At 61.2% G+C, this 57,671-nt stretch carries 48 protein-coding genes (2 of these 48 cut by a window edge); 38 read left to right on the forward strand and 10 right to left on the reverse strand.

Annotation, left to right across the window (positions count from 1 at the left end):
- From rpoS to lpxL, 3 genes are all read left to right on the forward strand, one after another.
- Positions 1-505, forward strand: partial view of an RNA polymerase sigma factor RpoS gene (gene rpoS, locus A9O65_RS11570; RefSeq protein WP_064699494.1) — the 3' portion only. 491 nt of this gene lie to the left of the window's left edge; only the last 505 of its 996 coding nucleotides appear in the window; its start codon lies off the left edge, out of view; its stop codon occupies positions 503-505.
- A gap of 204 nt (positions 506-709) precedes the next feature.
- The gene (alr, locus tag A9O65_RS11575; protein WP_064699493.1) at positions 710-1,810 is read left to right on the forward strand and encodes an alanine racemase; all 1,101 of its coding nucleotides are present in this window, start codon (positions 710-712) and stop codon (positions 1,808-1,810) included.
- A gap of 19 nt (positions 1,811-1,829) precedes the next feature.
- The gene (lpxL, locus tag A9O65_RS11580; protein ID WP_064699773.1) at positions 1,830-2,753 is read left to right on the forward strand and encodes an LpxL/LpxP family Kdo(2)-lipid IV(A) lauroyl/palmitoleoyl acyltransferase; all 924 of its coding nucleotides are present in this window, start codon (positions 1,830-1,832) and stop codon (positions 2,751-2,753) included.
- A 61-nt stretch (positions 2,754-2,814) separates the two neighbouring features.
- Here the strand turns inward: lpxL and A9O65_RS11585 are convergent, their stop codons facing one another.
- From A9O65_RS11585 to A9O65_RS11600, 4 genes are all read right to left on the reverse strand, one after another.
- Positions 2,815-4,143, reverse strand: a complete 1,329-nt coding sequence (locus tag A9O65_RS11585; RefSeq protein WP_064702169.1) for a DUF2254 domain-containing protein — start codon at positions 4,141-4,143, stop codon at positions 2,815-2,817.
- Between the two features lie 256 nt (positions 4,144-4,399).
- On the reverse strand, positions 4,400-6,061 hold the full coding sequence (ettA, locus tag A9O65_RS11590) for an energy-dependent translational throttle protein EttA (RefSeq protein ID WP_064699491.1): 1,662 nt from the start codon (positions 6,059-6,061) through the stop codon (positions 4,400-4,402).
- Positions 6,062-6,217: 156 nt separating this feature from the next.
- Complete coding sequence (locus A9O65_RS11595) at positions 6,218-6,403, reverse strand: PA3496 family putative envelope integrity protein (RefSeq protein ID WP_064699490.1); 186 nt, start codon at positions 6,401-6,403, stop codon at positions 6,218-6,220.
- Between the two features lie 155 nt (positions 6,404-6,558).
- Positions 6,559-7,872, reverse strand: coding sequence for an MFS transporter (locus A9O65_RS11600; RefSeq protein WP_064702170.1), 1,314 nt, complete (start codon positions 7,870-7,872; stop codon positions 6,559-6,561).
- Between the two features lie 54 nt (positions 7,873-7,926).
- On the opposite strand from A9O65_RS11600, the gene A9O65_RS11605 reads away from it, so the two are divergent.
- On the forward strand, positions 7,927-8,196 hold the full coding sequence (locus A9O65_RS11605) for an Rdx family protein (protein WP_064699488.1): 270 nt from the start codon (positions 7,927-7,929) through the stop codon (positions 8,194-8,196).
- A gap of 42 nt (positions 8,197-8,238) precedes the next feature.
- Positions 8,239-9,135, forward strand: coding sequence for a DMT family transporter (locus A9O65_RS11610; RefSeq protein ID WP_064702171.1), 897 nt, complete (start codon positions 8,239-8,241; stop codon positions 9,133-9,135).
- A gap of 3 nt (positions 9,136-9,138) precedes the next feature.
- Here A9O65_RS11610 and A9O65_RS11615 read toward each other — a convergent pair whose 3' ends face one another.
- Positions 9,139-9,825 carry an arylesterase gene (locus tag A9O65_RS11615; protein ID WP_064702172.1) on the reverse strand — a complete coding sequence of 229 codons (687 nt, stop codon included), beginning with the start codon at positions 9,823-9,825 and terminating at the stop codon, positions 9,139-9,141.
- Here A9O65_RS11615 and A9O65_RS11620 point away from each other — a divergent pair.
- The 19 genes from A9O65_RS11620 (at position 9,824) to lon (ending at position 36,995) form a co-directional block, all read left to right on the forward strand.
- Positions 9,824-10,543, forward strand: a complete 720-nt coding sequence (locus A9O65_RS11620; protein ID WP_064699485.1) for an ABC transporter ATP-binding protein — start codon at positions 9,824-9,826, stop codon at positions 10,541-10,543. The genes A9O65_RS11615 and A9O65_RS11620 overlap by 2 nt on opposite strands.
- The gene (locus A9O65_RS11625; protein ID WP_064702173.1) at positions 10,540-13,104 is read left to right on the forward strand and encodes an ABC transporter permease; all 2,565 of its coding nucleotides are present in this window, start codon (positions 10,540-10,542) and stop codon (positions 13,102-13,104) included. Before A9O65_RS11620 ends, A9O65_RS11625 begins: the two co-directional genes overlap by 4 nt.
- 133 nt (positions 13,105-13,237) lie before the next feature.
- On the forward strand, positions 13,238-14,641 hold the full coding sequence (locus tag A9O65_RS11630) for a hypothetical protein (protein WP_064702205.1): 1,404 nt from the start codon (positions 13,238-13,240) through the stop codon (positions 14,639-14,641).
- 143 nt (positions 14,642-14,784) lie between these two features.
- On the forward strand, positions 14,785-16,050 hold the full coding sequence (gene glyA, locus A9O65_RS11635) for a serine hydroxymethyltransferase (protein WP_064699771.1): 1,266 nt from the start codon (positions 14,785-14,787) through the stop codon (positions 16,048-16,050).
- 484 nt (positions 16,051-16,534) lie between these two features.
- The gene (gene wecB, locus A9O65_RS11640) at positions 16,535-17,653 is read left to right on the forward strand and encodes a non-hydrolyzing UDP-N-acetylglucosamine 2-epimerase (RefSeq protein WP_302846707.1); all 1,119 of its coding nucleotides are present in this window, start codon (positions 16,535-16,537) and stop codon (positions 17,651-17,653) included.
- A gap of 43 nt (positions 17,654-17,696) precedes the next feature.
- The gene (gene wecC / locus A9O65_RS11645; protein WP_064702175.1) at positions 17,697-18,980 is read left to right on the forward strand and encodes a UDP-N-acetyl-D-mannosamine dehydrogenase; all 1,284 of its coding nucleotides are present in this window, start codon (positions 17,697-17,699) and stop codon (positions 18,978-18,980) included.
- Positions 18,981-19,890: 910 nt separating this feature from the next.
- Positions 19,891-22,779 carry a glycosyltransferase gene (locus A9O65_RS17005; protein WP_175473439.1) on the forward strand — a complete coding sequence of 963 codons (2,889 nt, stop codon included), beginning with the start codon at positions 19,891-19,893 and terminating at the stop codon, positions 22,777-22,779.
- Positions 22,772-24,505, forward strand: a complete 1,734-nt coding sequence (locus A9O65_RS11655) for a hypothetical protein (RefSeq protein WP_064702177.1) — start codon at positions 22,772-22,774, stop codon at positions 24,503-24,505. Before A9O65_RS17005 ends, A9O65_RS11655 begins: the two co-directional genes overlap by 8 nt.
- Positions 24,506-24,791: 286 nt before the next feature.
- Entirely contained in the window at positions 24,792-25,991 is a 1,200-nt protein-coding gene (locus A9O65_RS11660; protein WP_254783077.1) for a glycosyltransferase family 4 protein, read from the forward strand.
- 66 nt (positions 25,992-26,057) lie between these two features.
- Positions 26,058-27,446: an undecaprenyl-phosphate glucose phosphotransferase gene (locus A9O65_RS11665; protein ID WP_064699480.1), complete on the forward strand. Its 1,389-nt coding sequence runs from the start codon at positions 26,058-26,060 to the stop codon at positions 27,444-27,446.
- Positions 27,447-27,703: 257 nt separating this feature from the next.
- Positions 27,704-28,189, forward strand: coding sequence for a transcriptional regulator NrdR (gene nrdR / locus A9O65_RS11670; RefSeq protein WP_064699770.1), 486 nt, complete (start codon positions 27,704-27,706; stop codon positions 28,187-28,189).
- On the forward strand, positions 28,186-29,340 hold the full coding sequence (gene ribD / locus A9O65_RS11675) for a bifunctional diaminohydroxyphosphoribosylaminopyrimidine deaminase/5-amino-6-(5-phosphoribosylamino)uracil reductase RibD (RefSeq protein ID WP_082919997.1): 1,155 nt from the start codon (positions 28,186-28,188) through the stop codon (positions 29,338-29,340). Before nrdR ends, ribD begins: the two co-directional genes overlap by 4 nt.
- 145 nt (positions 29,341-29,485) lie before the next feature.
- On the forward strand, positions 29,486-30,652 hold the full coding sequence (gene ribBA / locus A9O65_RS11680; RefSeq protein ID WP_064699478.1) for a bifunctional 3,4-dihydroxy-2-butanone-4-phosphate synthase/GTP cyclohydrolase II: 1,167 nt from the start codon (positions 29,486-29,488) through the stop codon (positions 30,650-30,652).
- 72 nt (positions 30,653-30,724) lie between these two features.
- Positions 30,725-31,222, forward strand: a complete 498-nt coding sequence (ribH, locus tag A9O65_RS11685) for a 6,7-dimethyl-8-ribityllumazine synthase (protein ID WP_064699477.1) — start codon at positions 30,725-30,727, stop codon at positions 31,220-31,222.
- Positions 31,219-31,719, forward strand: coding sequence for a transcription antitermination factor NusB (gene nusB, locus A9O65_RS11690; protein WP_064702179.1), 501 nt, complete (start codon positions 31,219-31,221; stop codon positions 31,717-31,719). Before ribH ends, nusB begins: the two co-directional genes overlap by 4 nt.
- 14 nt (positions 31,720-31,733) lie before the next feature.
- A complete protein-coding gene (gene thiL / locus A9O65_RS11695; protein WP_064702180.1) occupies positions 31,734-32,687 on the forward strand; it encodes a thiamine-phosphate kinase in 954 nt (317 codons plus the stop codon).
- On the forward strand, positions 32,684-33,157 hold the full coding sequence (locus A9O65_RS11700; RefSeq protein ID WP_064699474.1) for a phosphatidylglycerophosphatase A family protein: 474 nt from the start codon (positions 32,684-32,686) through the stop codon (positions 33,155-33,157). Before thiL ends, A9O65_RS11700 begins: the two co-directional genes overlap by 4 nt.
- Before the next feature lie 82 nt (positions 33,158-33,239).
- Entirely contained in the window at positions 33,240-34,481 is a 1,242-nt protein-coding gene (locus A9O65_RS11705) for a DUF945 family protein (protein WP_064699473.1), read from the forward strand.
- A gap of 78 nt (positions 34,482-34,559) precedes the next feature.
- Positions 34,560-36,995 carry an endopeptidase La gene (gene lon / locus A9O65_RS11710; protein ID WP_064702181.1) on the forward strand — a complete coding sequence of 812 codons (2,436 nt, stop codon included), beginning with the start codon at positions 34,560-34,562 and terminating at the stop codon, positions 36,993-36,995.
- Positions 36,996-37,066: 71 nt separating this feature from the next.
- Here lon and A9O65_RS11715 read toward each other — a convergent pair whose 3' ends face one another.
- Positions 37,067-38,530 (reverse strand): M48 family metalloprotease, encoded by a 1,464-nt coding sequence (locus A9O65_RS11715; RefSeq protein ID WP_064699769.1) that lies wholly within the window; start codon positions 38,528-38,530, stop codon positions 37,067-37,069.
- A 142-nt stretch (positions 38,531-38,672) separates the two neighbouring features.
- Between A9O65_RS11715 and A9O65_RS11720 the strand changes: the two genes are divergently transcribed.
- Together A9O65_RS11720 and A9O65_RS11725 are read left to right on the forward strand one after the other, a co-directional pair.
- On the forward strand, positions 38,673-38,921 hold the full coding sequence (locus tag A9O65_RS11720) for a sulfurtransferase TusA family protein (protein ID WP_064702182.1): 249 nt from the start codon (positions 38,673-38,675) through the stop codon (positions 38,919-38,921).
- Positions 38,918-40,036: an AI-2E family transporter gene (locus A9O65_RS11725; protein WP_064699470.1), complete on the forward strand. Its 1,119-nt coding sequence runs from the start codon at positions 38,918-38,920 to the stop codon at positions 40,034-40,036. Before A9O65_RS11720 ends, A9O65_RS11725 begins: the two co-directional genes overlap by 4 nt.
- A 69-nt stretch (positions 40,037-40,105) precedes the next feature.
- On the opposite strand, the gene A9O65_RS11730 is transcribed toward A9O65_RS11725, so the two are convergent.
- Positions 40,106-40,582: a peroxiredoxin gene (locus tag A9O65_RS11730; RefSeq protein ID WP_064702183.1), complete on the reverse strand. Its 477-nt coding sequence runs from the start codon at positions 40,580-40,582 to the stop codon at positions 40,106-40,108.
- A gap of 241 nt (positions 40,583-40,823) precedes the next feature.
- Between A9O65_RS11730 and dapA the strand changes: the two genes are divergently transcribed.
- From dapA to purC, 4 genes are all read left to right on the forward strand, one after another.
- A complete protein-coding gene (gene dapA, locus A9O65_RS11735; protein ID WP_064699468.1) occupies positions 40,824-41,708 on the forward strand; it encodes a 4-hydroxy-tetrahydrodipicolinate synthase in 885 nt (294 codons plus the stop codon).
- A 46-nt stretch (positions 41,709-41,754) separates the two neighbouring features.
- Positions 41,755-42,729: an outer membrane protein assembly factor BamC gene (locus A9O65_RS11740; protein WP_064702184.1), complete on the forward strand. Its 975-nt coding sequence runs from the start codon at positions 41,755-41,757 to the stop codon at positions 42,727-42,729.
- Entirely contained in the window at positions 42,729-43,520 is a 792-nt protein-coding gene (locus A9O65_RS11745) for an MBL fold metallo-hydrolase (protein ID WP_064699466.1), read from the forward strand. Before A9O65_RS11740 ends, A9O65_RS11745 begins: the two co-directional genes overlap by 1 nt.
- 80 nt (positions 43,521-43,600) lie before the next feature.
- On the forward strand, positions 43,601-44,314 hold the full coding sequence (gene purC, locus A9O65_RS11750) for a phosphoribosylaminoimidazolesuccinocarboxamide synthase (protein WP_064699465.1): 714 nt from the start codon (positions 43,601-43,603) through the stop codon (positions 44,312-44,314).
- Positions 44,315-44,534: 220 nt separating this feature from the next.
- On the opposite strand, the gene tsaA is transcribed toward purC, so the two are convergent.
- Positions 44,535-45,257 (reverse strand): tRNA (N6-threonylcarbamoyladenosine(37)-N6)-methyltransferase TrmO, encoded by a 723-nt coding sequence (gene tsaA, locus A9O65_RS11755; RefSeq protein ID WP_064699464.1) that lies wholly within the window; start codon positions 45,255-45,257, stop codon positions 44,535-44,537.
- 92 nt (positions 45,258-45,349) lie between these two features.
- Here tsaA and A9O65_RS11760 point away from each other — a divergent pair, with 92 nt between their 5' ends.
- Positions 45,350-45,907, forward strand: coding sequence for a GNAT family N-acetyltransferase (locus tag A9O65_RS11760; RefSeq protein ID WP_082919995.1), 558 nt, complete (start codon positions 45,350-45,352; stop codon positions 45,905-45,907).
- Between the two features lie 5 nt (positions 45,908-45,912).
- Here A9O65_RS11760 and nadC read toward each other — a convergent pair whose 3' ends face one another.
- A complete protein-coding gene (gene nadC, locus A9O65_RS11765; protein ID WP_064699463.1) occupies positions 45,913-46,764 on the reverse strand; it encodes a carboxylating nicotinate-nucleotide diphosphorylase in 852 nt (283 codons plus the stop codon).
- A gap of 79 nt (positions 46,765-46,843) precedes the next feature.
- Between nadC and ampD the strand changes: the two genes are divergently transcribed.
- The 6 genes from ampD to A9O65_RS11795 all read left to right on the forward strand — a co-directional run bounded on the left by ampD (position 46,844) and on the right by A9O65_RS11795 (position 54,977).
- Complete coding sequence (ampD, locus tag A9O65_RS11770) at positions 46,844-47,407, forward strand: 1,6-anhydro-N-acetylmuramyl-L-alanine amidase AmpD (RefSeq protein ID WP_064702185.1); 564 nt, start codon at positions 46,844-46,846, stop codon at positions 47,405-47,407.
- 344 nt (positions 47,408-47,751) lie between these two features.
- Positions 47,752-50,430, forward strand: a complete 2,679-nt coding sequence (gene aceE / locus A9O65_RS11775; protein ID WP_064702186.1) for a pyruvate dehydrogenase (acetyl-transferring), homodimeric type — start codon at positions 47,752-47,754, stop codon at positions 50,428-50,430.
- Positions 50,431-50,501: 71 nt separating this feature from the next.
- Complete coding sequence (gene aceF, locus A9O65_RS11780) at positions 50,502-52,517, forward strand: pyruvate dehydrogenase complex dihydrolipoyllysine-residue acetyltransferase (protein WP_064702187.1); 2,016 nt, start codon at positions 50,502-50,504, stop codon at positions 52,515-52,517.
- 251 nt (positions 52,518-52,768) lie between these two features.
- Positions 52,769-53,425, forward strand: coding sequence for an adenylate kinase (gene adk / locus A9O65_RS11785; protein ID WP_064702188.1), 657 nt, complete (start codon positions 52,769-52,771; stop codon positions 53,423-53,425).
- Positions 53,426-53,508: 83 nt separating this feature from the next.
- On the forward strand, positions 53,509-54,213 hold the full coding sequence (gene tsaB, locus A9O65_RS11790; protein WP_064699458.1) for a tRNA (adenosine(37)-N6)-threonylcarbamoyltransferase complex dimerization subunit type 1 TsaB: 705 nt from the start codon (positions 53,509-53,511) through the stop codon (positions 54,211-54,213).
- A complete protein-coding gene (locus A9O65_RS11795; RefSeq protein WP_064702189.1) occupies positions 54,210-54,977 on the forward strand; it encodes a class I SAM-dependent methyltransferase in 768 nt (255 codons plus the stop codon). Before tsaB ends, A9O65_RS11795 begins: the two co-directional genes overlap by 4 nt.
- Positions 54,978-54,985: 8 nt before the next feature.
- On the opposite strand, the gene plsB is transcribed toward A9O65_RS11795, so the two are convergent.
- Positions 54,986-57,421 carry a glycerol-3-phosphate 1-O-acyltransferase PlsB gene (gene plsB / locus A9O65_RS11800; protein WP_064702190.1) on the reverse strand — a complete coding sequence of 812 codons (2,436 nt, stop codon included), beginning with the start codon at positions 57,419-57,421 and terminating at the stop codon, positions 54,986-54,988.
- Positions 57,422-57,508: 87 nt separating this feature from the next.
- Between plsB and A9O65_RS11805 the strand changes: the two genes are divergently transcribed.
- A protein-coding gene (locus tag A9O65_RS11805; protein ID WP_064702191.1) for a phospholipase D-like domain-containing protein crosses the window boundary here: on the forward strand, positions 57,509-57,671 show its 5' end (the start). The gene runs 956 nt beyond the window's last position; the window shows 163 of its 1,119 coding nt (coding positions 1-163); its start codon is at positions 57,509-57,511; the stop codon falls past the right edge of the window.

The raw sequence follows: 57,671 nt of genomic DNA on the forward strand, positions 1-57,671 counted from the left end.
CCGCACCATTCGTCTGCCCATCCATGTGGTCAAGGAGCTCAACATCTACCTGCGGGCGGCACGGGAGCTGACCCAGAAGCTCGATCACGAGGCGACCGCCGAGGAAATTGCCGACCATCTCGACAAGCCGGTCGCGAGCGTCAAGAAGATGATGGGGCTCAACGAGCGGGTCTCGTCGGTGGATTACCCGGTGGGAAGCGAAAGCGACAAGCCGTTGATCGAGACGCTCACCGACGACAATGACCTGGGACCCGAGTCCACCCTGGTGGATGGTGACGTCAAGCAGCATGTCGACGAGTGGCTGGCCGAACTGACCGACAAGCAGCGCGAAGTGGTGGTGCGGCGTTTCGGTCTGCGCGGCCACGAAGCCTCGACCCTTGAGCAGGTGGGCGAGGAGATCGGTTTGACGCGGGAACGGGTTCGCCAGATCCAGGTCGAGGCGCTGAAGAAGCTGCGCCGCATGCTCGACAAGCAAGGCCTGGACCTGGACGCCATCTTCGAGTGACCGGCCTTGGCCGATTGCCATCGAACCAAAAGCCAGGGCATTGTCCTGGCTTTTTGGTTTTTGGGCGATAAAAAATCCAGCAAGTGATATCCAATTTAGATGAATGGACTGGATAGCTGCATGACTTTGGTGACCTATTCGATGGATGTCATGGCATTCTGAGCGGTGATCGTCGTTCAGGATTTCATCTTGCTGGAGTGACCCATGCCCCGTCCCTTGCGTGCTGACATCGACCTCGAGGCGCTATGCCACAACTATCGCCTCGCCCGAGACCTGGCGCCGGACAGCCAGTCGCTGGCGGTCCTGAAAGCCGACGCCTATGGTCATGGACTGGTCCCCTGCGCCCGCGCTCTGGAGGGGCTGGCGCCCGCCTTTGCCGTGGCGTGTCTCGAGGAGGCGGAAGCGCTGCGCGAGGGCGGCATCACCGCACCGATCGTCTTGCTGGAAGGCGTCTTCTCGGCCGAGGAGCTGGCGAAGGTGGACGCCCAGGGTCTCTGGATGGCGGTGCACAGTGACTGGCAGGTCGAGGCGCTGCTGCGTCATCGGCTTGAAAAGCCGGTCCCCACCTGGATCAAGGTCGATTCCGGCATGCACCGCCTGGGTTTCTCCCCCGAGCGCGCGATATCGGTCTGGGCGCGTCTGAGCGCCGCCCCGACACAGGCGTGTGATCTGCATCTGATGAGCCACTTCGCCACCGCCGATCATGCCGATACCGAGTATTTCCAACGCCAGATGAGCGCATTGCGCGCACTGGCCGAGAAGCTGGGCGCACCGACCTGCCTGGCCAACTCGCCGGCCACCCTGGCTCGGCCGGAGAGCCACGGGGCCTGGAATCGGCCCGGCGTCATGCTCTATGGCAGCGATCCTCTCGAGGCCTCCAACACGGCGAGCCGTCGGCTGTCACCGGTGATGACGCTGCGTTCTGAGCTCATCGCCGTGCGCGATCTCGACGAAGGGGAGCCGGTCGGCTATGGCGGGCGCTGGCGAGCACCACGCCCGTCACGCATCGGCGTGGTGGCTTGCGGCTATGGCGACGGTTACGATCGCCATGCCTGCGATGGCACGCCGGTCCTGGTCGAGGGGCGCCGCACGGCGCTTGTTGGCAAGGTCTCCATGGACATGCTGACGGTGGACCTCACCGACCTGCCCGAGGCTGAGATCGGCAGCGAGGTGGTGCTTTGGGGATGCGCCGCCAATGGCGAAGTGCTGTCGGTGGATGAGGTGGCCCGCTATTGCGATACCATCAGCTATACCCTGCTGACCGGGGTGCTGCCGAGGGTGCCCAGGCGGTATCATGGCGGCTGAATCCGAGTGTGAGAGCCCCATGTCCGAGCAAGCTTCCGCGACCCGTTTTCTTCATCCCCGTTACTGGCCGACCTGGCTGGCCATCGGTGCCATGCATGTCGGCGCCTGGTTGCCCTGGCGGCTCAAGCTCTGGGTCGGCAAGCTCATCGGGCTCGCTGCCTGGCGTTTTGCCAAGCGTCGGCGGCGTATCACCGAGACCAACATCCGCTTGTGCTTTCCCGAACTCGACGATGAGCGGCAACGTCGCCTGGTCCGGGACACCTTCATTGCCAACGGCATCGGAATTCTGGAGACGGCCACCGGCTGGTGTCGGGACCCGGAGCATCTGCGCCATCGTGTGGTCTTCGAGGGCCAGGAGCACATGGCTCGGGTGCAGGCCGAGGGCAAGGGGGCGCTGATCATCGGCATTCACTTCTCGACGCTGGATCTTGGCGGCGCCCTGCATTCCCTGTTCTTTCCCGCTGACGTGGTCTACCGACCCCATGACAATGCCCTGTTCGAGCGCTTCATGACCCGGGCGCGCAACCGCATCTTCGGCACCGCCATCGATCGCCACGACCTGCGGGGCGTGGTTCGCCGAATCAAGTCGGGGCATCATGTCTGGTATTCCCCGGATCAGGATTTCGGCCGGGAGGCCAGTGTCTTCGCGCCGTTCTTCGGTGTCGAGGCGGCGACCATCAAGCTCACCGCCAAGATCGCCCGCATGACCGGTGCGCCGGTCATGCCACTGATCTTTCATCGCAATCCCGACGATTACACCTATCGTCTGGAATACCTGCCCGCTCTGGAGGACTTCCCCTCCGGTGATGAGGTGGCCGATGCCACCCGCATCAACGCCGTCATCGAAGCCGCCATCCGCCGACATCCCGAGCAGTACCTGTGGCTGCATCGTCGTTTCAAGACACGACCCAACAAGAGTGACCCCAAGCTATATGATGTGTGAGCCACGGGCCTGCTCATGGGCAGGTCCGTGTCGCTACGTCGATCGATGGCATGCGTCGCGGTCACGGTGACCGTGCGTCCAGGCTATCTGGCAGATTCAGCCGGTGGTAGCCCCGGTTCAACCGCTGGTTGACGAACGTTCGGTCCAGCGTGTGTCGGCTGTTCGCGTCGAGGCACTCGACGACCCGGTCGGCAAACTGCTGAAGGGTGGCGAGGTATTGCGAATCGGCGGTGACCGAAAGCGATTTCAATGCCTTGAGCAGCCCCAGCAGAATGCTCTGGTCCTCCATTCCATAATGGAGAATGGGTGTCAGCAGGCGATGTAGAAGGCTGTCGAAGGATTCCAGTTGCCAGCAGACACGCACTTCACCATGGCTGTCCCGTAATCGATTGGCCATCCTCGTGTCCAGGTAATGGCTCAGCAAGTCAGTGATGCGATGGAGGCACAGGCGGGCAGTGCCGGGGTCGTTGATGCCGGGAGACAACGCCTTGATGGCAATCTCCATCAGTTGGGTCATGCCATGAGCGAAGTGCTCCCCTACGGACTCTCCTTCCAGTTGGGTCAGTGTCTCGAGAAAGGAGCTGCGCCACTTTTCATCGGGAGCCTGCTTGCCTTCAAGGCGAGCGATCGGCTGGCCCTTCAGCACATAGTCGCCAAACTGGAAGTCGAGATGTATGACCCCGCCGATACGTTCGGCCAGCTTGGCCATGGCGGGCAGGTCGGCGTTCTGGATGTATCCGGCCTCACCGGCATGCAGTGGATGACAGGGGGCTTGCAGGGGCGGCGTGATGGGCTGGTATTGCCATCGGGCTTCCTTTTCTCTGTCATGGCGCTGCTTCATCGAGGACAGGGTGTCGGTATGCAGGCTGCTGATGACGGCATCGATCTGGATCGACTGTGACACGTTGTGGATGAAGTAGACGAACAGAGCCAGACAATGCAGCACCATGACGCAGGCGGCATACACGGCAATGGAGCGCCACATAGGGTCACCGTCGATCGAGTAGGGCACGATCAGCAGCATCAGGATAAACAGGATGGTGCCGAGATAGTGGCCGAGAACCAGCTGGTGACGGCGCGCGGAGATCAATCCGAACACCAGCTTGTGGGAAAAGTTGGCTCCGGCCTGGGACAGTACCGACATGACCATCGAGAAACTGAATACCACCAACGAGATCATGCCGCCGAGCAGTGCCGTGAGCAGCGATTGCGCACCACCAGGGTCTTCGAGGCCCAGTTCCTTGATGATCGTCGGAAGAAAATCGCTGGTCACCGGCGATAGCAATGCCAGCAGCCCGAGGGCGGCATAGAACAGTGCCGCCAGTGTCGGCAGGTAGGCAATGCTACTGGCAAAGCGCTTGAACAGCATGATGGGGTGAAACAACAGCATGAGGTTCCCTCCCCGTGCGGGGTTTGGTCAGTCGTTGATAGGTAGCTTCTCTCTTATGCAGTGAGTTGTGATCAAGCGCAAGTGAACGGTTGTGACGGCACAGCAATGAATGCCAGAGGGCTGGAAGAATGGTGTGAACACGGCGACTGTCATGGCGAGGCTCTGGGGTCGGTAAGCATGAAAAAACCCCAAAGGCACGAGGCCTTGGGGTTCAATTTAAAGCTTACTGCTTAAGGCTGCCGACCGGCGAAGCCGGTCAGGCATCGATGCGCTTGTACTTCATCCGGTGCGGTGTGTCGTCTCCCACACGCTTCTTGTGGTCCGCCTCGTACTCGGTGTAGTTGCCCTCGAAGAACACCACCTGGGAATCCCCTTCGAAGGCGAGGATGTGCGTGGCGATGCGGTCGAGGAACCAGCGATCGTGGGAGATCACCAGGGCGCAGCCGGGGAAGGCCAGCAGGGCTTCCTCGAGGGCGCGAAGGGTCTCGATGTCCAGGTCGTTGGACGGCTCGTCGAGCAGCAGCACGTTGGCGCCCTGCTTGAGGGTCTGGGCGAGCTGCAGGCGACCGCGCTCGCCGCCGGAGAGGTCCGAGAGGCGCTTTTGCTGGTCGTTGCCCTTGAAGTTGAAGCGTCCCACATAGGCGCGCGACGAGACTTCATAGCCGTTGATGTTGAGAATGTCCTGGCCGTCCGAGACCGCCTCCCACACCGTCTGCTTGTTGTCCAGATCGTCGCGCAGCTGCTCGACGTAGGCGATGTCCACGGTTTCGCCCTTGACCACTTCGCCGGCATCGGGAGTTTCCGTGCCCTCGATCAGCTTGAACAGGGTCGACTTGCCCGCGCCATTGCCACCGACCAGGCCGACGATGGCGCCAGGGGGCACGGTGAAGCTCAGGTCGTCGTAGAGCAGCTTGTCGTCGAAGCGCTTGGAGACGCCGTGGAACTCGATGACCTTGTCGCCGAGACGCGGCCCCGGCGGAATGTAGATCTCGTTGGTCTCGTTGCGCTGCTGGACCTCGCCGGACTGCAGTTCCTCGAAGCGGTTGAGGCGAGCCTTGCTCTTGGCCTGGCGCCCCTTGGCGTTGGATCGCACCCACTCGAGCTCGTGCTTGATGGCCTTCTGGCGGGAGGCTTCCTGCTTGGCTTCCTGGGCGAGGCGTTTTTCCTTGGCTTCCAGCCATTGGGAATAGTTGCCCTCGAAGGGAATGCCTTCGCCGCGGTCCAGCTCCAGGATCCAGCCGGCCACGTTGTCGAGAAAGTAGCGGTCGTGGGTGATGGCCACCACGGTGCCGCTGTAGTCGTGCAGGAAGCGCTCCAGCCAGGCCACCGATTCGGCATCGAGGTGGTTGGTCGGCTCGTCCAGCAGCAGCATGTCGGGGTTGGATAGCAGCAGACGGCAAAGCGCCACGCGACGGCGCTCGCCGCCGGAGAGGTTGCCGACCCTGGCGTCCCAGGGCGGCAGGCGCAGGGCTTCGGCGGCCACTTCCAGCTTGCGTTCCAGGTTGTGGGCGTCGGCGGCCTCGATGATGTTCTCCAGGCGCGCCTGCTCGGTGGCCAGGGCATCGAAGTCGGCATCCGGCTCGGCATAGGCGGCGTAGACGGCGTCGAGCTTCTCCTGAGCCTCCTTGATGGCGCCCAGCGCTTCTTCCACGGTCTCGCGGACGTTCTTGTCGTCGTCGAGCTCGGGTTCCTGGGGCAGGTAGCCGACATTCATGTTCGGCATCGGGCGGGCCTCGCCCTCGAACTCGGTGTCGACCCCGGCCATGATGCGCAGCAGGGTCGACTTGCCCGCGCCGTTGAGGCCGAGCACGCCGATCTTGGCGCCCGGGAAGAAGGACAGGGAGATGTCCTTGAGGATCTGTTTCTTGGGGGGCACGACCTTGCCCACCCGATTCATGGTGTAGACGTATTGCGCCATGGAATCTCACTAGGGTTGGAGGTTCGGAATTGGAGCACTGGCTGGCCCTGATGATAGTGGCCGGGCAAGGGAAAGGCTAGGGAGTGGAGAGACAAACTCGTCTGAGCGTTGACTGCGCACTCTCGTGCCCGCCCCTTTCATGGCAGGGGCATGCCGTCATTCCTCTTCGTCCAGGTCCCAGTCGTCCTCGATAGCGCGTCGCAGCCGCCGTTCCTCGAGCAGATCCTCCAGGCGTCGTCGGGCGCGCAGTCGTTCGGTGCGACTGACGGGGCGTTCGGGAGTGGCGTCGGCGTCCTGATCGGGATCGTCGAAGGGGTCATCGTAAAAGGACTCGGGGCGCATGCGATCTCCTCCCATGGCCGGGCACAAGCGTTGCCATACGCCGCACCGGACCTCAAGCCGGCGCTCGGCGAGGGCACCTGCCGGCTATATAAGACGAGACGCGGTTCAGTTCAAGCCCGAGCGGCTTCTGAAGCGCAGTTTTCATGTTGTGTCGTTCATTCGACCTCGGGCAGGCCCTGGGCGCAGACGGCGGCGGCAAGCCCGGTCATGCCCAGCAAGGCCAGCAGTGGGGCGGTGCCGAACCACTGGGCCAGGGCTCCGACCACGCTGCCCACCACGAGCATCAGGACGCCGGTGAAGGTATTGGAGAGCGCCACGTAAAGCGCGCGATCCTGCTGGTCGGCCATGTCGACGATGTAGGTCTTGCGTCCCAAACGCACGCCGGCATGGACGATGACCAGCAGGGCATACACCAACGCATAGGGCCAGACACTCTGTGTCCATTCAGCCGGCCACCAGGCGAAGGCCGCTCCCAGCAGGCAGCAGGCAGTGGTGCCCAGTCCGCCATCGCGCATGACCGTGCGGCTCGAGACATCGGCACGCTTCCCCCAGATGGGGCTGGCCAGCATGCCGGCCACGCCAGAGACAAGGATCAGCACGCCCAGCCCGCCGAGCGCCGTACCACCTTGCTGCTGGCCCAGCAGGGCGACATAGGGCAGGGCCAGGGCGCTGGAAAGCAACAGGGCTCGGGAGAGATTGAAACGCAGGAAGACACGATCTTCGCGCAGCAGGCGAAAGCCGGTGCCAATGGCCTGCCAGACATTCTCCCCTCCCTCCACGGCGCCGGGCGCTTCCCGAATGCGCGCCGCGCAGAGGGCGTTGAGCGCCCAGCCGAGGGCGGCGATGGCCAGGAGCGTGGCAAGAGCCAGCTCACCGGGACGGTCGTCGAACCACAACAGGACAATGCCGGCCAGCAGTGTCACCGCACCGGCCACTCCGCCGCTCCAGCCCATCAGGGTACCGCGTTGGCGCTTGGCGATGGTCTTGCCCATCACGTCCTTGGTGGCAATGGAGGAAAGGCCGCGTGCCAGTGACAGGACTGTCAGTGCGGCGAGCACCAGGGCGCCACCGGTTCCGCCTTGCCCGAACAGCGCCAGCAGTGCCAGGCCGGCAGCGCACAGGGCCTGGAAGAGGCCGCCGATGGCCCAGGCCCATTTGCGGCGTGGATGCTGCCGGATCAGGCCGGCGACGAGCAGCTGGGGCAACAAGGCGCCGGCTTCCCGGATCGGTACCAGCAGGCCGACCATCCAGGCCGGGGAACCGATGGTGCCGAGCAGCCAAGGCAGTACCAGGCGGGCGCTGGACAGTTCGTCGGCGAGCTTGTTGCCCAAGGCGGCCAGCAGATGGAGAAACGCATTACGGGGTTGTTCTCGACAGGCCGCGTCGGGGATGTCGCGGCACATCCGGCTGTCCTCGTCGCCGGTGAGCCATTCGAAGAGTCTGGATTGGCTGATTTCGCGCTGGGCCATCGTCCTTCCTTGGCGGTAAGATGAGACGATAATTCTTGCGGCAGTCGAGGCGTCATGTCACGTATTCGCATTCACTACTGCACCCAGTGCCAATGGTTGCTGCGCAGTGCCTGGTACGCCCAGGAGCTGCTTTCCACCTTCGGCGAGGCGCTCGAGGAAGTGGCGCTGGCGCCATCTCACGGTGGCCATTTCGAGATTTTCTTCGACGAGGAGAGTCTCTGGGAACGCAAGCGCGACGGGGGATTCCCCGACAGCAAGATCCTGAAGCAGAAGGTGCGCGACCGGCTGGACCCGGAGCGCGACCTGGGGCACGTCGATCGTTAAGCGACGACAGACGAAACATTGGCTGATGGACAGGGAGAGTCTATGACATCGGATCGTCGTGCCATCCTCTACGGCCTCGGTGCCGTGGGGTTGTGGTCCACGGTGGCCACTGCCTTCAAGGTGGCGCTTGGCTATATGTCGCCGCTGACCCTGATGTGGATCGCTTCACTGGTCTCCTGGGCGGTGATCGGTGGGCTGGTGTGGCGTCGCGGTCAGTTTCCGGAGGCCCTGCGTCATGGTTGGCGCACCGCCGCCTGGGCCGGATTGATGAATCCGGTGGCCTATTATCTGGTGCTGTTTGCGGCCTATGACCGGTTGCCGGGCCAGGAGGCCATGGCGCTCAACTACACCTGGGCGTTGACCATGGCGTTTCTCGCCGTGCCGATACTCGGCCAGCGGCTCACGCGCATGGACGTGCTGGCCGGCCTGATCGCCTATTCCGGCGTCTGGGTGATCGCTACCCGGGGTCGCGTTCTCGACGTGGATTTCGCCGATCCGCTGGGCGTCGGCCTGGCGCTGGTCTCGACGCTGATCTGGGCGTTGTACTGGTTGCTCAACACCCGCGACCGGCGTTCACCACTGGTGGCGCAATGGCAGAACTTCAGCGTCGGCGTGCCGGTGCTCACCCTGATTCTGCTGATGGGCCCCGAGGTGGAGTGGGTCGGCGCTACCGGGCTTGCCGCGGGCATCTATGTAGGACTGTTCGAGATGGGCATTGCCTTCGTGTTCTGGCAACTAGCGATGCGCACGGTCTCGCGTACCGCCAGGATCTCCAACCTGATTTTCCTGTCGCCGCCGATATCGCTGGTGCTGCTGTTCTTCATCGTGGGCGAGCCGATCCTGCCCTCGACGCTGCTGGGGCTGGTGCTCATTCTCGGCGGACTCGGTCTGCAGCAACGGCAGAAGGCGCCGGTGGAACCTGCCGATGCACGGTCCTGAGGCTCACTGCGGGCGGCTGGCGAGGTCGATGCCGGAGGTTTCCAGCAGCGCGGCGAGCACCGGCCAGACGTTGTCGAGTATCTGAGGCTGGGCGGCGGCGGTGGGGTGAATGCCATCGTCCTGCATCAATCCATCCTGCAGGGCCACGTCGTCGAGCAGGAAGGGAACGAGGGGAATGTCGTAGCGCTTCGCGAGCGCCGCGAAGGTGTCGCCGAAGGCCTCGCGATAGGCCTGGCCATAATTGGGCGGAATGTCGATGCCAAGCAGGGCCACCTCGGCGCCGGATGCCTGGCTGGCCTCGATCATGGCCGCCAGGTTGGCGCGCATCTGGCTGGGAGGCAGTCCTCTCAGACCGTCGTTACCGCCCAGCTCGAGCAGAACGATGTCCGGGTCGTGCTGTCTCAGCAACTCGGGTAGCCGCGCCTTGCCTCCGGCGGTGGTTTCGCCGCTGATGCTGGCGTTGACGACCCGGGCCTTGCCCGTCAGATGATCGGCCATCAAGCTGACCCAGCCGTCCTCGCGCTCGATACCATAGGCGGCGCTCAAGCTATCGCCCATCACCAGAATCAGGGGGCGAGGTGCCGCCATCATCGGCCCCGCGACCAGGCACAGTACCAGAGCCAGCCAGACGAGCCGCAGGGGCTGCCAATGGGGGTTGCGAACTCGACCAACGGGGGAATGCTGCAGCATGTCCAACTCCTCGCACGAGAATGCCCAGGTGCCGATTCTACACGCCGAGGGCCTGACCAAGCAGGTCGTCAGCGGCGAACGGCAATTGACCATCCTGCAGGAACTGAATCTCGCGGTACTTCCGGGGGAAAGCCTGGCCATCCTCGGTCAGAGCGGAGCGGGCAAGTCGACCCTGCTGGGTCTGCTGGCCGGGCTGGACGCCCCCAGCGCCGGCCAGCTCGCGATGTTCGGCCAGTCCCTAGGCGAACTGGATGAAGACGGCCGAGCCCGACTGCGCGCCGGACGGGTCGGGTTCGTGTTCCAGAACTTCCAGCTGTTGCCGACCCTGACGGCGCTGGAGAACGTGCTCATGCCGCTGGAACTCACGGCAGTGACGGATGCTGAGTCCCGAGCTCGGCGCTGGCTGGAGCGGGTCGGCCTCGGCGAGCGGCTCGAGCATCTGCCCAAGCAGCTCTCGGGCGGCGAGCAGCAGCGCGTCGCCCTGGCTCGGGCCTTCGTCACGGGGGCTGAGCTGGTGTTCGCCGACGAGCCCACCGGCAATCTCGATCCCACGACCGGTGAGCGCATCATCGACACCCTGTTCGAGCTGAATCACGCCTCCGGGACCACCCTGGTGCTGGTGACCCACGACCATGCCCTGGCGCGGCGCTGCGATCGTTGCCTGCGTCTGGCGGAGGGGCAGCTCGTCGAGATGGCACGTGAAGAGGTCGGTGCATGAGCGGGCGACTGCTGCGTCTTTCCTGGCGCGGGCTCAAGCGCGACCTGCGCTCCGGGGATGTGCGGGCCTTGTTCGTGGCGCTGGCGTTGGCGGTGGCTGCCTCGACGATGATCGGCTTCTTCCTCGATCGCCTGGATCGGGGACTGACGCGGCAGGCGGGCCAGTTGCTGGGTGGCGATGTGGTTCTGGAGCAGTCTCGCCCCTTCGAGGCCGAACTGCGCGAGACGCTGGAGGCGGCGGGGCTGACCCTGTCCGACCAGGTCGACATGGTGTCGATGGTCAGTCGGGGCGATGCCTTTCAATCGGTCAGCCTCAAGGCGGTGGACGATGTCTATCCGCATTACGGCGCTTCGCGCGTCTCGCGGGGCGGCAAGGTCGAGGAGGTGGCCGCCGGGCCGCCGCGTGGCGAGGTGTGGATCGCGCCCCGGCTGGCCATGCTGATGGATCTACAGAGCGGTGACAGCCTGCGGGTGGGAAGCGCCACCTTTCGTGTCGGTGCGGTGATCGAGCGGGAGGCCGATCCTTCGGCCGGCTTCGGTAGCTTCAATCCGCGCCTGATGATGCATGTCGATGATCTGCCGGCCACCGGGCTGGTGCAGGAAGGCTCGCGCATCGAGTACGAGTTGCTGGCCGCAGGGCCGGCGCAGGCTGTGGAGGAGGTTGCGCCGCTGCTCGAGCGATTGCGTGGCGAGGGCGTCGAGGTGCGGGATGTGCGCCAGGACAGGCCCCGGCTGGGCAGCGCCCTGGCGCGTGCCGATCGCTACCTGAGCCTGGCAGGGCTGGCGGCGGTGCTGCTGGCCGGGGTCGCCGTGGCCATGGCGACGCGTCGCTATGTCGAGCGGCATCTGGACACCGCTGCCTTGCTGCGTTGCTTCGGTGCCAGCCAACGCGAGCTGGTGTGGATCTTCGTGCTGCAGCTCTTGTGGCTGGCCCTGGCGGCCTCGCTGCTCGGCGCCGTGCTGGGGCTGGCCGGACAGGCGGCGCTGTTGGCCCTGCTGGGGGCGGTCATGCCGATCGAGCTGCCGCCACCGGGGATCCTGCCGCTGGGCATGGGGATCTTCACCGCCCTGGCGGTGCTGATGGGCTTCGCCGGGCCGACCCTGCTGCGGCTGCGCCGCGTCAGCGCCCTGAAGGTGCTGCGCCGGGAACTCGACCCATTGCCAGCTTCGGCCTGGTGGGTCGTGACCGTGGCCGCCGGCGTGTTCGGTGGCCTGTTGTGGTTGTATTCCGGCGATGGCGTGCTGGCTCTGGGGCTGCTGGTCGGCGGGCTGGCGGCCTTGCTGGCGCTCTGGGGGCTGGGCGGTGTTCTACTGGCTTTGCTGGCCAGGCTCTGCGCGCACCTGCCACGTCAGGCGGCGCCTCATGATGGCTTGTGGCGGGCCTTGCGACTGGGCGGGCAGCAATTGGCACGGCGCCGTACCGCCAGCCTAGGCCAGCTGCTGGCCTTCGCGACGGCACTGTTTGCCATGGGCATGATCGCCTTGGTACGTGGCGATCTGCTCGATACCTGGCGCGCTCAGTTGCCCGAGGACACGCCGAACCATTTCGCCATCAACATTCAACCTGCCGAGCGCGATGCCTTCGAGGCAGCGCTGGCCGGAACCGCCGATGCCCGCAGTGCACTTTATCCCATGGTGCGTGGGCGCATTACTGCCATCGACGGACAGCCGCCACTGGAGGCAGTTCCCGAGCAGGCGCGTGGCGACAACGTCTTGCGTCGCGAGCTCAATCTGACCTGGCGTGCCGATCTGCCGACCGGCAATCGGCTGGTGGCCGGCGACTGGTTCGCGCCGTCGGCATCAACGGCAGAAGGCTGGCTGGGAGCCGTTGCCGCCGACCCTGTCGCACCGATCTCGCTGGAGAGCGGGCTGGCCGAGCGCCTGGGGCTGACGCTCGGCGATACCATGACGTTCTCGATCGGCAGCGAAACGCTGCAAGGGCGCGTCGCCAGTTTGAGAGACCTGGATTGGGACAGTTTCCGACCCAACTTCTACGTCATCTTCCCGCCGGGCGTACTGGAGGACTTCGGCCACAGTTACATCACGGCGTTTCATCTCGATGGCGGCGAGCGCGAGTTGCTGCGCAATCTGGTGCGGGATTTTCCCGCCGTGACGCTGCTCGATGTCGAGTCGATCCTGTCGCGGGTCCGCGAGGTGCTCGATCAGGTGACGAGGGCGGTGGAGCTGGTACTGGTCTTCGTCTTGCTGGCCGGTGTCAGCGTTCTCTACGCCGCCCTGGTGGCCAGCATGCCGATGCGGGCGCACGAGGCCGGGCTGCTGCGTGTGTTCGGGGCCGGCAATCGGTTGCTGTCACGTATCCAGGGGGCCGAGTTCGCCCAGCAGGGGCTGGCCAGCGGCCTGTTGGCGGCCCTGCTGGTGGAACTGGCCGCCGCCGGGATCTACGTCGCCTGGCTGGATCTGGCGCCACGCTGGCATCCTGCCCTGTGGGGCTGGTTGCCGCTGGGCGGCGTCCTGCTGGTCGGGGGAATCGGCCAGTGGCTGTCGCGGGGGCTGAGGCGTCAGGCGCCGGCGGCGAGTCTCGGCCTGCTCGGGGAGACCTGAGGTGTCGGCAAGGTGAACGCCGCATCACGCCAGCGTCGTCGAGATCATGCATACTCGGAATTCGTGGCGCCGTCTGCGGGGTATCAACGGTGACAAATCACCAAAGGAGCTGGGTGCAATGGAAAGAGGATTCATGCCGCGCAAGCGAGCTCGTGCCGTGGTATTGGGAGCATTGCTGCTGGCCTGTGCTGGACCTGCCCTGGCGGATGCCGAGAAGTTCGAGGCAGATCTGCGTGCCTTGTTCGCCGACCAGCCGGGAGAGCTGACTATCGGAGATATCTCCGAGAGCATGCTGGGCGGCGAGACCCGTACCGAGGACCTGGAGTACGTCAGTGACCGGGGCGGGCGAGTGCATGTCGATCGCTATGTCGTCGAGGGGGATTACGATGATCCCGACCGAGTGGTCCTGGAGGGCCTGAGCGTCACCGACGGCCAGGCGGGGACGATTACCGCGCGCCGGCTGGTGGTCGTCGAGCCTTCTCGCCCGGTGCTTTCGCCCCGGGGTGTGCTGGCCGATGGGCTCGAGGCCGCCGAGCTGACGGCCGAAGGGCTGGTGATCGAGCGCAGCGGTCGCACCGTGCTCGGTACGGCCGGGGAGCGCGCGCGCAGCGTCACCAATCCTCGCCTGACGGTCGAGCGCTTGCATGCCAGGGATCTTGCCCAGGATACCATCGGCAGCCTGGAGGCAACCGATATCGCCGGCAGCGGCGAGTCATTCGGCGAGATCGGCGATGGCAAGTTCACGTTGGGCATCCTGAACATCGAGGGATTGCGCGACCTGAAGAGCCAGGCCGAGGCGCGGGCCGACCGCATGGAGCTGAAGAATCTGAATATCGAGGCCCAGCGCCTGGCGGCGACGCTGGATCGCCTGCTGGTCGAGAGCGACATGTCGGATGGTGCCGGCGGCCTGTGGCTGGAATCGCTCGATCTTGATCTGGCGCGCATGATCGAGTTGGCGCCGGCCGAGAAGCGCACTCGTCTACGCATGATGAGCAATGTGCTCACCGGCGGCAGCGGTCAGCTTTCGCTCGATGCCGCCTTCGATGGGCAGTGGGAAGCGCTGGACGATACCCGGGCGATGCTGCTCGGCAAGAGCCGGGTGACCGCCGATGATGCCTTCCGCTGGACCTTCGACAGCGAGACCCCGGCCCGTCTGCCGGAAGGTGCGGATCCGGCGAGCTATTTTGCCGAGGTGGATGGTCTCGATGATGTCACCTTGCTGGGCGGCGAGGTCGAGACGACGTTGACCGATCTTGGTCTGTTCGGTCGTCTGCCGGCGGTGATCGCGACCAGCCAGAGCATGAGCGAGGATGAGTTCATGGCGCAGGCGCGTACCCAGGCCAAGGGACTCGGCAGCCTGTTCGGTCCGGAATTCGCCACACTGCTCGGTGGTCTGGTCGACATGATGGAAGGCAAGGCCAGTGAACTGGTCGTGCATTTCACCCTGCCGGAAGGCGACGAGCAGGAACTGGACGCTCTGGCCGACGACCCGCTGGTGCTGCCGAGCAAGCTGTCGATGCAAGTGCACACCCGCTGACCGCGTGGAAGGTGCCTTCAGAATTTCTCAAGCGCGCATGAGAAATGATGCGCTCAACCATGACGGCCTTTCATGTGAAAGCCGTCATGGGCTGGGGTATGATGAGCGCCTCCGATTTTCCCGTGATGCGAGGTCTTGCGCCGATGTTCAGCCGTGATATGCAGATTGCCGGTTTCGATGATGCCCTGTTCGATGCGATGCAGAAGGAGAGCGCGCGTCAGGAGGCTCACATCGAGCTGATTGCCTCCGAGAACTACGCCAGCCCCCGGGTACTCGAAGCCCAGGGCAGCCAGCTGACCAACAAGTATGCGGAAGGCTATCCTGGCAAGCGCTACTACGGTGGCTGCGAGTATGTCGATGTCGTCGAGCAACTGGCCATCGACTACGCCAAGGAACTGTTCGGCGCCAGTTACGCCAACGTCCAGCCGCACTCCGGCTCCCAGGCCAACGGTGCCGTCTTCCAGGCCCTGGTCAAGCCGGGCGATACGGTGCTCGGCATGAGCCTGGACGCCGGTGGTCACCTGACCCACGGTGCCCGCCCCAACTTCTCCGGCAAGCACTACAATGCCGTGCAGTACGGCATCGACGAGAGCGGCCGCATCGACTATGACGAAGTCGCCAGGCTGGCGCGCGAACACCAGCCGAAGATGATCATCGCCGGCTTCTCTGCCTACTCGCAGATCATCGACTGGGCCCGTTTCCGCGAGATTGCCGATGAGGTCGGCGCCTATCTGCTGGTCGACATGGCCCACATCGCCGGCCTGGTGGCCGCCGGTGTCTATCCGAGCCCGATGGCCCATGCCCATGTGGTGACCACCACCACCCACAAGACCCTGCGTGGCCCCCGCGGCGGCCTGATTCTCTCCAGCGAGAATGACCCCGAGATCGAGAAGAAGCTGCAGTCCGCTGTCTTCCCCGGCGGGCAGGGCGGTCCCCTGGAGCATGTCATTGCCGCCAAGGCGATCTGCTTCAAGGAGGCCATGGAGCCCGACTTCAAGGCCTATCAGCAGCAGGTGGTGAAGAACGCCCAGACGATGGCCAGCGTGTTCATCGAGCGCGGCTTTGATATCGTCTCTGGCGGCACCGAGGACCATCTCTTCCTGCTGTCGCTGGTCAAGCAGGGCCTGACCGGTAAGGACGCGGACGCCGCCCTGGGGCGTGCCCATATCACCGTCAACAAGAACGCCGTGCCGAACGACCCGCAGAGCCCCTTCGTGACCTCCGGGTTGCGCATTGGCACGCCGGCAGTGACCACTCGCGGCTTCGGCGAGACCGAGTGCCGCGAGCTGGCCGGCTGGATCTGCGATATCCTCGACGTCATGGTCAAGGGTGAAGACACGGCTGCCATCGAGGCCGAGGTGAAGGCCAAGGTTGAACAAGTGTGTGCTCGGCTGCCCGTATACCGGTAACAGTCTGTTAGAAAATGGTACCCTAAGACGCCCTGCTGGGCGTCTTTCTCGTTTCAGGGTGCCCATTTGCCGGGTGTGCCTCGTGGCGAACCGAAGAAGACAGGGCGCCGTACCCTGCCACCAGGCAGGGCTGCGGAACACCGGCAACCGGCGGCAACAGACAAGCTGGCACCGATGAGCGTCGGTGCTTTAAGGGTAAGAGATTCAGCCCGGAACAATCTCCGGGCGGTAGCGTGCAAACCTGTGTTAGCTCTTGGGCTGAAGACGTCGTACTCGTTCGGGTATGGAAACTCAAAAGTCGGCGTTTATCCGTTTTTGTCGCTCCAATCTGCAGCAGCTTTTCGGTTGTCAAATGGCCTTGGAAAAAGCGACGGATATCAACGGCCAGCATTGCTCAATCAATTGCGTAACCATCGAAGCTACAAGATGGTCCCATCCTTACTGAAAGTTTAGCCTCTAAGATAATATTCAACGAATTATGCCTATCAAAACCTTGTGTGTATTCGGTACGCGCCCGGAGGCGATCAAGATGTCACCGCTGGCGCTGTCATTAGCCAATGATCAGCGCTTTGATGCAAAGGTATGCGTGACTGGGCAGCATCGCGAGATGCTTGATCAAGTACTGGATCTTTTTTCTCTTGCCCCCGATTACGATCTGAATATCATGAAGCCTGGCCAGGACCTCACAGACGTGACCACGGCCATTCTGCAGGGCATGAAAAGCGTACTGAGCGAGGTAAAGCCGGATATCGTACTGGTACATGGCGATACAGCGACCACTTTCGCCACTACCTTGGCTGCCTACTACCAGCAGATTCCCGTGGGACACGTGGAAGCCGGTCTGCGCACGGGAAACATCTACAGTCCTTGGCCCGAAGAAGCCAATCGCAAGCTCACCGGAGCCTTGGCCGAGCTGCACTTCGCGCCCACTGATCGCTCTAGGCAGAACCTCCTGGAGGAGGGTGTTGTCCCGACGAAGGTGCATGTCACCGGCAACACCGTGATTGATGCGCTACTGGATGTGGTTCGTAAACTCGAGGACAGCAGTCGCTTCCAACAACAGTTTTCCACACAGTTTGATTTCCTCGACGCTGATCGCAAGTTGATCTTGGTGACAGGACACCGACGAGAGAGTTTTGGTGGCGGTTTCGAGCGTATTTGCCAAGCGCTTCATGATACAGCAGTGAGCCATCCTGACTGTCAAATCGTCTATCCGGTGCACTTGAACCCGAATGTACTAGGGCCGGTCAATCGGCTACTCTCGGACATCGACAATGTCCACTTGATTGAGCCTCTGGATTATCTGCCCTTCGTTTACTTGATGAACCGCGCCTATCTGATTCTGACTGATTCCGGCGGTATCCAAGAAGAAGCCCCGTCGCTTGGCAAACCGGTGCTGGTGATGCGAGAAACAACTGAGCGTCCGGAAGCCATACAGGCTGGCACCGTAAAGCTCGTTGGAACTGATGTTGATAAGATTGTAGGTGAGCTAGATAGCTTACTCAAGAACAAGAAATCCTATGAAGCAATGAGCTATGCCCATAATCCATATGGTGATGGGAAAGCCTGTCAGAGGATCATGGAAGTACTGGCGAATCGGTAATTTTACTCCCCATTCATTAAAATAGTTGTCGAGAACTCGGTAAATGGAATTCAATACTATTTCGGTAATTGGCTTAGGGTACATCGGTTTACCTACTGCGGCAGTCATCGCTTCACGGCGAAAACAGGTCATTGGTGTAGATGTTAGTGAGCATGTTGTCGATACGATCAACAGAGGTGAGATTCATATCGTCGAGCCCGAGCTCGATATCATAGTCCACGCTGCCGTGGAACAAGGTCTACTGAGGGCGACGACGTCCCCCGAGCCAGCGGATGCATTTCTCGTTGCTGTACCTACGCCTTTCAAGACAAACCCTGAATATACCAGCCATGAGCCGGACCTCACTTATATAAAAGCCGCGAGTGAATCTATAGCACCCGTGCTCAAGAAAGGTGACCTGGTCATTCTAGAATCGACATCGCCTGTCGGTGCCACGGAAAGTATGGCCCAATGGCTCGCCGAAGCACGACCAGACCTGACTTTTCCTCAGACTCATGGTGAGGAATCGGATATTCGTATAGCACATTGCCCAGAACGTGTGCTCCCTGGCCATGTTATTCGTGAGCTTGTGGAAAATGATCGCGTTATTGGGGGGATGACTACCAAGTGTTCTCAGGCTGCTACGGACCTCTACAAGATCTTTGTGGAAGGGGAGTGCATTACGACGACGGCTCGTACCGCTGAAATGGCAAAGCTAACCGAGAATAGCTTCAGGGACGTCAATATTGCATTTGCCAATGAGCTTTCCATTATTTGCGATAAACTGGATATCAGTGTCTGGGAATTGATCCGACTGGCCAACCGACATCCGCGTGTAAATATTCTCCAGCCCGGTCCTGGGGTGGGAGGGCATTGTATCGCTGTGGATCCATGGTTCATTGTCAGTGAGACACCAGAAGAAGCGAGACTGATTCGCACAGCCCGTGAAGTGAATGATGGGAAGCCCCAGTGGGTAGTCGACAAGGTCAATGAAACTGTCGGTAAGTACTTGAAGGAAAATCCCGACAAGACTGCCAGAGATGTGACCATTGCCTGTTTTGGGTTAGCCTTCAAACCCGATATTGATGACCTGCGTGAAAGCCCGGCGTTGAAGATTGCGGAAACCATTGTGGCGACCCACCCAGGTCAGTCGTTGATCGTGGAGCCGAATATTAAATGTTTGCCAAGTGGTACATTGGATAGCGGAAGTTTGGTTGACGAGAAAGTCGCTTTGGATACGGCTGATGTGGTGGTATTATTGGTTGACCATAAAGAATTCAAACAGGCTGCTGTTGGGAAGACTAGGCCTGATTATCTTGTCGATAGTCGAGGTGTTTGGGTGGGATAGGACGTTGAGAGGAAACTCGAAAAAAAACTATCTGGAAGGCCTGAAAGCTAGGTAAAATGTGTAAGAGCTAGTGCTTATGTTTTGTGAAATGTGAGGTTTTTATACATCTGTTGGTAAGTTTTTTTGATGGCGTTTCAGTTTTTTGATAGATTTTTATCTACATATCTCGGGGATGCGCTCATGCCTAGGGCTTGAAAGGTTTGGTTTTTAATGTTCCTCATTTCGAGAATGCGTAGGTAAGGAATGGCAAGACGTTACGAATTCTCTGATAGAATGTGGGGGATATTGTTTTGACTTATAAGCCAATGCACTATTTATTGCCTAAATGAGCATGAGATTTCTTTTGGCCTTTGCTCTGGTGTCTAATGGGGTGAAGTGGTATGACGCTTTGGAAAACGGTCTATAAGTCCGGCAATTGAAAGGTTGTACTGAGAAACTGGGCCTAGGCCGCGATGAGTTTCGTTGCCAGAACGAAATATAATTAGTCAAATCTCACAAGTTATTCCCTTTTGTTTTAATAAAGCATGTCATACCGATCCTGAAAGCATCGATTGTTTGAGTGCTTATGAAGCAGATGTCCTGAAACAGATCCTTGTTGGTTGTTCCAAAATCGCAAAAGTTTTTAAGTGAGTTACCTGGTGAGTTGTAATCGCGCTTCAGGATATCGCCAGGAAGAGGAGGGCGAGGCCTCAGGTGGGGTTAGTCAAACGATGTGCGTGTAAGAAAATATAGTCCAGCTTGAGAGCTCATAAAATAATAGGTGATGGTTTGGCCTTTACGTTATCGTGGCGATGGAATGGAAAATGATTTCGTCTCAGTCACTGCCTTTCGCAAAGAATTTTTCGGTACATTGGTAGGCCTAGTATTGAGTTTATAGGCTTGAGATTTATGTTTGGAAGAGATGTCTGGCGTGGATAAGAGTTCTTCAGTGACCAAGGGAAGCGAGATGAGTCGTGATGAATCTAGCAGAAAGTCTCTTAGGGAAGAGATTGTTGAACTGCGGGCTGAAAAAGAGTCTCTAGAAGAAGAATTGAGATCGTTGCGTTCTCATCTATCTGCGTCGGAGAATCAGATAAAAGCAATTCGAGGTTCTGTTACCTATAGGGTTGGCTCTTTAGTTGTGAATTCAAGAACACCGCGAGGCCTTGTCAGGCTTCCGTGGCGGTTGCTGAAAATTTACATGGAGTATAAGTCAAGGCAGAGCAAGAAGATCGGGCAGGAAGTGGGCGGGGAGCCTGAAAGGGAAGAAGATCTTGTTGATAACCGGCCGGTATACGATCAGCTTTGGGTGGGGTTTTACGATTCGGGAAGGAAAACCGAATCGCTTGAGGTTGACGCCTTTCAGAAGAACTTTCTCGAGAGTAAGCAGCTGAGTGCTGCGGCTGGTGAGGTTTTCGAATTTTTCCTTCCGTTTGATAGTGGGCTTCCTCCCTTTTCACTCGATGAAGAGTTCTCCATTACTGTAAATGAGCTGACGCGGAAGGGAAAGGTCCTTTGCTCTCGAGAACTTAAGTCCCCTGTCAATAGCTATCGTTCAGCCCATGCATATATAGGGAATGATTCCTTGGGCTTGTCCTTTGTCCATCATGTATCGAGCTCATCGTGTGATGGACTGAAGCTTGAATTTAGAATAAGTGATAGCGGTTCCCTTGATGAGGGCGCCAAAAAGTTCTCTGAAGTTCGATATCGAACGTTGTCTCCAGGCGTCAGCGTCATTGTTCCCAGTTATAAGGGAGAGGGAACTATTATTCGCTGCTTGAATTACTTGGCGAACCAAACGCTGGAGAGCGAAAGGTATGAAGTTATTGTGGTGCTGAATGGCTATCCAGATAGTAGCGAGAGCCTGATTGCTGATTTCATGAAGCAATACCCAGATCTGGATGTGAAGGTGTTGAAAACCGAGGTTCCCAGTGCAGGAAATGCAAGAAATCTGGGCCTCTCTTCAGCAGTCTTCGAGTATACGACATTTGTTGACGATGATGATTTCGTATCAGAGAACTACCTCGAGAGCATGTGGAGGGGTGGTTCTTACGATCACATCTCAATTGCTTCGGTGTTGGACGTGGATGCGTCTGGTGAAGTCCACGATAATGTTATAAATCAGCAGCTCGAAAATGCAAAGAATTACAAAGCATGCCGGTATGCTGATATCTCTTCTGTCTTGACCATGAATGCCTGCAAGATGCTTCCTACAAGCCTGGCATCTCAGCTCTGTTACAATTCACAACTCCGTAGTGGTGAAGATGTCTGTTATTTTACACGTTATATAACTCGCTTTTCTCCTGGTATAAACCTTTCGCCTGTTAGATCTAAAGCGACTTACTATCGCTTCCTCTCTTCTCAATCCGTGTCTCGGCAACCAGCCTCCTTTGATTTTAATGTTGAGCAACGACTAGGGGTCATACAGTCGATTGATAGGTGCCTGCCCTTTGTTGGTGATAAGGAAGGCAGGGAGTTTCTTGTGTCAAAGATTATGGCACAATCTAGTTTCATGCAAACCTATCTTGAGAATCATCGAGATGAAGTAGGGCGATATGCATCTCTTGTGCAAATGGAGCCTGTCAATTTCAGATATGATAAGCATGTTGCATCTAGTCTGAGCGAAGTCATTGTTTACTCGTACTGTTTTGCGCCATATGTTGATACAGCTGGAATTGTGATGGCCAAACGGATTCGCGAAGAGGGCGTCCCCGTAGATGTAGTGTGTAACACCATGGCAGGCGTCAGGGATGTTGATGACAGGCTTGACAGAATTACAGCAGGACTTATTGGTCGACAGATTACAATTAACGGACGACCGAGCTTCTCTAGCTGGCCTGAGATAAAGCATTTTGCAGATAATGCACAGAAGTCAGTGCTAAAGATTGAAAAATCGAGAAAGCCCTATCAGGTTATTTATAGTAGGGCGATGTGGGTCGCATCACATTTTGCAGCCGTGCTCCATAAGATTCGGGAGCCTGACGTTGTCTGGCGAGCTGAATTTTCTGATCCGATTCTCAGGGATGTGAATGGCAACGATCGAGATGTTGAGTTGGAGCTCGGTTGGCTAAAAAGTAGTGGCGTTCTTACTGCTTTGTCAAAACGAGGTATTGAGGTTCCTGAGACGAAAAACCTTTTTTTCTGGTGTGAGTTTCTAGTATATACCTTGGCGGATGAGATAATATTCACGAACGAGAACCAGCTTCAGTACATGTTGTCATATTCTGGGTTGACATCTGAAGAAATTTCATCTGTGAAGGCAAAAAGTGTAGTTCAGCATCATCCAAGCCTGCCCAAAGAGTTTTATAACATATCAAACCCCATGTATGAGCTGGATGAAGATGTTGTGAATATTGCCTACTTTGGTGGGTTTTATGCAACACGGGGGTTGTCAGAAATATTTTCGCTCCTGAGTAAGTTTAGTGGGTCTCTAGGAAGGATACATTTCCATGTGTTCACGTCGGATAGAGAGAAGGTGCTTTCTGAAGCGTTGTCGCTAGGTATTTCCAGGAATGTTTCTGTAAATAGTTATGTTGCCTTTGTCGATTTCTTGGCATTGACGAACCAGTTTGATTGTCTCCTGGTGAATGATGCCATCACTTCTGAAGTGAAGAGTATTAACCCTTACCTCCCTTCGAAGTTGAGTGATTACATGGGAAGTGAGTCAGATGTTTGGGCTGTTGTCGAAGAAGGAAGTGTTTTGCATAAGATTAGTGATTCCGATGAGTCTGGGCGCATTCTCATGTCAAGGAGTGGTGATCAGGAAAGTCATATGGATGTGATGCATAAACTTCTGGAAAGGAAGTTTGGGGATGCCTGACAGAAGCTTTTTCTATTTGACGTTAACTTTTTTGAAGTGGGTTGTTGTCCCCTATAAAAGGGTGTTGGCCATTTCCCCCTATTGCCTTGTTGGCTCTGCGGTTTCAGCCTTGGTGTCGCAAATGGCGATGGTCGTATCCTTTTTTCTCCCGCTGAAGGTGGTTTTTCTGCTTAATGCGGATGAAGTCCCTTCGTATATTGCCCATGTGTTTCCAGGAGTCACTCTTGGAGAGCTTCTGGCCATTTTGGTGGCCGTTTCCATAGGGTCATACTTTGTATTTCTCGCTGCGAATCGATATGCAGAAACTCTGTCGTCAAGGGGTGGGAATGAAGTTGTTGCATCATCCTCTAAGTTGACACTTTTTTCCGATCAGGATGAAGTTGCAAGGAGAGCCTATCATAGGTTTGGGAGCCTGTTGGCGGGGCTTTTCTTTCTTGTGGTTTCATTGTTGCTGTTTTGGTTTTTTTATCATGCATTGTTTTGGATAGTGGCGCTTTTGCTTGTTGCCTGCTTCCTTTTTGTGGCACTGGCCTTTCGGGTTAGTGATAGGGTAGTCGAGAGTTTTTCTACTTCCTTGCACTCTTCCGTTTCTCAGGTTTATGGGGTGTTGTTTCTTTTTGTATTTGGGTTGATGGTTCTTCATATCATCTATCTTGGTGAGGTGAATGTTTATCTGTCTCTTGTTGCGGTTCTTCTCGTTCGTCAGCTTTTTCAGAGGTTGACGAATTCTACCCTGGACGCTGTCCTTCTTTTTCGGCAAAAAGAGAAGATTAACGCTCTTTTTTTACGGGATCATGCGCCGGTTACCTCTCTTAATTCACGTGAAGAACCCTTTGTCGAAGTCATTGGCTCCGCGGAATCCTTCTTCTGGACGAGCACGCTTGATGATGTCATGAAAGCACATGGGGCTCTGGGTACAGGAGAAGGGGTTCCTCGAGTTGTCTTTTTGCAATCATCAATCGTTGATATTGTTCTTTTCTTGATTGTTTATGATTCCAAGAGATTTTTGCTTAAATTATATGCAGGAAGGCACCACCTGTTGTCCGTTCGGGAATGTGATCTGTTGACGGGGCATGAAGAAACCCTTCCTTCACTGGATCTTCTTTTTGTCTCAGAGGTTAGGGGGTTTAAAGCTCATTTTTATACTATCCCTGAAGGAGCAGAGGTGCCAAGCTTTGTGGAATTTAAAGAGCGTCGTGACTTGTTTAGGAGGGAAAGCTTTAGCTGCTTGCCCGATAATGAAATATTAAAAAAATATTTTCGATCTCACCTTCTGCTTCCTGATAGAGTAAAGGGGTGGTATAGCGCCTTGTCACTTAATGTTTTTTCTTCTTCCTTGGAAGGGTGGGAGGCTTCTGACTTTATTGCTCACGTTGTTGCCGTGCTTGTTGATCTTCCTCTGCATTATGTGACTCCGGATGTAACGAATGACTCGTTAGTCACTGTTGGCGATGAAGTGGTTTGCCTCCATTGGGAGCGATGGAGTATTGAGCCTGTCGGCTTTGGCCTTTCGGTACCCGAGTTGGAGGTTGGACATCTTCAGAAAGTGCTAAGCTCTTCTCGGCATAATGATATAGATTGGCATGCCGTGCGCTTGTGTGGACTGATCTCTGTGATCGAAACGCATATCAATAACCAGAAATTTAAAATGGCCAGTGACTTTGTGGTACTGGCGAGGCAGTGTCTAGAGGAAATAATGGGGAAGAAAGGATATTCCGCTAAGTGATGTTTAGGAATGGATGATGAGTTGGGGTTTTTCTGTGATTTTTTGGATATGAAATGACGCAACAAAAGGTGATGGCTTTTAAGGTGCTGGAGAAGCAGTCTTTTGGGAAAGCTTTTTGTTGAAAATTGTTGTCAGGTTATGGCGATGCCGTGATGTGTTCAGGTGTTGAAAGTGGTGGGTCTTTTTCGGAACTGCAAGAACCTATGAGGCTCGTGAAATATCAGTGGGTAGACGCTTTGCAGCTTCGGTTTGAAAGATATTGAAAAGGTGCCGTTTGAAAGTTCTTTTGCTGACATTTTATTTTCCGCCGGATTTGAGTGCGGGATCATTTCGAGCACAAGCTCTCGTCCAGGCATTACTGGACCAGCTTCCTGACCATTCGAGCCTGGATGTAGTCACGACATTGCCTAACCGTTATGCATCGTTTTCGACGACTGCGGTTGAGTATGAAGAAAATGCCAACCTGACGATTCATCGTATACCATTACCTTCCCATAAAAGTGGAATGCTGGACCAATCTCTGGCTTTTCTGTGCTATGCCAGGCGGGTACTGAAAAAGACTCGGAGGGAAAGTTACGATATCGTTGTAGCAACGTCATCCCGACTGATGACAGCGGTGCTCGGGGCATGGGTTGCAAAACGATGCCGAGCCAAGCTGTATCTGGATATTCGGGATATCTTTATCGAGAATCTTCCGTTCCTCCTTCCGCGCGGTTCGCAGTGGCTCGGTATGCGCTTCTTCGGCGCATTGGAGCGTTGGGCTGTGAGGCGGGCGGCGATCGTCAATCTGGCATCACCGGGGTTCGAAGGTTATTTCGCACCACGTTACCCTTCCCAATGCTTCACTTGGCATACGAACGGGGTGGACCCGGTTTTTGCAGACTGGGCAGCTGGTTCTTTTCCTAAAAATCCTTCGATAGATGCGGAGGAAAGTTCTTCGTTTTCTCCGGTGGAGAAAGGGCGATTAAGAGTTCTCTATGCGGGAAACATTGGAATGGGGCAAGGGCTTGACCGTATTTTGCCTGGGTTGGCGAAGCGCCTGGAGGATCGGGCCGATTTTATAGTGATAGGAGATGGCGGGCGGCGTGCGCTGCTTGAGAAGGTCTTGAAAGAGAAAGGTGTAAGAAATGTAGAGGTCCGATCTCCAGTAAAAAGAGATCGGCTCTTGGAAGAGTATCATGCCTCAGATGTGCTTTTTCTTCACTTGAACGATATGCCTTGCTTCGAGCGGGTGATTCCATCGAAGATATTTGAGTATGCGGCGACGGGGAAACCGATATGGGCTGGGGTCTGTTCCTTCACTGCTCGCTTTTTTCAGAAAAATATCACCAATATCGCTGTCTTTGAGTCGTGCAATGTGGATTCTGCCTTGGAAGAGTTTGGTCGCCTTTCACTAGAGGCGTGCTCGCGCAATGAATTTGTAATGGATTATCGGCGGGATGTTATAATGAAAAGGATGGCGAGTGATATTGTCGGAATGTTGTAGGGTTTCTTGTGGTAGCGGTGAGTTTATGATTTTCTGATTTGTATAGAGTTGAGGCGTTGTTTTTTGATGCAAGGCGATAGAAATGGAAAAGTTATAACGGAGCGTTTTCCCGCGCAGGTCTTTGTTCCATTGGTAGATGCGGGCGGGGTGATGGGCTCCGGTTTTTTGGCGTATTGCATTCGCTTTGGATCGACCGATGTGCATGATCGCTTTCTGCTTGGCATGCTCATTATCGCTGTCTTTGTCGTGATGGCGAATTTTATTGATAACGCCTATGTGAGATGGCGAACGACCCGGCTTTCCAGCATTTTGTTTCGCCTTCTTTTTATCTGGATTGTCGTGACGCTCCTGGCAACGTCGATCATCTACTTGGCGGAAGCTTCCGTCCGCTATTCCCGGCTGTGGCTGGGTATGACGCTGCTCTTCTCGTTTTTGGTATCTGCCGGTTTTCGTGTGCTCGTGATGATATCCTTGAAACGGGCACGAGCCTCGGGGAAGAACCTTCGTGGTGTCTTTCTAGTTGGTCCACAGGATAATCTGCTCAACGTCGCACGCGGAATGCGTCGGTCGCCGGGGGAAGGTTTTGCCATTTCGGGGGTGCAGCGCCTGGGAGCGGCACCGGATGGGGCCTGTCTGGCAAACTTGGCGCGTCGTGTGGAAGCATCTGGGGCAAGAGAGGTCTGGCTGTGCCTGCCCCTGGAAATGGGGGGAACCGTACGGGAGATCATGTTTGCCTTGCGCCATCAAACGGCTGAGGTGCGCTTTCTTCCCGAGTTTCAGGATATGCAGTTGTTGAACCATCGCGTCAGCGAAGTCGCAGGTCGTTTTTCTATCGACTTGAGCGTCACTCCCATGACGGAAACGGCACGCTTTTTCAAGCGGGTGGAAGACATTGTGCTCGGGAGCCTTTTTCTGTTGCTGTCGTTGCCGCTATGTGCAGTTATCGCGATCATTCTCAAATGCCAGTGCCCTGGCCCCGTTTTATTTAAACAATATCGTGCTGGGGTCAATGGGGAGAGGTTTGAGGTCTATAAGTTTCGCTCCATGGAAGTCCACGAGGAGCCCAATGGTCATGTGACCCAGGCGCGCCGAGGTGATCCTCGTGTGACCAAGTTCGGCGCTTTCCTCAGGCGTACGTCCCTGGATGAGTTGCCGCAATTTTACAATGTACTGCAAGGGCGGATGTCAATTGTCGGCCCAAGGCCTCATGCGCTTGTGCATAATGAGCATTACAAGGATCTCATAGAATCTTATATGAAGCGCCATAAGGTGAAACCTGGTATTACTGGCTGGGCTCAGGTGAATGGGTTTCGCGGTGCGACGGATACAATAGAGAAAATGGAGAAGCGAGTCGAACATGATTTATGGTACATTGACAACTGGTCACTTTTACTCGACCTGAAAATTATCTGGTTGACCATCTTTCATGGTTTTGTGCATAAGAATGCTTGCTAGTGATACGGCATGATGGGATGTCCTGAAGGCTGAAGTTGGCCTTCTCGTGACTCATCGCCGCTTGAGTCGGTATGACAGCAGGCGTTTCAAGGCGGAGGTGCCATTGGCATCTCCGTTTTTGTAGGTAGAAAAAGAAGCACTCGACTCCCGAACGGTGGCGCATGATGCCAGTGTCGGGCATGCAACTGGGCGCTTCGACGCCAAGCCGTTACAATACGGCGACACGTCACTTCTTCAATCAATACTGGGTGATCGCTATGCACTGCCCCTTTTGTGGCGCCAATGACACACGAGTGACCGATTCACGTCTGGTAGCGGATGGTGATCAAGTACGTCGTCGACGTCAGTGCGCAGGGTGCAGCGAGCGTTTCACCACTTATGAAACCGCCGAGCTGGTCATGCCGAGGGTGATCAAGTCGGATGGCTCCCGGGAACTTTTCGACGAGAGCAAGCTGCGTGCCGGGATGCTCCGTGCCCTGGAAAAGCGGCCGGTCAGCGCCGAGTCCATCGAGGCTGCCGTCGAGCGCATTCGCCAGACCCTCAGGGCCCGTGGCGAGCGCGAGGTGCATGGCCGGGATGTCGGCGAGGAAGTGATGCATGCGCTGAAGCGCCTCGATCAGGTGGCCTATATTCGCTTCGCTTCGGTGTACAGAAGCTTTCAGGATATTGACGAGTTTCGCGCCGAGATCGATCGCCTGGCCCAGGAGCCCAGCTTCCGGCCCGATGAATCGGGAGAATCATGATGTCGCCTACACCGCCCGAACGCTGGATGGCGCGCGCGCTCCGGCTGGCTCGCCATGGGCTCTATACCACCGCGCCCAACCCTCGTGTCGGTTGTGTCCTGGTCAAGGAAGGGCGAGTCATCGGCGAAGGCTGGCATGAGCGTGCCGGCGAGCCCCATGCCGAGATTCATGCCTTGCGTAATGCCGGTGAAGCGGCGCGTGGAGCCACGGCCTATGTTTCCCTCGAGCCATGCTCTCACCAGGGGCGAACCGGTCCTTGCGCGGAGGCATTGGTCGAGGCTGGGGTGGCCAAGGTGGTCGTGGCCATGCGCGATCCCAATCCCCTGGTGGCAGGACGTGGCATCGAGCGCTTGCGTCGAGCGGGGATCGAGGTCGAGGAGGGCGTGCTCGAGAATGAGGCGCGCGAGCTCAATCCCGGCTTCATTGCGCGCATGGCCCGGGGGCGCCCCTTCGTGCGCATGAAGATGGCGATGAGTCTCGACGGACGCACGGCGATGCGTTCCGGCGAGTCTCAGTGGATCACTGGCCCGTGCGCCAGGCGTGAGGTGCAGCGCCTACGGGCACGCTCGAGCGTGATCATGACCGGTGTCGAGTCGGTCATCTTCGACAACTCGCGGCTCACCGTGCGCGCCGAGCAGCTCGAACTGGACAATGCCGAGGCGATTGCTACCCGCCAACCGCTGCGCGTGGTGGTGGATTCCCGCTTGCGCTTGCCGCTGGCGGCGGCCTGTCTGCGCGAGCCGGGACGCACGCTGGTGGCGACGGTCGAAGGCTATGATGGTGAACATCGCGAGCGGCTCGAGCAGGCCGGGGCTGAGATCGTGGTGCTGCCGGCAGAGGAGGGTGGTCGTGTCGACCTGACCGCCTTGCTGTCGCATCTCGCCACTCATGAGTCGGCCAACGAAATACTGCTGGAGACGGGTGCCACCCTGGCCGGGGCGATGCTGGATGCTGGCCTGGTCGATGAGATGCAACTGTTCGTGGCGCCGACCCTGCTCGGCGGCGAGGCCCGACCGCTGTTCGAGCTGCCTGGGTTGACGCGCATGGACGAGCAGCGGCCACTGGAGATTCATGATATCCGTGCCGTCGGTGACGACTGGCGGATCATCGCCTCTCCTCGGCAACGCGCCCGGGAGGCGACGTCATCCTGACGCCATGCCCGCATCCATGCGCCGATTTACTGGCGCCGGCGTTCCTGCCACGGTACCCTGACGCGGTTTCGAATCGGGCGACGCCCGATGGCGACGCCCGCGTCTTGCTGGTGCGACAGCCGCCACGCTCAATTACGGAGACTCCATGGTGCACTCCTCTTCCCGGGGCCTGTCCCCCATTCCAGAGCTGATCGAGGATATCCGCCAAGGGCGGATGGTGATCCTGATGGATGACGAGGATCGCGAGAATGAAGGCGATATCATCATGGCCGCGGAGAAGGTCGAGGCCGAGCACATCAACTTCATGGCGCGCCATGCCCGGGGACTGATCTGCTTGCCGATGACGCGCGAGCGTTGCGAGCGCTTGCAGTTGCCCCTGATGGTCAACGACAACGGTTCCGGTTTCGGTACCAAGTTCACGCTTTCCATCGAGGCTGCTGAAGGTGTGACTACCGGCATTTCGGCCGCCGATCGAGCACGCACGGTCCAGGCGGCGGTGGCGCGTGATGCCAGGGCCGAGGATATCGTCCAGCCTGGGCACATCTTTCCGCTGATGGCCGAGCCGGGCGGCGTGCTGCGGCGTGCCGGCCACACCGAGGCGGCCTGCGATCTCTCGGCCCTGGCCGGGCTGGACCCCAGTGGGGTCATTTGCGAGGTGATGAACGAGGACGGCAGCATGGCCAGGCGGCCGGAGCTGGAGCGCTTCGCCCATGAGCATGGCCTGAAGATCGGTACCATTGCCGATTTGATCCACTATCGCATTCACAACGAACAGACCGTCGAGCCCATGGAAGCCATGCCCGTGCAGACGCCGCACGGCGAGCTGACCCTGCATGTCTTCCGGGACAGCATCCAGGGCGCGCATCACCTGGCCCTGGTCAAGGGTCAGCCGAATCCCGAAGCGACTACCACGGTGCGCGTCCACCTGGTCAACGTCATGCGGGACCTGCTGTCGTTGCAGAAGGGCGAGCACGACAGCTGGGCGGCTCACGAGGCGGTGGCCGAGATCGCGAAGGCCGAGCACGGCGTCTTCGTGCTGCTCGACGACGGCCGTCCCCGTCAGGATCTTCATGAGTTGCTCGACCTCTTTCTCGAACGCCGCCGGGCGCCACGTACCACCGACTCCGATGGCGCGGGCAATTACCTGACTATCGGCACCGGCTCGCAGATCCTGCGTGACCTGGGCGTCGGACGCATGCGCCTGCTGAGCTCGCCCTGGCGCTTCTCGGCGCTTTCCGGTTTCGACCTGGAGGTGGTCGAGCAGGTCGAGCCCGACGGGATATCGACGCACGATGACGAGGGCGGCATCTGAACGCCCCGCGTCGGGTATACGCAAGCGCGCTCTCTCGAGGGCGTGCATGATCGGATTCATCAGGAAAGAACCATGCAACCGATTTCTCAAGTCGAAGGAAGCTTCGTCGATGTCGACGGCCGCTATGTGATCGTGGTCGGTCGTTTCAACCATCATGTGGTCGATAGCCTGGTGGAAGGCGCGGTGGATAGCCTGGTGCGTCATGGCGTGGATGAGGCGAATATCGATATCGTGCACACGCCGGGTGCCTGGGAGCTGCCGCTGGCCGTTCAGCGGGCGCTGCGGGTGGCGCGCCCCGATGCGGTCATTGCCCTGGGCGCGGTGATCCGTGGTGGCACGCCGCATTTCGAGCATGTGGCCGGTGAGTGCAACTCGGCCTTGAGTCGTCTGCAGCTCGAGTTCGAGACGCCGGTGGCCAATGGCGTGCTGACCGTCAACTCCATCGAGCAGGCCATCGAGCGTGCAGGCACCAAGGCCGGCAACAAGGGCACCGAAGCGGCCATGGCAGCGATGGAGATGGTCTCGCTGATGCGCTGTTTCGACACGTCCTCCGACGGAGGCGAACAATGAGCGGACGCGAGCGCGAGCCTTCCAGGGCTCAGCAGTCCCGCCGTGCCGCTCGCGAGCTGGCCGTCCAGGGGCTGTACCAGTGGCAGATGACCGGCAAGTCGATCGCCGTTGTGGAGTCCGAGTTCCGTGGCCAGGTGGCCGACGAGGACATGGAGGATCACGAAAACTGGCGCAAGGTCATGGAGCTGGCCGACCTGGCGATGTTCCATGAGCTCCTGACGGGCGTGGCGCGCCACCATAAGGAGATCGATGGCCAGCTCGAACCTGTCCTTGATCGTCGTCTCGAGGATCTGGATGCCATCGAGCTGGCCATCCTGCGCCTGGGGACCTATGAGCTGTCGCATCGTCTCGAAGTGCCGTACCGAGCGGTCATCAACGAAGGTGTCGAGTTGGCCAAGGCCTTCGGCGCCACCGAGGGGCACCGGTATGTCAATGGCATTCTCGACAAGCTCGCCGCCCGGTTGCGTGCCTCCGAGGTCGAAGCGCGTCGTCGCTGAAGGCTGTTGACCGGATGCATAGCGAATTCGATCTGATTACCCGCTTTCTCGCCCCCGCTTCGGCCGGTTCCGAGGCCGGTGTCGAACTGGGGGTCGGCGATGACTGCGCCTTGCTCGAACCCACGCCGGGTGAGCGGCTGGCGGTCAGTGTCGATACCTCGGTGGCCGATGTGCATTTCCCCGCCTCGGCGCCTCCCCATGCCATCGGCCACCGGGCGCTGGCGGTCAGCCTCAGCGATCTGGCGGCGATGGGGGCTCGTGCCCGCTGGTGCGTCATGTCCCTGACCCTGCCGGAAGCCGATGGAGACTGGGTGGCGGGCTTCGCCGACGGTTTCCATGCGCTCTGCCGGACGACCGGTGTCGCGCTGACGGGAGGCGATGTGAGTCGCGGCGAGCTGGCTGTCGGCGTCACCGTGATGGGGGAAGTGCCGCCGGCCATGGCGCTGACCCGTGCCGGTGCCCGACCGGGCGACTGCCTGGCGGTCACAGGGTTCCTGGGGGGCGGCGCCGGCGGCCTCGCTCGCTGGCGGGAAGGCGAGCGCGACCTTGCCACCCCCTTGCTGCGTCGTTACCTGCTGCCACAGCCAAGGTTGGTGGCGGGCGTGGCGCTTCGTGGGTTGGCCAGCTCGGCCATCGACATTTCCGATGGCCTGCAGGCGGATCTGGGGCACCTCTGTCAGGCGTCTGGCGTTGGCGTGGTACTGTCGCCCGATGCCCTGCCCTTGGCCGAGGGGCTCGTCGAGGCATTGGGTGAGCCGGGCGCGCGACAGGCGGCATTATGCGGTGGCGATGACTATGAACTTCTCGTGACCCTGCCTCCGGCCTGCCTCGAGGAGGCGCAAAGGCGCCTGGCGGCGCAGGGTCTGCCACTGACGGAAATTGGCCGCATCACCGCCGAGCCAGGGATGAGTGGCGTCGAGGCATCGACGTCTCCAGGCTGGCGGCATTTCCCAGGAGAGGCGCCATGAATCGAGCCCCGCAGAGCGTCTGGCGTCGCCCGGCCCATTTTCTTGCCTTTGGCTTCGGCAGTGGCGCCGTGCCCTTTGCCCCGGGGACGTTCGGAACCCTGGCGGCGATCCCCTGTTACTGGCTGATGTCCGAGCTGCCGTTGGGATGGTACCTGGTCGTGGTGGCCGTGACCTTCCTGTGGGGCATCTGGTTGTGCGACAAGACATCCCGGGATCTGGGGGTCCACGACCACTCCGGCATCGTCTGGGATGAGTTCGTCGGCTACTGGCTGACCATGACTGCCGTGCCCTTTTCCTGGGAGGCTGCCCTGTGGGGCTTCGTTGTCTTCCGAGCCTTCGATGTCTTCAAGCCATGGCCGATTCGCTGGGCCGACCGACGCGTCGCCGGTGGCTTCGGCATCATGATCGACGATGTGCTGGCCAGCATTTACGGCTGGAGTACCATGCACCTGTGGTTCTGGTTGCATTGAATGGCTAAGTGCTGGAGCCTGGCGGCAGGACTCGGATGATGTCGTCGCGACAGGGCATCGCGAGAGGGACAAGGAGCGGGGAATGCGCAAGGAGCGGTTGATCGTGCCGGTGATCGTGGTCGTGGCCGTGGCCTGGGCCGTGGCGCAGACGATCGCCAGCCTGATGTTCGAACGCGAGCTGGCGCGGGCCATCCGGGACCTGCAGGCACGAGGCGAGTTGTCGATCTGGCGCAGCGAGACCGATCAAGGCTGGCTCACCTCGACGGGCGTCATCCATGTGGCGCCCTTGTTCGGTAATGGCTGGCACCTGGACATTACCTACCGAGCCCGTCATGGCCTGCTGAGCACTCGGATGGATGGCTATCTGCAGCAGCATCTGGAGCGTACCGGCCAGGCGCGAGTCGAGGTTGCCCGGACACCGCCGGCCTGGGAAGCACGCTATCACCCGCTATCCGGGACCTTCGATGGTGCCCTGGAATTGTCGCCTCTGGTCCTGAGGCAGGAAGATCGCACCTTGTCACTGCATGGTGCTCGGCTGACGGTGCAAGGGGAATTCGGTGACTGGAAGTTGCGGGCCCTTTTGAACTCGGCGCGTCTCGACGATGGCAATACCACTCTCGAAGCGGGACCGGTGACGCTGGAGAGCCGGTATGCCTATATCGATGGTGCCTATCATTTCACCCAGCGGGATCTGCTCAAGATCAATGGCCTTCGCTGGCGTTCGCCGAGTCTCGAGCTGGACGCCGATGAACTGGTGCTGCACAGCAGGACCGAGCTCGACGAGCAGGAACTGCGTGTCCGGGCTGAGCTGGCGCTGGGCGAGGTGATGTCCGCCGGCCAGGTGCTGATGGAAGGCCGCGTGGCGGGTGAGCTGTCGCGGATCAATGCCGATGCCGTGCGATCGTTGCTGACGCACCTCAAGGCGGAAGCCGCCCGGGGGAGAACCGATGTGACCAGCCGCGATCTGCTGTCCCTGCTGGCGCCCGACATTCGTGCCCTGATGCGTGATTCCCCCCGCCTGGACCTTCTCGGGGTCGATCTGGATAGCCCGATGCTTGGATTGTCCCTGGCGGGGGAGGGTGCCTTGATCTTCGATGGTCGCGACCTGGACGAACTCGAACCGGAGGCGCTGGTGGACCGGGGGGGACGCCGCGCCTGGCTCGAGCGTCTCGATGGCGATTTCCTGTGGCACGATCTGCCGGCGGTGGTGGCGCTGTGGCTGGGGCTGCCATTGGACACCGATGATCTGCAGGTCGATGTGGTGAGGGGCAAGGTCCGCATCAATGGTCGTCCCTTGCCTCCCCTTTCCGAACGCTTGCCGTGACTTGAAGTTCGTCACCATCGCCCGCATTCCGACATCATCACGGGATCGAACGTCCCGTTCCTTCAGGATGAGGTGCGCATGAGCGACGACAACGAGCAAGGTTTCGAACAGGATGGCCTGGAATGGGTCCAGGCCGACGAGAAGGACGACGCGTTCCAGCCCGGCAGCGGTTCAGGGCAGGCCGTGGTTCCGGCCAGTGACAGCCTTCCCGAACGCGTCTATCTGCTGCCGATCCACAATCGCCCCTTCTTCCCGGCCCAGGTGCAGCCGCTGGTGATCAATCGCGAGCGCTGGGAAGAGACCATCCGACGCGTTGGCAATACACCGCACCATATGGTGGGGCTGGCCTTTGTCGGTGAAACCGGCGTCGAGGAGCTGAGTCACGAGGATTTTCCTGAGGTCGGCACCGCGGTCAAGGTGCACAAGCTGCAGGGGGAAGACGCGCAGCTGCAGTTCATTGCCCAGGGCATGCGTCGTTTCCGCATTCAGCGCTGGCTTTCCAAGAAGCCGCCGTACCTGGTCGAGGTCAGTTATCCGCGCGAGCCGGTCGATGCCGAGGATGACGAGACGCGTGCCTACGCCATGTCGTTGATCAACGGCATCAAGGAACTGTTGCCGATCAACCCGCTCTATGGCGAGGAACTCAAGCATTATCTCAATCGCTTCAGCCCGCATGAGCCGGGGCCGCTGACCGACTTCGCTGCAGCCATCACCTCGGCCAAGGGGCCGGAGTTGCAGGACGTGCTGGCTACGCTGCCGGTGATCGAGCGCATGCAGAAGGTGCTGCCCCTGCTGCGCAAGGAAATCGATGTCGCCCAGTTGCAGACCGAGATCAGCGAGCAGGTCAACGCCCAGATGCAGGAGCGCCAGCGGGAGTTCTTCCTGCGCGAGCAGCTCAAGGTGATTCAGCGTGAACTGGGCATTTCCAAGGACGATCGGGAAAATGATGTCGATACCTTCCGGGCGCGGCTGAACGACAAGGTCGTGCCCGAGCGTGTCATGGAACGCATCGACGATGAGCTGGACAAGCTCTCCGTTCTGGAGACCGGCTCGCCGGAATACGGCACCACGCGGCATTATCTCGACTGGCTGACCTCGCTGCCGTGGGGCGTCACCAGCGACGATCAGCTCGACCTGGCACATGCCAGGAAGGTGCTGGACCGCGATCATGATGGCCTCAAGGACGTCAAGGAACGCATTGTCGAGTTCCTTGCCGAGGGTACCTTCAAGGGGGATGTCGGCGGTTCCATCCTGCTGTTGGTCGGCCCGCCCGGCGTCGGCAAGACATCGGTGGGTCGCTCCATCGCCGAGGCACTGGGACGCCAGTTCTACCGTTTCTCGGTGGGCGGCATGCGTGACGAGGCCGAGATCAAGGGCCACCGTCGGACCTATGTGGGTGCCATGCCCGGCAAGTTGGTCCAGGCCCTCAAGGAAGTCGAGGTCGAAAATCCGGTGATCATGCTCGACGAGGTCGACAAGATGGGACAGTCCTTCCAGGGCGATCCCGCCTCGGCGTTGCTCGAGGTACTCGATCCGGAACAGAACATCGACTTCCTCGATCATTATCTGGACGTGCGGCTCGACCTGTCCAAGGTGTTGTTCGTCTGCACCGCCAATACCCTGGATTCGCTGCCGCCTGCCTTGCTCGATCGCATGGAGCAGATCCGGCTCTCCGGCTATATCGCCGAGGAGAAGATGGCCATCGCCAAGCATCATCTCTGGCCCAAGCTGCTCAAGCGCGATCATATCCCCAAGAAGCGCATCAACCTGACCGATGCTGCCCTGCGCCAGGTCATCGAGGGCTATGCTCGTGAAGCGGGCGTGCGTCAGCTCGAGAAGCAGTTGCACCGCATCGTGCGCAAGGCGGCGGTCAAGCTGCTGGAAAACGAACAGCAGACCATCAAGGTATCGGTGAAGAACCTTGAGGACTTTCTCGGCGCGCCGACCTTCCGCAAGGAGAAGGTCATGAAGGGCGAGGGCGTGGTCACCGGCCTGGCCTGGACCGCCATGGGCGGGGCGACCCTCTCCGTGGAAGCCGGCAAGGTGCATGCCCTGGATCGTGGCTTCAAGCTGACCGGCCAGCTCGGCGAGGTCATGAAGGAATCGGCCAATATCGCCTACAGCTATGTGCTGGGCCACCTCGGTGACTACGGCGCCGAGCCCGACTTCTTCGACTCGGCCTTCGTGCACCTGCACGTGCCCGAAGGCGCCACCCCCAAGGACGGGCCGTCGGCCGGCGTGACCATGACCACGGCCTTGCTGTCGCTGGCGCGCCACGAGCCCATCGACAGGCCGCTGGCAATGACCGGGGAGTTGACTCTCACCGGCCAGGTGCTGCCGGTCGGCGGGATCCGCGAGAAGATCATCGCCGCCCGACGCAGCGAGATCTTCGAGGTGATTCTGCCCGATGCCAATCGTCGCGACTACGAAGAGCTGCCGGATTACCTGCGCGAGGGAGTGACGGTGCACTTCGCCAGCCATTATCGAGACGTGGCCAAGGTGGTGTTCGGCTAGTCGACCACGAAGCGCAAACCGAGAGCGGCGGGCTGGGGCGAGCGATTCTCCCCGGCCCGTATCGGTAGTGCCTAGCGAAACTTTTCCATTGTCTCGCGATAGTCGGTGAAGGCGTCGCGGCGTTGCTCGATCCGAGAGAGGGCATTGGTGTCGCCGCTTTGTTCAGCGACCTTCTTGGCTACGTCCAACTGTTCGATGCCCCGATCGATATGGCCGGTGAGCTGCAGTTGCTCCGCCCGGGCGAGATGGCCCCAGGCCTGTCGCTCGCTATGGCCGGCGGCTTCGGCGAGCAGGGCGAAGACCTGGGGATCTTCCGGGCGTCGTCCGGCCAGATCATGCAGTACCCGATAGGCCGCATCGGGGTCGCGCTGGAGCAAGGCCTCACCCAGTACCAGCGTGGTGGGGACATAGCCCGGCATCAGGCGCAACTGGTGGCGGCTGCGGGTGATGGCATCGTCGATGCGGCCGGCTTCCAGGGCGACCTGGGCGGCCGTGGCCGGCAGCATCGCCAGATCGGGATGCTGGCGTGACAAGGCATCCAGCGTCTCCAGTGCCTTGCCGGCATGGCCCTGCTCGGCATCGATCAATGCCCGCAGATAGCGGCTTGCGTCTTCAGGCACCGAATCGCGGCTCTGTCGGGTGAGGGCCTGGCGGGGATCCCGGTCATGGATGGCCAGCAGGGCTCGAGCACGTACCAGCTGATATTCGAGACTGTCCCCTCGGGTGACATCGGTATGCATCTGGTCGACGCGCCCTTGTGCATCGCTGATGCGCGATTCCGTCACGGGATGGGTCAGCAGGAACTCCGGTGGATTGCCGCCCTGCAGGGCGATCATGCGCTGCATGGTACGGAACATGTCGACCATGGCCTGTGGATCGTAGCCGGCGCCCGCCATGGTCTGCAGGCCGGCGCGGTCGGCCTCGCGCTCGAAGCGCCGGGAATAGGCTAGTTGATCCTGTATGAAGGCAGCCTGAGAGCCCATGGCGGCGGCGATGCCGGCGTCACCACCCCCTCCGGCAGCGATCAGCATGCCGGCCAGCATGGCTGCCATGGCGGGGATCTGTGTCTGCTCGGCACGGGCCTTGCCACGGGCATAATGGCGTTGCGACAGGTGCCCGAGCTCGTGGGCGACCACCGAGACCATCGGCGCCTCCCGATCGGCGAAGGCGAACAGGCCGGCGTTGATGCCGATCACGCCCCCGGGCACGGCGAAGGCATTGAGCTGATCGCTGGCGACCAGGGTGGTGATCGGCCGGATGCCGCTGAGCTGGCTGTAAGGCAACAGGCGCGCCACCAGGGAGTCCACGTACTCTCGGGTGATGGGGTCTTGCCAGATGGGCGCGCGGGCCCGGAACTGGCGCAACCAGGCTCGGCCGAGACGAACTTCCTCGCCGCTGACGGCCTGGGTGTTGCTGCTGACCAGGCTGGGCAGCTCGGGCGGTTCAGGCAGTTCGAGATCGAGGGCGGCACTCGAGGGTGCCGGTGCCAGACACAGGGCGACGATGCCCAGGCAGGTTAGGTAACGACGTTGCATGGCTTCCTCGTCACGGAACAGGGGGAGGCGCTTGCCATCCGACATTGATTCAGCCGACAAAGTGCCTTTAAATCCCAAGGATTCATGTCGGAGACACGCCTCGGCCGATCCGGCATGCTCAAGCATTCTCCTGGGAGACAACATGACTGTGCAACCCGACGATGTGCTCGACGCACGTGGTCTGCCTTGTCCGTTACCCCTGCTCAAGGCCAAGCAGGCCCTGGCCCGGCTGGCGCCGGGAGAGCTGCTGGAGGTGATGGCGACCGATAGTGGCTCCTGGCAGGATTTCGAAACCTTCATCGCGCAGAGTGGCCATGAAATGCCGGCTCGAGAGGAGCGCGGCGACGTCTACCACTATTGGATCCGCAAGGCGGGGGAGCGCGCTCGATGACCCTGAGGTCACTGCTTCGAGGCTGGATGGAGCGTTATTTCTCCGACGAAGAAGCCGTCATCCTGCTGTTGGTGCTGGTGCTGGGCTTCGCCGTGGTGATCTGGCTTGGCCAGATGCTGGCGCCTTTCCTGACGGCACTGGTCATCGCGTTTTTGCTGCAAGGCGCGGTCAACGGCCTGACGCGCCGTCGCGTGCCCCATCTGCTGGCGGTACTGCTGGTGTTTCTCGGCTTTCTCGGTGTGCTGCTGGCCATGGCCTTGATCCTCATGCCGTTGATCTGGAACCAGATGGTCAACTTGCTGCAGGAGACGCCACGCATGTTCGCCAGCGGGCAGTCTCTGCTCGACGATCTCCAGGCCCGTTATCCGCAACTGGTGACACCGGATCAGATCCAGTCCTGGATCGGCATGGCCGGCCGCGAGATGACGCAACTCGGGCAGCGGGCGCTGTCGCTGTCGCTCGCTTCGCTCGGCAATGTGCTGTCGTTGATCATCTATCTGGTACTGGTGCCGATTTTGGTCTTCTTCATGCTCAAGGATCGCGATCGCCTGGTGGGCTTCACGATGTCGCTGCTGCCTCAGCGTCGTGAGCTGATGACTCGCATCTGGCACGAGATGGATGACCAGATCGCCAACTATGTACGCGGCAAGTTCATCGAGATCATCATCGTCGGCAGTGTGGCCTTCTTCACCTTCATCTGCTTCGGTCTGCCGTACTCGGCGTTGCTGGCCGTGCTGGTCGGCTTATCGGTGCTGGTACCCTACATCGGGGCGGCCTTGGCCACGCTCCCGGTGGCGGCGGTGGCTGGCTTTCACTTCGGTATCAGCGACCAGTTTCTCTATGTACTGATCGCCTACGGCGTCATCCAGGCGCTGGATGGCAACGTCCTGGTGCCTGTGCTGTTCTCCGAAGCCGTCAATCTGCATCCGGTATCGATCATCCTGGCGGTGCTGTTCTTCGGCGGCATCTGGGGCTTCTGGGGGATATTCTTCGCCATCCCGCTGGCCACCCTGCTCAAGGCACTAGTCTATGCCTGGCCGAGAGGCATCCAGCAGCGACGCGAGGAAGTGTCGTCGGGGGCCGTCAGCGAGACCGGCGAAGGCCTCGAGGGGTAAGCGCGCTCGGCAGGTATCGATGCCCGCCAACGGGGCCGGCCGCCCGGGGAGGGCGGCCGAGGTGGGGGGTCATTCGCCGTCGTGCAGTGCCTGTGCGGCCTCCAGGACGTCGGCCACGTGCCCCTTGACCTTGACCCCGCGCCATTCCCGGGCGAGATTGCCGTCGGCGTCGATCAGGAAGGTGCTGCGCTCGATGCCCAGGTGTTCCTTGCCGTAGAGTTTCTTGAGCTTGATGACGTCGAACAACCGGCAGACGGTTTCGTCCTTGTCGGAAATCAGCGCAAAGTTGAAATCCTGCTTGGCCTTGAAGTTTTCCTGAGCACGGATGCCGTCTCGGGAAACGCCGATGATCACCGTGTTGGCGGCGTCGAATGCAGTCTTGTTGTCCCGGAAGTCGCCGCCTTCGGTCGTGCAGCCGGGGGTACTGGCCTTGGGGTAGAAATAGATCACGACCTGCTTGCCGCGCAGCGCCGACAGCGTCAACTGGGTATCGCCGGTGGCGGTCGCGGTGAAGTCGGGCACTGGCTGACCGAGTGTGAGGCTCATGGCGTCTCCTGGGCTGGTGAGGTAAATGAAGCCCTGATTACACGCAACCGCGCACGAACTGTAAAGTCGCCGCTGTACAGGCCCTGACGCCCTGAGTACCATTTGACCCTTGGCGGCGAGACATTGATCGGGCGCCGGGCATCACCTGAAAGCTGACGAGCGCAGGCACTTTCCAGGCGTTGTCTGGCCCCCGGTGCGCGGAGGCCGCGTACACCAGGCAGGCCGGGAGGATGAGTAGAGGATGATCACGGGTAGCATCGTCGCGCTGGCGACGCCGATGAAAGTCAACGGCGACATCGACTGGGAGGCCCTGCGCCGCCTGGTTCACTTCCATCTCGACAACGGCACCGATGCCATTGTCGCGGCGGGCACCACCGGTGAGCCGACGACCATGTCGTTCGCCGAACACTTCGACGTGATTCGCGCCGTGGTGGAGGAAGTCGATGGTCGTATTCCGGTGATTGCCGGTACCGGTTCCAACAACACCACCGAGGCGGTGGAACTGACCCGCTATGCCAAGGAGGTCGGGGCCGACTATTGCCTCACCGTGGCGCCCTACTACAACAAGCCGACCCAGGAAGGTCTCTATCAGCATTTCAAGGTCATTGCCGAGACCAGCGATCTGCCGGTGATTCTCTACAACGTGCCGGGCCGCACCTGCTCCGATATCTATAACGAGACGGTGCTGCGACTGGCCGAAGTCGACAATATCGTCGGCCTCAAGGATGCCACCGGCAACCTGGAACGCGCCGAGGACCTGATCGCCCGTCTCGAGGGCAGCGGTTTCATGCTCTATTCCGGTGATGACGGCACGGCATGCGACTTCATGCTGATGGGTGGGCATGGCGACATCTCGGTGACTGCCAACGTGGCGCCCCAGGCCATGCACGATCTTTGTGCCGCCGCCGTTGCCGGCGAGACCGACAAGGCCCATCAGATCAATACCCGCCTGATGCCGCTGCACACCAACCTGGGAATCGAGGCCAATCCGATCCCGGTCAAGTGGGCCCTGAACCGGATGGGCATGCTGGAACCGGGCATCCGCCTGCCGCTGACCTGGTTGTCCGAGAAGTATCACTCCACCGTCAGCGAAGCCCTGCAGCTGGCGGGCCTGATCGAAGACTGAGTGGTGGCCGTGGCCATCCCCCAATGATATGACGCAAGGTGGACGCATGAACTCTGCGCTGAAATGGATGCCGCTGCTGGCCGCTCTGGCCCTGGCGGGTTGCGCTCGGGAAGGCTATTACGACAACCGCAGTGTCGATTATGCCAAGGCCAAGGAAAGCGCGCCCTTGGAACTTCCCGATACACGCAATACGCGTCGTTACCGCGATGCCATGCCAGTGCCCGATGTTCCCGGCGCCTTCGCCTCCCAAGGCGATGACTTTCAGGCGCCTCCGCCTCGTGCCCTGAATGCCGGCAGTGGCGTTGCTCCCGGCGAGGTGGCTCGCCGCGAGGCCGGCGAGCAGAGTTGGCTGGTGGTGGGGGCTGCACCGGGCACCGTCTGGTCCGAGGTCGACGACTTTGCCACCACCCGCGGGCTGGAGGTGCTGTCGCGCGACGACCGCCGTGGTGTGATGGAGACCGAGCAAGGGCGCATCAGCGTGTCACCTGGGCTGCATCAGGGGGTCAGCGAGGTGCGTTGCGAGCAGGGAGGCGCTTCCGTGGAGGGTTGCCTGAGGGCGCTGGAGCGTCGCTTCGAACAGCGCAGCAACCTTGCCAGTGCCACTGCATCCGGCTTGTCGGTCCAGGGACGCATGGCGCAGACGCGTCAGCCGCCGCGTCTCGAGCAGGCCGAGGATGGCTGGCAACTGGTGCTGCCTTATGACCTGGACCGCGCCTGGGCGGAGTTGAGCGCGCAGCTCGAGGCCGATTTCTCCCTGGAAGATCGCCGTCAGCTGCTCGAACAGGATATCAGCACGCATACGTTCCTGGTCGACTACCTGCCCCTCAGCGAGCGCAGTCGCGGGGTCTGGGAATCGCTGACGTCGCTGGAGTTCAGCGAACAGGCCAGTCGCCTGCGCCTGACGCTGAGCCGTCAGGGCGCGGACCAGACCCTGGTGCGTGCCAGCGCGGCCGATGACGAGGCGCTTGCGGCCAACGATGCCCGTGAGCTGCTGGAGCGGGTCGGAGGCCTTCTGCGCTGATGACCGCGCCGCTCGATGCCCCAGGACACCTGCGCTTCGCGTCCTTGGGCAGCGGCAGCAAGGGCAACGCGACCCTGGTCAGTGACGGTGAGACGCATCTGCTGGTCGACTGCGGTTTCGGTCTCAAGGAGGCCGAACGCCGACTGGGGCGGCTCGGCCTGCATCCGCGCCAGCTCGACGCTCTGCTGGTGACCCATGAGCATGGCGACCACCTGCGGGGTGTTGGCCCCCTGGCCAGGAAACACGGCATGCCCGTTTATCTGACGCCGGGCACCTGGCTGGCGGGACGCACCGGCGAGCTGCCCCAGCGACACTGGATAACGCCCCAGTCGCCCTTCCGGGTCAAGGGGATCGAGATCGATCCTGTCACCGTGCCCCACGATGCCCGGGAGCCGGTGCAGTTTTGCCTTTCCGCCGCCGGACGGCGGCTCGGCCTGTTGACCGATCTCGGCCATCCCAGCAGCCATGTCGTCGACGCCTTTCAGGGCTGCGACGCCCTGGTGCTGGAATGCAACCATGATGTGCGATTATTGGAGACGGGACCGTATCCGCCGAGCCTCAAGCGCAGGGTCGGCGGCCGCTGGGGACATCTCGCCAACGAGCAGGCCGCCTGGCTGTTGCAGCGGCTGGGCCTGGATCGTCTGCAGCATATCGTGTGTTCGCACCTTTCCGAACACAATAATCGTCCCGAACTGGCGGTGGCAGCGCTGGATCCGCTGCTCGATGGCGAGGCATCCCGCCTGACGGTGGCCGCCCAGGACCAGGGGCTGGACTGGCGGGTGATCCGCTGAACATACACAGGCGCCCGAGGCCACTCGCCGAGGTGTCGGGCAATGCCTGGGCTACTTATCACATTGCCCTGGAGGCTCCCATGGACAAGCGTCAAGAACTCTATGCCGGCAAGGCCAAGTCGGTGTATGCCACCGATGATCCCGACCGCCTGATCCTGCACTTCCGCGATGACACCAGCGCCTTCGACGGCGAGCGCATGGAGTCGTTGGCGCGCAAGGGCAAGGTCAACAATCGCTTCAATGCCTTCATCATGGAGAAGCTGCAGGAAGCGGGAATCCCCACTCACTATGAGCGTTTGCTTTCCGACACCGAAAGCGTGGTGAAGAAGCTCGACATGCTGCCGGTGGAGTGCGTCGTCCGCAATATCGCCGCCGGAGGGCTGGTCAAGCGCCTGGGCGTGGAAGAGGGCAGCGAGCTGGCACCGCCGACCTTCGAGCTCTTCCTCAAGGACGATGCCCTGCACGACCCGATGATCAACGAGTCACTGGCGGAGACCTTTGGCTGGGCAACGCCTGCACAGCTGGCCGAGATGAAATCGCTGACCTACCGGGTCAATGAGGTCCTCAAGCAGCTGTTCGCCGATGGCGGTCTGCTGCTGGTGGATTACAAGCTCGAGTTCGGCCTCTTCCACGGTAGCATCGTGCTGGGTGACGAGTTCTCGCCGGATGGCTGCCGCCTGTGGGACGCCAAGACCCGCGAAAAACTCGACAAGGACCGTTTCCGTCAGGGCCTGGGCGGAGTGATCGAGGCCTATGAGGAAGTGGGAAGGCGCATCGGCGTCGATTTCTCCTGAGGAGATCTACACGCTCCTGCATGAAGGGCCCTGCGGGGCCCTTCCGCCGTGTCTGCTCCCGAACTATCGCAGTTGACGGTCGAGTGCCGTAGTTCGCGGGGCTCTCCTTCGGCAGTCTCCGAGAGGCGCTGTGACCCCTTCCCTGGGTCTACCGATTCCATCCCTGGTATCGGCCCCTCTCTTCGACTGCCCCCGGCGCTCCCCTCTTGGCCTCCGGCGCCTACACCACCACGATCTCGATGACTTCCAGCAGTGTCTTGCTCTCATCGTTGACCACGGCGCGAAAGCGCACGTCCACGTCGCGCAATCGCACTCCGTAGATTCGATCCTCCGCGCCGCGGCGATAGGCGGGGCGTGGGTCCTGGGCCAGCACCTGGTGGATCAGCTCCCGCAACGAGGTGGCATCGGGTCGGGCGGCCAGGGTCGCTTGTGCCTCCGGCGTGAGGCGTACCGGCAGCAAGGCGGGGGCCTCGGGCGCGAAGCCGGCACGGGCCTCGGGGCGGGCTTCCGCCCAAGGCAGGTAGGGTTTGATGTCCAGTACCGGGGTGCCATCGACCAGATCGACGCTGCGCAGGCGCAGGCTTACGCCCGCGTCGGTGTCGATGCCTTCCAGTTCCACCAGCGATTGCCCCAGCCGGTTGGGGCGATGAGTGCTGCGGCTGGCGAAGACACCGATCCTGGCGTTGCCGCCCAGGCGGGGCGGGCGTACCAGGGGCGTCCAGCGCTCGGGGCTGAGATGGAAAAGGAAGGTCACCCAGAGGTGGCTGAAGGCCTCCAGGCCACGCACCGCCAGGGGATCGTCGAAGGGAGGCGTCAGTACCAGACGGGCCCGGGCGGCATCGGCCAGTCCCGGCTGTCGTGGCACGCCGAACTTGTCGGGATAGTCGCTTTCGATGCGGCCGATGGGGGTCAGGCTCACACTGGTGCAAGGGGATGCGGGCATTCTCGATTCCACGGCTTGTCGCGTTCGGGCATTGGCCCGGCGGCCTGGCTTCTGTAGTCTCTTGGCGGTTTCATCATCTCAGGAAGTCATGCATGCGTCATGCCGATATCGAGCGGGCATCGGCGGCTCCTGGCCGCGATGCCTCCCAGGAACGGAAAACGCCACGCATTTTCTACCGGCTCGCCAAGGCGCGGGACGGTGCCGATCAGGCCGAGGTCTTCCATCATGCCGTGATGCAGGGTGCCATGGCGCATTACTCGCAGGAGGCACGGGAGGCCTGGGCTTCCGTATTACCCCGGGACGGTAGCGCCTGGGTGGCGCGACAGGCCCTCTACACCACTCTGGTGGCAAGCTGCGATGGCCGCTGCGTGGGCTTTCTGGAACTCGATCTGCGACGCCAGCATGTGGAGTCGCTCTATGTGTGGCCGTCGCTAGCTCGTCGCGGCATTGGCTCGACCCTGCTGGTGCACGCCGAACGTCTGCTGGTCGAGCAGGGCGCCGATCGGGTCGATATCGCCGCCAGCCTGGTCCTGGCCGATAGCCTGGAAAGCCGAGGCTGGCGACGGGTGCGCGAGGAGTGGGTCGAGCGCGGCGGCCAGCGACTGCGCCGGCGGATCCTGGAGAAGTCGCTGGTGGCCGTCGAGACCTGAGAGAATCAGTCGTCCTGCCCGAGGAAGCGCATCGACAGGTCGATCGCCTTGACGTCCTTGGTCAGGGCGCCGCTGGAGATGCAGTCCACGCCGGTGGCAGCAATGGCCTTGAGCGTGGAATCGTCGACATTGCCGGAGGCCTCGAGCGTGGCGCGGCCGGCGGTGCGTCGCACGGCCTCGCGCAGGTCGTCCAGCGAGAAGTTGTCGAGCATGATCACGTCCGCCCCGGCTTCGAGGGCCTGGTCGAGCTCCTCGAAGCTTTCCACCTCGACCTCCACCGGCAGGTCTCGGGCGATATCCCGGGCCTCCCGGACGGCTGCGGCGATACTGCCGCAGGACGCGATATGATTCTCCTTGATCAAGAAGGCGTCGTAGAGACCGATGCGGTGATTGTGGCCGCCTCCGCAGGACACCGCGTATTTCTGTGCCAGGCGCAGGCCCGGTAGTGTCTTGCGGGTGTCGAGCATGCGCACGCCGGTGCCGGCGAGCAGGTCGACGTAATGGCGGGTGCGCGTGGCGGTGCCGGAGAGTGTCTGCAGCAGGTTCAGTGCCGCGCGCTCGCCGGTCAGCAGGCTGCGTGCCGGCCCCTCGAGCTCGAGGAAGACCTGATCGGCGCTCAGCCGGTCGCCGTCGGCGGCCTGCCAGTGCAGGATGACGCGGGGGTCGAGGCGGCGAAAGAGCTCATCGACCCAGGCCACGCCGCACAGCACGGTGTCCTCCCGGGTGATCACCCGGGCGCGGGCCCAGTGTTTCTCGGCAATCAGTTCGGCGGTGATGTCGCCGGGGCCGACATCCTCGGCCAGCAGCCGGGCGGCGCTGTCGCGGATCTCTTCAGCGAGGGCATCCTGATAGTGCATGGCGGGGATCGTCTCTGTGCTGGAAAGCGGGAGACGTTCATTATAGAGGAAAGCGAAGCGTCGACGTCAGGGGGAAAGCATGTCGATTGACCAGGGATGGCTGGGGGGGGCGCGTCGCGTGGTGTCGCCCAATCAGGACGCTCGGCCGGAGGAAGAGATCTCCTTGCTGGTCCTGCATTCCATCAGCCTGCCGCCGGGGAAGTTCTCCGGCGATGCTATCGAGCGATTGTTCACCAACCGCCTGGATCCCGAGGCGCATCCTTATTTCTCCGGCATCCATCGGCTGCGGGTGTCGGCCCATCTGTTGATCCGGCGGGATGGGGAATGCGTGCAGTTCGTGCCGTTTACGGCCCGCGCCTGGCACGCCGGACGCTCCTGGTGGCGCGATGGCGAGCGTTGGCGCCGGGCGTTGAACGACTTCTCGGTGGGCATCGAGCTGGAAGGCGACGAGGTGACGCCCTATACCGAAGCCCAGTATGACTCGCTGGTGCGTGCCTGCCGTGCCTTGTGGACGCATTATCCGGCCATCACGCCCGAGCGCATCACCAGCCATGCGCGTGTCGCACCGCTACGCAAGAGTGACCCCGGTCCGGCCTTCGACTGGGCCTATTTTCGCCAATTGTTGGCTGAAGTGACCCGATAGTACGTAAAAAAACATTCAAATTGCCGGGTGAGCTCTGCTGAGCCCCGAACCAGCTCGTTGTTCTACTAACGCGGCGTTTCTGGTGCGATCCACTATGAAGGCGGGGTTATTCCACGTGTTATGGGCGTCACAAGGCTTTTGAAAAAAATTTCCATGTCTGTTTCAATTGGCACCAGTGAGTGTTTACGGTATCGTCAACGCACCCACCGACATTGGTCGCGTTGTCTTGTAAAACGACTACAAATCTGGCAGATGGCGTGGAATTGCCCTCCATGCCTTCCCTCAGAGCGCCACATGCCCCTCGCTGCGGGGCTGTCGCCCCACCGTCATTCGGAGAGACGTCTATGAGTCTTGAGACACGAGAAGATCTCGATCCGGTCGAAACCCAGGAGTGGTTGGATTCCCTGGAGTCGGTTCTGGATCGCGAGGGTGAGGACCGGGCCCGGTACCTCATGACCCGGCTAGCGGATCGCTATCGCCGCGACGGCATGCAAGTGCCCTTCTCGGTGACGACGCCGCATCGCAACACCATTCCGGTGCATCGTGAGGCGCCGATGCCGGGCGACCTGTTCATGGAGCGTCGCATCCGTTCGCTGATTCGCTGGAACATGGCCGCCATGGTGACCCGGGCCAACAAGGCCAACAAGGGGATCGGTGGTCACCTGGCCAGCTTCATGTCCAGTGCGACTCTCTACGACGTGGGCTTCAACCATTTCTTCCGTGCTCCCAACGGTGATTTCAAGGGCGACCTGGTGTTCATCCAGGGGCACAGCGCCCCGGGCATCTATGCGCGTTCCTATCTGGAAGGCCGCCTCACCGAGGAGCAGATGGACAAGTTCCGCCAGGAAGTGGATGGCGATGGCCTGTCGTCCTATCCGCACCCTTGGCTGATGCCCAACTACTGGCAACTGCCCACGGTCTCCATGGGGCTTGGGCCGATCATGGCCATCTATCAGGCCCACGTCATGAAGTACCTGGATCAGCGCGGCCTGCAGCCGATGCAGGATCGCAAGGTCTGGGCCTTCCTCGGCGACGGCGAGTGCGACGAGCCCGAGACGCTCGGGGCCATTCACCTTGCCAGCCGCGAGAAACTCGACAACCTGAACTTCGTCGTCAACTGTAACCTGCAGCGCCTCGATGGTCCGGTGCGTGGCAATTCACGCATCATGGACGAGCTCGAGGGCGTGTTCCGCGGCGCCGGCTGGAATGTCATCAAGGTGGTCTGGGGCCGGCTGTGGGATCCGCTCTTCGAGAAGGACAAGAAGGGTATCCTGCAGAAGCGCATGGATGAGGCGGTCGACGGCGAATACCAGAACTACAAGGCCAACGGCGGCGCCTATACCCGGGAGCACTTCTTCGGCAAGTACCCGGAGACTGCCGAGCTGGTCAAGGACATGTCCGACGAGGACATCTGGAAGCTCAACCGCGGTGGCCACGATCCGTTCAAGATCTATGCCGCCTACCATGAGGCCTTCCACAACGCCAACGGTCGTCCCACCGTCATCCTGGCGCATACCGTCAAGGGCTATGGTCTGGGCGCCGCCGGCGGCGAGGCCGACAACGAGGCCCACCAGGTCAAGTCCATCGATGACCCGGAAGTCCTGAAGGATTTCCGCGATCGTTTCGGCATCCCGGTCTCCGACGAGCAGATCGAGAACGAGATGCCCTACTACAAGCCGGACGACGACAGTCCGGAGATCAAGTACATGCATCTCCAGCGCGAACGTCTGGGGGGCTACCTGCCGGCGCGCAACCCGGACTTCGAGGCGCTCGAGATTCCGTCTCTCGAAGACAAGATCTTTGCTTCGCAGCTGAGCGGCTCCAAGGGGCGTGAAGTCTCCACGACCATGGCGTTCGTGCGCATTCTCAATGGCCTGGTCAAGGACAAGCAGATCGGCAAGCGCGTCGTGCCGATCGTGCCCGACGAGGCACGTACCTTCGGCATGGAGGGCATGTTCCGCCAGCTCGGCATCTATACCTCCGAAGGGCAGAAGTACGAGCCCATGGACAAGGGCCAGCTGATGTTCTATCGCGAGGACCAGGCGGGTCAGGTCCTCGAGGAGGGCATCACCGAGGCCGGCGCCATGTCGTCCTGGATTGCCGCGGCGACCTCCTACAGCAACCACGGCCTGCCGCTGTTGCCGTTCTACATCTACTACTCGATGTTCGGCTTCCAGCGGATCGGCGATCTGGCCTGGGCCGCCGGCGACATGCAGGCACGCGGCTTCCTCATCGGCGGCACGGCCGGTCGCACGACCCTGAACGGCGAGGGCCTGCAGCACCAGGATGGCCATAGTCACCTGCAGGCCTCGATGATTCCGAACTGCCGTAGCTACGATCCCACTTATGCCCATGAAGTGGCGGTGATCGTTCAGGATGGCTTGAAGCGGATGTATGCCGACAAGGAAAACTGCTTCTACTACCTGACGGTGATGAACGAGAACTACGAGCAGCCTGCCCTGGAAGATGTGCCCACCGAGGACATCATCAAGGGCATGTACCTGCTGCGCGAGACCCAGGGTGACAAGGCGCGCGTTCAGCTGATGGGCTCCGGCACCATCCTGCTCGAGGTCGAGGCGGCCGCCGAGCTGCTCGCCGAGGAGTGGGGTGTGGGCGCCGATATCTGGAGCGTCACCAGCTTCAACGAACTGCGCCGCGAGGCCCTGGCAATCGATCGCCAGGCCTTCCTCAAGCCGGCCGAGGAGCCGGGCAAGCCGCACGTCACCGCTTGCCTGGAAGGTCGTCAGGGGCCGGCCATCGCCTCCACCGACTACATGAAGCTGTTCGCCGACCAGGTCCGTGCCTGGGTGCCGACCGACTATCATGTACTGGGTACCGATGGTTATGGTCGTTCCGACACCCGCGAGAAGCTGCGTCACTTCTTCGAGGTCAATCGCTACTTCGTCACCGTGACCGCGCTCAAGGCGCTGGCCGACCGTGGCGAGATCGATCGCAAGGTCGTGGCCGAGGCCATCGAGAAGTACGGCATCGACCCCAACAAGCCCAATCCGCTTGAGGTGTGAGTCGTCGACCGATCCGGTGGCATGGCGGGCCGTAGGGCCCGCCCCCGTCAAGAGTTTGAAGGAGCGCGACCTTGAGTAGCGAAATCATCAAAGTGCCCGACATCGGTGGCGATACTGATGTCGAAATCATCGAGATCGCGGTGTCGGAAGGCGATGTCATCGAGCCCGAGGACACCCTGATCACACTGGAATCCGACAAGGCCAGCATGGATGTGCCATCGCCCCAGGGCGGCAAGGTGCTGAAGGTGCTGGTCAAGGAGGGCGATACCGTCTCCGAGGGTGACGCTATCGTCGAAATCGAAGCCGAAGGCGGCGGCGATGCCGACCAGGCCGAAGAAGACACCTCCGCCGAGGCATCGAGCGCCGAGGCCGAGGAAGCTCCGGCCGATGAGGCACCGGCCGAGCCTGCCGCCAAGTCCGGTGGCGGCTCCCGCACGGTGGAGATCAAGGTACCCGATCTGGGGGGCGCCGCTGATGTCGAGATCATCGAGGTGGCGGCCAGCGAGGGCGACACGCTCGATGCCGAGGACACCCTGATCACCCTGGAGTCCGACAAGGCCTCCATGGATGTGCCGAGCCCTCATGCCGGCAAGCTGATCAGCCTGACCGTCAAGGAAGGCGACACGGTTTCCGAAGGCGACGTGATCGGCAGCATGGAAGTCGCCGGTGAGTCAGACGGGGACGCGGCGAGCGAGGGCGCCGAGGCGCCGAGCGAGCCGGAACCCGCTGCTGACCCCGAGGCTGAGGACGAAGACGACACCGCCGGCGGCGAACCTGAGCGCAAGGAGGTTCGTGTGCCGGACCTCGGTGGTTCCAGCGACGTGCCGATCATCGAGGTGGCGGTCGCCGAGGGTGATGAGGTCGACGAAGAGGACCCGCTGATCACCCTGGAGTCCGACAAGGCCTCCATGGACGTGCCGAGCCCTCACAAGGGCAAGCTGGTCGAGCTGAAGGTGAAGGAAGGCGACAGCGTTTCCGAGGGCGATGTGATCGCCATCATCGAGACCGCCGCTGCCAAGCCGGCACCCAAGAAGACCGAGCAGAAACCGGCCGAGAAGCCAGCCAAGGCCTCGAGCGCCGGGCGTGAATCGGGCGAGAGCAAGTCCTCCGCGCCGGTCGGCCGCCCCAGCCCCGAGGCCGAGATGGCCGCCCACAAGCCCCGCGACGGCAAGCTGGTGCACGCAGGTCCGGCGGTCCGCATGCTGGCCCGCGAGCTGGGTGTCGACCTGGAACTGGTCAAGCCCACCGGTCCCAAGGAGCGGGTGCTCAAGGAAGACGTCCACAACTACGTCAAGCAGGTCATGGCCGGCCAGGCCAAGGCGCCCGCGGGTGCCGCCGCCGAGGGCGGTTCGGGCATCCCGCCGGTGCCGGACGTCGACTTCAGCCAGTTCGGCGAAGTCGAGGAGAAGCCGATGGGTCGCCTGATGAAGATGGGCGCGACCAATCTGCATCGCAGCTGGGTCAATCTGCCTCACGTGACCCAGTTCGACGAGGCCGACATCACCGAGCTGGAGGCCTTCCGCAAGTCCATGAAGGCCGAGGCGGAGGCCCAGGGGGCCAAGCTCACGCCGCTGCCGTTCCTGATCAAGGCCTGCGCCTTCGCGCTCAGGAAGTTCCCGCAGTTCAACGTCAGCCTGAAGAGCGACGGCGAAACCGTGGTGCACAAGAAGTACGTGCATATCGGCATCGCCGTGGATACGCCGGACGGACTGATGGTGCCGGTGATTCGTGACGCCGACCAGAAGTCGCTGATCGAGCTGGCCAAGGAATCCGTGGAACTGGCCGGCAAGGCGCAGTCGAAGAAGCTCAAGCGCGAGGAGATGACCGGTGGCTGTTTCACCATCTCCAGCCTGGGGTCCATCGGCGGCACCGCCTTCACGCCGATCGTCAATGCCCCGGAAGTGGCCATCCTCGGCGTCTCCAAGTCCCAGACCAAGCCGGTATGGGACGGTCAGGCCTTCCAGCCGCGTCTGATGATGCCGCTATCGCTGTCCTATGACCATCGTGCGGTCAATGGCGCCGATGCGGCACGCTTCACCGCCTTTTTGGGACAGGTGCTGACGGATATCCGCCGCTTGCTGCTCTGAAACGTGGCGACACCAAGAGTGTGACGACGGCGCCGTAAGGCGCCGTCGTTGTTTGCTGCCTGCTCAATGTCTTGTCCCCCTGGGCAGACGAAAGTGCTAGTGGCTCTAACTTTCTGATATAAAAAAATTTTTCATGGACCGTAAAGGGGCGACTTCCCATCTCGCTTGTCTGGCGAGAATGGCACGGGTATGGTTCGCTTCTCCCTTTTTCCAAGCTACGACACTTCCCGCTTTCTCAAGGAGCAGTTTAGATGCGTTTGATCCTGTTAGGCGCGCCAGGCGCTGGCAAGGGCACCCAGGCCCAATTCATCTGCGAGCGCTTCGGCATTCCGCAGATCTCCACCGGCGACATGCTGCGTGCCGCCGTCAAGGAAGGCAGCGAACTGGGCCTCCAGGTCAAGGAGATCATGGAAACCGGTGGTCTGGTGTCCGACGACCTGATCATCTCCCTGGTCAAGGAACGCATTGCGCAGCCCGACTGTGCCAACGGCTTTCTGTTCGACGGTTTCCCGCGCACCATCCCTCAGGCTGATGCCATGAAGGATGCCGGCGTGAAGATCGATCATGTCCTCGAGATTGCCGTACCCGACGAGGAAATCGTCAATCGCCTGGCGGGGCGTCGTGTGCACCCTGCCTCCGGCCGGGTCTATCATGTCGAGCTCAACCCGCCGCGCGAGGAGGGCAAGGACGATGTCACCGGCGAGCCGCTGATTCAGCGTGACGACGACAGCGAAGCCACGGTGCGCAATCGGCTGTCTGTGTATCACGACCAGACGGCGCCGCTGGTCGAGTACTATCAGGACTGGGCGCGGCAGGAACCCGACGTGGCGCCCCGCTACCATCGCGTCGAGGGCGTGGGTAGCGTCGATGACATCACCACCCAGGTGATCGAGGCCCTCGAGGGCTGAGTGACGCTTGACCTTCGGCAGCCCGCATCGCGCGGGCTGTTGTCGTATAATGTCCTGCCATTTTCCATCGACGCGTATTTCCCATGACGATCCTGCTCGCCCTGGACGCTTCCTCGAGCGCCTGCTCCGCCGCCTTGCTGCGCCGCCAAGATGATCATCCGGACGAGGTGATCTCTCGTTTCGAGCTTGCTCCCCGGGCGCATACCCGCCGCTTGCTGCCGATGGTCGACGAGGTGCTCGATGAAGCAGGGGTGGCGCCGGCCGAGCTCGATGCCGTCGCCTATGGTCGCGGGCCGGGCTCCTTCACCGGCCTGCGCATTGCAGCGGGTGCCGCTCAGGGGCTGGCCTTCGGTCTGGATCGGCCCCTGCTCGGTGTGTCGACGCTGCAGGCCCTGGCGCTGCGGGCACATCGCCACCATCACTATCGCTACCTGGTGACGGCCCTTGATGCCCGCATGGGGGAGGTCTATGCGGCCTGCTGGCGTTGCGATCGGGGACGCGTCGAGCCGCTCAACGCCGAGGCGGTGCTGCCTCCGGAGCGGTTGCGCTTGCCCGAGGGGCATGACGATCACGACTGGGTGGGTGTGGGCTCCGGCTGGACGCTGCGAGAGTCCATGCCGGCCGAGACGCAGGTGGCGATGAGCCTTTGTCTGTCGGATATGGACGCTGCCGCCGAAGACATGGCGCTGCTGGCCATCGAGGCCTTCGCCGCCGGAGAGGGGCGAGCGGCCCATGAAGTGCAGCCTGTCTACCTGCGCGACCAGGTGGCCTGGCGCAAGTCGCAATGAGCATCGGCAGTCGCGTCGCGGTCGAGAGTGACGCTGACCTGGCCAAGCGCTGGGCGCTGCCCTTGCGCGTCGAGGCGGCGGCTGCCCCGCTGATGTTGCGCGTCGAGGCCGGGCGCCTCGTTCTGGCCGGTGATCCGGGCACTTACGGCCATCCACTGGCGGTGGATTTCGTGGCCGGACGGGTCGCGCATCGACGTCGCTTCGGGGGCGGGCGAGGCCAGTTGATCGCTCGAGCCTGTGGCCTCGGCAAGGGGGTGACACCCTCGGTGGTGGATGCCACGGCAGGGCTGGGGCGTGATGCCTTCGTGCTGGCGTCGCTGGGTGCCGAGGTGCTGCTGGTCGAGCGCGTGGCGGCGATTGCCGCCTTGCTGGAGGATGGTCTGGCCCGGGCGTCCGCCGATCCCGATACCGCCGAGATCGCGGCACGCATGCGCCTTGTGCATGGCGATGCCGGTCGCGATCTGGCTCGTCGGGTAGAGGAAAGTGGCATTGCCCCGCAGGTCATCCATCTGGACCCCATGTTTCCGCATCGTACCAAGTCGGCACTGGTCAAAAAGGAGATGCGGTTGTTCCGTGAACTGGCCGGCGACGATGCCGATGCTCCGCGGCTGCTGGAGGCGGCGCTGGACGTGGCGACGCATCGCGTGGTCGTCAAGCGGCCACGCAAGGCGCCGCCCATCGCCGGGCCGTCGCCCCGGCACACCCTCGAAGGCAAGACCAGCCGCTACGATCTGTATGTCCATCGCGCGCTGACGGCGTCATGATCGCCGTTTCATGCCTGGGCATGTCGCGCGATTCGTTGCAGGCGATGACGCAGCGCGGGGTCGAACAGCGTCTGTCCACGTAGCGCGCCTTCGCGCAGCCGTGAACCGTAATACAGGCGCCCATCCCGGGTGCGGAGCCAGCCTTCGACCTCGAGGTTCTGCACCAGGCTTGCGAACAGGCGAGCGTCGAAGAATTCCGGTGAATCACGTCCGGTCAGTCGCCCCAGTCGTTCGGCCAGCTGGCGAGTGCGTTCAGTCAGGGCGTCACGGGTGAAATGTCCCGGCGCCTCACCGAGCAGCACCGAGAGCAGCAGGTAACCGCGTTCCAGCGGTGGTTGCATCAACCTGCCGAGCATGCGCAGTTGTTCTTCGCCGGTCAGCGAGGAGGTACGCCGCCATCGGTCGCCATCGTCTTCCAGTAGCCCCTGTTCGGCAAGACGTTCCAACGTGTCGGCCAGCGCCTCGCGCAACGAGGCCGGCGGCGCGATAGCGAATTCCCGTACCAGCACCGGCCAGCTCGGTGCCAGCAGGCGCTCCAGGTCATCCAGGGTATGGCAGGGCTGGTGGCGGAAAGCGAAGGCGGTGAGGCCGATGAGCGCATAGAGGTGCAGGACATTGTTGCGATACCAGCCCAGCAGCGTGGCCTGGGCGGGCTCGGCAGTGACCAGGTCTCCCAGCGCGTGAGGGCTGTGCTCGAGCATGCCCAGCGCACGGGTCTGGGCGATCCAGTCGGCGGGCTCGCCGGGCGGCAGGGCGAAGGCATGCTCGCGCCCCAGCGAGGCCAGCAATGCCAGGTGGCGCTCCAGCAAGGACGCTTCGATGGCATGGTGCGGCGTGGCCAGAAGGCCCAGGGCGACCAGGTTTACCGGGTTGAGCGAGGCGGCAGCATTGATGCGTCGCGCCAGTGTTTCACCGAGCTCGGTGACGGCGGTGCGCCGCCATTCGGGCGGTGCGGTGTCCAGGGAGTCGTCACGCCAGCCAGGCCGGGTGCGGTCGAGGAAATCATCCAGCGCCAGTGGCTCGCCGATGTTCACGGCAACGCGACCATGGGGCTCGCGCAGTCGTCGCACGACCCGCAGCAAGGCCAGGGGCGACTCCTTGCGCTTGCCACCGCCAGCAAGCTCACGCTGATAGCTGGCTTCCTCGAGGATGCGTTCATAGCCGATGTAGACAGGCACGAAGACGAGCGGCTGCCCGCCTTCCCGCTGGCTGCGCAGGAAGGAGTCCAGCGTCATGGCCAGCATGCCTGGGCGGGGTGGCAGCATTCTACCGCTGCGCGATCGTCCGCCCTCGATGAAATATTCCAGAGGATGGCCTCGGTTGAGCAGGCGGTGCAAGTATTCCTTGAAGACCGCCGAATACAGGGCTTTGCCGCGGAAGCTGCGGCGCATGAAGAAGGCGCCGCCACGACGCAGCAGCGGGCCGATCAGCGGCATGTCGAGATTGCGCCCGGCGGCGATGTGGGGTGGCATCAGCCCCTGAGCGTAGAGTACGTAGGAAAGCAGCAGATAGTCGATGTGACTGCGGTGACAGGGCACATAGACCAGGGTGCATTCACCGGCCAGCGGTTTGACATCTTCCAGCCCACGCGCATCGACGCCATCGTAGAGGCGATTCCACAACCGGCCTAGCACGCCATCGAGGAAGCGCAGCACGGGATAGCTCATGCTGGAGGCGATCTCCCGGCCATAGCGTCGTGCGCGTTGCGTCAGGCGCGCACGCTGACGGGGCGAGTGCCCGGCTTGTTCCTCGATGGCGCGGCGTACCGGCTCGCTGCGTGCCACGCCCTCGATCAGGGTGCGCCGGTGGGACAGATCAGGTCCCAGCACGCGGGAGCGCATGCGCCGGAAATGCACGCGGAGCAGGCGGGCTGCCTTGCGGTCGGTGAGCGATGGCTCGCGACCGTCATCGAGCTCGGCGAGGCGCAGGGGAGCGCCGAAGTGGACCTCCAGGTCGCGACCGTTGACCATGACGGCCAGCAGGCGTCGCAGGCGACCGGTAAGGCGCCAGCTGTCGGCCGCGAGTAGCTGCCAGAGTCCGAAACGCTTGCCCGGCGCGCGCCCCCAGAAGATGCTGACGGGGACCAGCTGAATATCGCGGCCTGTGTCGCGGTGAGCTTCGATGACCGCTCGAAATGGCGAGCGTGGCCCCCGGCGACGTTGCCAAAGGTGCCGCCGCGTGGTGGGCAGCGAGAGCTGGGCGGGCAGGGTATGATCGCCGAGGTGCCTTGGCAGGGTGGCGTCGGGGAGGCCTTGCTGGCGGGCCAGGACGTCGAGCAGCAAGCTGTCGGAGAGAGAGGAGCGCGGCAGGACGTACAAGGTCGTCAGGTCGGGATCGAGGCCGAGAGCCTCCGGCGCGGGTTCGAGCAGGCGTACCTGGGTCCAGGCGGCGATCAAGCGGCGCAATGGCGCGCGGAGCGGATTGACGGAAGTGGCACTGGCCATGCGATCGCTCTTGAAGAGGATGAGGGGCCAGTATAGCGGTGCCTTGCGGTGGGGTCAGGAGGCGTGGGAGCAATGGGAGACGGGACGATGTCGGGAGTCTGGCGGGAGGCCAATCATTTCCAGCTGCTGCCGGAGGCGGCGCGCTTTCTGCCGGCGATGTTCGAGGCCGTCGGCGCGGCCCGGGAATCGTTGCTGATCGAGCTCTACCTGATGGAGTCGGGGCGCCTGGCCACCATGGTGATCGATGCCT

The organism is Halomonas caseinilytica (assembly GCF_001662305.1).
Taxonomy (GTDB): Bacteria; Pseudomonadota; Gammaproteobacteria; order Pseudomonadales; family Halomonadaceae; genus Halomonas; species Halomonas caseinilytica.

What these genes read in the sequence shown, in the direction of transcription:
- A9O65_RS11605 (WP_064699488.1), top strand. Translation starts at nt 7,927, where the DNA reads ATGTCACGTATTCGCATTCACTACTGCACCCAGTGCCAATGGTTGCTG.
- thiL (WP_064702180.1), top strand. Translation starts at nt 31,734, where the DNA reads ATGCATAGCGAATTCGATCTGATTACCCGCTTTCTCGCCCCCGCTTCG.
- A9O65_RS11715 (WP_064699769.1), bottom strand. Translation starts at nt 38,530, where the DNA reads ATGCAACGTCGTTACCTAACCTGCCTGGGCATCGTCGCCCTGTGTCTG.
- A9O65_RS11655 (WP_064702177.1), top strand. Translation starts at nt 22,772, where the DNA reads ATGCCTGACAGAAGCTTTTTCTATTTGACGTTAACTTTTTTGAAGTGG.
- A9O65_RS11600 (WP_064702170.1), bottom strand. Translation starts at nt 7,872, where the DNA reads ATGGCCCAGCGCGAAATCAGCCAATCCAGACTCTTCGAATGGCTCACC.
- A9O65_RS11745 (WP_064699466.1), top strand. Translation starts at nt 42,729, where the DNA reads ATGACCGCGCCGCTCGATGCCCCAGGACACCTGCGCTTCGCGTCCTTG.
- ribBA (WP_064699478.1), top strand. Translation starts at nt 29,486, where the DNA reads ATGGTGCACTCCTCTTCCCGGGGCCTGTCCCCCATTCCAGAGCTGATC.
- A9O65_RS11595 (WP_064699490.1), bottom strand. Translation starts at nt 6,403, where the DNA reads ATGCGCCCCGAGTCCTTTTACGATGACCCCTTCGACGATCCCGATCAG.
- tsaA (WP_064699464.1), bottom strand. Translation starts at nt 45,257, where the DNA reads ATGCCCGCATCCCCTTGCACCAGTGTGAGCCTGACCCCCATCGGCCGC.
- A9O65_RS11725 (WP_064699470.1), top strand. Translation starts at nt 38,918, where the DNA reads ATGACCCTGAGGTCACTGCTTCGAGGCTGGATGGAGCGTTATTTCTCC.
- A9O65_RS11700 (WP_064699474.1), top strand. Translation starts at nt 32,684, where the DNA reads ATGAATCGAGCCCCGCAGAGCGTCTGGCGTCGCCCGGCCCATTTTCTT.
- wecC (WP_064702175.1), top strand. Translation starts at nt 17,697, where the DNA reads ATGGAATTCAATACTATTTCGGTAATTGGCTTAGGGTACATCGGTTTA.
- dapA (WP_064699468.1), top strand. Translation starts at nt 40,824, where the DNA reads ATGATCACGGGTAGCATCGTCGCGCTGGCGACGCCGATGAAAGTCAAC.
- A9O65_RS11740 (WP_064702184.1), top strand. Translation starts at nt 41,755, where the DNA reads ATGAACTCTGCGCTGAAATGGATGCCGCTGCTGGCCGCTCTGGCCCTG.
- A9O65_RS11610 (WP_064702171.1), top strand. Translation starts at nt 8,239, where the DNA reads ATGACATCGGATCGTCGTGCCATCCTCTACGGCCTCGGTGCCGTGGGG.
- A9O65_RS11615 (WP_064702172.1), bottom strand. Translation starts at nt 9,825, where the DNA reads ATGCTGCAGCATTCCCCCGTTGGTCGAGTTCGCAACCCCCATTGGCAG.
- A9O65_RS11585 (WP_064702169.1), bottom strand. Translation starts at nt 4,143, where the DNA reads ATGCTGTTGTTTCACCCCATCATGCTGTTCAAGCGCTTTGCCAGTAGC.
- nadC (WP_064699463.1), bottom strand. Translation starts at nt 46,764, where the DNA reads ATGCACTATCAGGATGCCCTCGCTGAAGAGATCCGCGACAGCGCCGCC.
- adk (WP_064702188.1), top strand. Translation starts at nt 52,769, where the DNA reads ATGCGTTTGATCCTGTTAGGCGCGCCAGGCGCTGGCAAGGGCACCCAG.
- tsaB (WP_064699458.1), top strand. Translation starts at nt 53,509, where the DNA reads ATGACGATCCTGCTCGCCCTGGACGCTTCCTCGAGCGCCTGCTCCGCC.
- ribD (WP_082919997.1), top strand. Translation starts at nt 28,186, where the DNA reads ATGATGTCGCCTACACCGCCCGAACGCTGGATGGCGCGCGCGCTCCGG.
- A9O65_RS11730 (WP_064702183.1), bottom strand. Translation starts at nt 40,582, where the DNA reads ATGAGCCTCACACTCGGTCAGCCAGTGCCCGACTTCACCGCGACCGCC.
- nusB (WP_064702179.1), top strand. Translation starts at nt 31,219, where the DNA reads ATGAGCGGACGCGAGCGCGAGCCTTCCAGGGCTCAGCAGTCCCGCCGT.
- A9O65_RS11760 (WP_082919995.1), top strand. Translation starts at nt 45,350, where the DNA reads ATGCGTCATGCCGATATCGAGCGGGCATCGGCGGCTCCTGGCCGCGAT.
- glyA (WP_064699771.1), top strand. Translation starts at nt 14,785, where the DNA reads ATGTTCAGCCGTGATATGCAGATTGCCGGTTTCGATGATGCCCTGTTC.
- aceE (WP_064702186.1), top strand. Translation starts at nt 47,752, where the DNA reads ATGAGTCTTGAGACACGAGAAGATCTCGATCCGGTCGAAACCCAGGAG.
- alr (WP_064699493.1), top strand. Translation starts at nt 710, where the DNA reads ATGCCCCGTCCCTTGCGTGCTGACATCGACCTCGAGGCGCTATGCCAC.
- lon (WP_064702181.1), top strand. Translation starts at nt 34,560, where the DNA reads ATGAGCGACGACAACGAGCAAGGTTTCGAACAGGATGGCCTGGAATGG.
- A9O65_RS11665 (WP_064699480.1), top strand. Translation starts at nt 26,058, where the DNA reads ATGCAAGGCGATAGAAATGGAAAAGTTATAACGGAGCGTTTTCCCGCG.
- A9O65_RS11705 (WP_064699473.1), top strand. Translation starts at nt 33,240, where the DNA reads ATGCGCAAGGAGCGGTTGATCGTGCCGGTGATCGTGGTCGTGGCCGTG.
- plsB (WP_064702190.1), bottom strand. Translation starts at nt 57,421, where the DNA reads ATGGCCAGTGCCACTTCCGTCAATCCGCTCCGCGCGCCATTGCGCCGC.
- ampD (WP_064702185.1), top strand. Translation starts at nt 46,844, where the DNA reads ATGTCGATTGACCAGGGATGGCTGGGGGGGGCGCGTCGCGTGGTGTCG.
- nrdR (WP_064699770.1), top strand. Translation starts at nt 27,704, where the DNA reads ATGCACTGCCCCTTTTGTGGCGCCAATGACACACGAGTGACCGATTCA.
- A9O65_RS11625 (WP_064702173.1), top strand. Translation starts at nt 10,540, where the DNA reads ATGAGCGGGCGACTGCTGCGTCTTTCCTGGCGCGGGCTCAAGCGCGAC.
- A9O65_RS11720 (WP_064702182.1), top strand. Translation starts at nt 38,673, where the DNA reads ATGACTGTGCAACCCGACGATGTGCTCGACGCACGTGGTCTGCCTTGT.
- A9O65_RS11795 (WP_064702189.1), top strand. Translation starts at nt 54,210, where the DNA reads ATGAGCATCGGCAGTCGCGTCGCGGTCGAGAGTGACGCTGACCTGGCC.
- ribH (WP_064699477.1), top strand. Translation starts at nt 30,725, where the DNA reads ATGCAACCGATTTCTCAAGTCGAAGGAAGCTTCGTCGATGTCGACGGC.
- purC (WP_064699465.1), top strand. Translation starts at nt 43,601, where the DNA reads ATGGACAAGCGTCAAGAACTCTATGCCGGCAAGGCCAAGTCGGTGTAT.
- lpxL (WP_064699773.1), top strand. Translation starts at nt 1,830, where the DNA reads ATGTCCGAGCAAGCTTCCGCGACCCGTTTTCTTCATCCCCGTTACTGG.
- A9O65_RS11630 (WP_064702205.1), top strand. Translation starts at nt 13,238, where the DNA reads ATGCCGCGCAAGCGAGCTCGTGCCGTGGTATTGGGAGCATTGCTGCTG.
- ettA (WP_064699491.1), bottom strand. Translation starts at nt 6,061, where the DNA reads ATGGCGCAATACGTCTACACCATGAATCGGGTGGGCAAGGTCGTGCCC.
- A9O65_RS11620 (WP_064699485.1), top strand. Translation starts at nt 9,824, where the DNA reads ATGTCCAACTCCTCGCACGAGAATGCCCAGGTGCCGATTCTACACGCC.